Here is a 56,746-nt window from a genome sequence, read left to right on the forward strand (position 1 = left end):
GTCCTTGTCGACGCGCAGGAAGTCAGCGTGGGACAGAACTGGCTTGTACGGGTGACGCTGCAGATCCTTAAGGATGACGCTTTCTTTCTTGCCCTGAATATCAATCGTCAGGATGTGAGAGAAGAAGGCTTCGTTTTCGATCGCCTTTTTCAGCTCGTTGTGCCAGATGGCAACCGGTGTTGCGTCTTTGCCGCCACCGTAGATGATGGCTGGAATTTTACGCTCTTCGCGACGCAGGCGGCGGCTCGCACCTTTCCCCTGATCGTCACGAGGAAATGCTTCGATAACAAAATCCTGAGACATGGTCATTACCTCGTTAGTCATCTGAGCGGCCCGCGACCAGGCTCTGAACAGATGAGTGCTTTAAAAAGACCGGCTTTTTCCGGTCGACTAAAAGAGTCGGGAGTCCTGTTGGACTCCCGACCCGAAAACTGCTTTTAAGTCTGTGCTTTGCCGCGATAACGCTGGTCAGACATTCTCGAACATGGCGCTGATGGACTCTTCGTTGCTCACGCGGCGAATGGATTCGGCGAGCAGTCCAGCCATGCTGAGGGGGCGGATTCTATCACAGTTTTTGGCTTTGTCACCCAGCGGGATGGTGTCACACACTACCAGTTCGTCCAGTTCCGAGTTGTTGATGTTCTCGATAGCCGGGCCGGAAAGTACTGGGTGCGTGATGTAGGCAACCACGCGGGACGCGCCGTGTTCTTTGAGCGCATTGGCGGCTTTGCACAGCGTGCCTGCAGTATCGACGATGTCGTCTACCAGGATGCAGGTCTTGTCGCGCACATCACCGATGATGTGCATCACCTGGGAGACATTCGCCTTGGGGCGGCGCTTGTCGATGATGGCGAGATCGGCATCATCCAGGCGCTTGGCTACGGCACGGGCCCGAACAACGCCGCCGACGTCCGGAGAGACCACGACAAAGTTTTCAAAGCGCTGTTTTTCGATGTCTTCGAGCAGTACCGGGGTGGCGTAGATGTTATCCACCGGGATATCGAAGAAGCCCTGAATCTGGTCTGCGTGCAGGTCGACCGTCAATACCCGGTCAACGCCGATGCTGGAAATCATGTCGGCAACGACTTTTGCGCTGATGGCAACACGGGTGGAGCGAACGCGGCGATCCTGGCGGGCGTACCCGTAGTAAGGGATCACGGCAGTGATGCGTGTGGCAGAAGCACGACGCAGGGCGTCGGCCATCACGATCAGTTCCATCAGGTTGTCGTTGGTGGGGTAGCAGGTGGGCTGGATGATGAAAACGTCGTGGCCACGTACATTTTCATTGATCTCAACGGTGGTTTCGCCATCGCTGAAACGGCCAACCGTCGCCTGGCCCATGGGAATATGGAGTTTTCTGGCAATATCGCGAGCGAGTTCGGGATTAGCGTTGCCAGCGAAGATCATCAATTTGGACACGACAGTATCCTTCTCAGTATCGGCGTTTGAGTCAGAAGAAGCGGGAGAAAGGTGGCTGGGGTGGCAGGATTCGAACCTGCGCATGACGGGATCAAAACCCGTTGCCTTACCACTTGGCGACACCCCAGTATCATCGTGCTTTTTTGGCATCATTTTAGCTCTGCTAGCTTTTGGTGTAGAGGTGATTGGTTCACCCCTTTAGCTACGAACCCCGTGATGCCGGAGGGTTTGCTTTCCCAGATAATCCGGGCTGCGGATTCTGTAGGGAAACGTCCAAAAATGCAAGCCCCGGTTCCGGTTAATCTTGCAGGTCCGAATTGTGAAAGCCACTCCAGGCTCTGGTTAACCTCAGGATACAGTTTGCGAACTACATCCTCACAGTCGTTTCGGTACCTCGAGGCGTCTCCCTCAAAAGCGGGGCGTATTTTGATTTTTGGTGTGCCCCTTGTCAACCCTTCTGCTGAAAAAATCTTTCCGGTGTTGATGTTGCATTCCGGTTTCAGCACGACAAACCAGTCCTCAGGCGGGTTTGCAGGCGTTAAAATTTCTCCGACGCCTTCCCCGAAAGCGGCGTTCCCACGCACAAAAACGGGGACGTCGGCCCCTAGTGTCAGGCCAATTCCGGCCAGCGTGTCTTCGTTAAGGTTCAGTTGCCAGAGGTGGTTCAGTGCCATCAGTGTGGTGGCGGCATTGGAGCTGCCGCCGCCCAGACCTCCTCCCATTGGCAGGCGCTTGTTGATTCCGATGAGGATGCCGGGCAAGGGGTGGTCTGCGTGCTCTGAGAGCGCTTGTGCGGCCCTGACGATCAGGTTTGCATTGTCTGGCACGCCGGGTACCGGGGCTGCCAGCCGGACACCGGCGGTGCCCGGGGTCAGCTCAAACGTGAGGTCGTCGCCGTAATCCAGAAACTGAAAAAGCGTTTGCAGCTCGTGGTAGCCGTCAGGCCTGCGGCCATTGATGTGCAGGAACAGGTTGAGTTTGGCGGGCGAGGGTAGGGTGATCCTGTTGCGCACAGCCCTAATCCTCCCTCAGCCAGTTGCTGATGACCACCCGTACCCGTTTGTCGTCCTTCAGGGCGGTAATCCGGGCGGGAAGGGGGGGGAGGTCGTCGACGAACCCCTGCCAGCGGTCGTAACGGATTTCCCAGCCGTTTTGCTTCAGGATAGCCAGGTGGTTCGTTTCGTCGAACAGCAGTCGAAAGTCGCCGTCGGGGGCGGGCAGGCCCCGAATCCACCAGGTGAGGTTGTCAATCGGAAGGTTCCAGCCAGTGGCCGCCGCCACCAGAGATTCCGGCTCTGACGACCGATAGGTGTCTCCATTGGCCAGTGTCAGTTCGATAAAGCCGGGTACACCCTTGAGCCTCGTGGTGCCCATGCCGAGGAAGGACGATGACAGTGACAGGTCGTAACGTTCACCTTGTTGTCGCCACTGGTTGATGACGGCGGTGCCGCTGTCGGAAGGCTGTTTCACCGCGAGCTTGCCGCTCAGTTGCCACTGGTTGAACCGGCTGAGGCTTTGGCTACGCTGCGCCCAGTCTGCGGGCGGCTGGTTGGTCATGCCGTCCGGGAGTGGTTCCAGCTGAATGGTGGTACAGCCTGCCAGGGCGGTAGTCAGCAGGGTGGCGAATGTTGCCTGGCGAATCATCTGGCGCCCTCGCCGCTGGTGAGTCGTTCGATGGTCTCTCTGAGTATCTCGTGGTCCGGGCTCTGGTCGAGCCCCTCTTCCCAGATTGTGCGCGCCTGTTCTTTGTCGCCGGTTATCCAGAGCGCTTCACCATAATGAGCCGCCACTTCCGGGTCTGGATAGGCTTCCCAGGCCTTTTCAAGGAAATCCAGCGCCTTGCGGGTTTCACCCAGGCGGAACAAAACCCAGCCCATGCTGTCGAGGATGGCGGGGTTGCCGGGGTCGAGTGCCAGGGCTTGCTCGATGTAGCCTCGGGCTTCGTCAAAACGTTCGGTCCGTACGGTCAGGATGTAGCCGAGCGCGTTCAGGGTCACGGCGTTCTCCGGCTGGCTTTCAAGGATGGTTCTCAGATCCTGTTCAGCCTTCTCTGTATTGTTCATGCTGTCGAGCAGCATGGCTCGGGCATATCGAAGCTCAACATTGTCGGGAATGTGCTCAAGTGCTTCGTCGGCAGCCTCTAGGGCTTGTGTATTCCGCCCCTGATCAATCAGGAGGTTGACTTCGAGGAGCCTGAATTTGTCGGCATGGTCCGGAACCCGTTCGCGAAGGGTTTGGATGTGCGTCAGCGCCTGATCCAGCTCTCCGGTTCTGGCCTGGAGTTCGCTGGCTCTGGCCAGGGCCGGGAAGAAGTAGTTTCCCCTTTCTACGCTTTGGTAATACTCGATGGCCTGGTTCAGGTTGCCGGCGTCTTCTTCGATCCGGCCAAGGTAGTAACTGGCTTCGTCCTGGTGATGGCCTTGTTCAATGAGGCGGATCAGCTCGCTTTGAGCCAGCTCCGGGTGTTCGTTCTCAAGGGCAACCAGTGCGTGAGAAAGGCGGAGTCCCGGTGTGTCCGGGTAGCGCTCGACCAGGCGCTCAAATTCATCCTGGGCTGCCTGAAGTTCCCCTTCGTTGATCAGCATCCGGCCGTAGAGTGTCCCCATCTGGCGATTGGCCGGAAAACGGCGGGTGTTGGTGGTCAGGTAGTTGAGGGCTGCCCGCGCCTCGCCAGTCTGGTAGAGCAGGTCGCCCTTGAGAATGATGGCGGGTTGAAAGTCCGGTTCGCTCTCCAGCAGTTTGTCGATCTGGAGTAAGGCCTTGTCCGGCGTTCCGGTAATTTTCTGAAGCAAGGCGATGCTGTACTGAAGCTCGGGATTCTCCGGGTGTTTCCGGGCCAGCTGGATGTACAGGGTCAGGAGTTCCTGTTGCTGGGCCGGGGGCAGGTTGGCGGCCATGGCGGCCAGGCTGTCAAAGTCGGCGTCTTCGCCCTGGTCCATGATCTGTTCCATGTGGTACAGCGCGGTTTCCAGGTTCTGGCGCTTGACTGCCTGGATGGCCGACACCCGGTGTGCTTCCAGGTTATCCGGGTCTACGTCCAGCCACAGGGTTGCCAGTTGTTGCTGGGCATTGTCTGCGTTTAAAGACTGAGCGATCCGCATGGCTCGTTCAATAACCCCGGTATCCCGGGAATTCCTGGCGGCCTGCAGGTAGTTAACCAGTGTTACGTCGTAGCGGCCCCGCTGGCCGGCGACTTCCGCTGACAGAAGCTGGTAGAGCACTTCAGGTTCAAAGTCGGCATAACGTATCTGGTCGGCCGGGGCGGGTTCTGCCGGGAGCTCCTTGTTACTCTGCTCCGCAGCGGGTTCGGGGGTGCCGGAGAAGGCGGCGCAGCCCGGCAGTGTGATGAGGGATACCCCCAGCAGGCAGGTAACCAGATACGGTGCGGATCTTTGCATGCAACTTCCTGTGAGCTTTTGCGATAGGTCAGTGAACACCGCTTTTTGCCCGGTAATTGAGGTAGATCGGGTTGCGGCCACGGCCAAGGCCCTATAATGGCACAAGCATTTGAACTTGCCCAACCTGTCCGCACTTGCCGAAGACGACAGGTTTTCGGGTGGCGACCAAGCGGTTGCCCCGGTAGAATGGCAGGTGGTTATCCATGATCAGGGCAGGGTTTTCTGTACTCCAAATGGCACTTGTAACGCTGGGAATCAACCATCGAACCGCACCCGTGGAGATCCGCGAGCGTGTGGCATTTACGCCGGAGCGCATGGCCGAGGCCTTTTCTGAGCTTCGAGCTGCGTCTGGCGCCAGCGAGGCAGCCATCCTGTCGACCTGCAACCGGACGGAGCTCTATCTGGCCGGCGACGACGACTGTGCGCCGTCAGTGTTGAGATGGCTGGCCGGCTTCCATGAGCTGGATGTGGCAGACCTGGAGAACGTGCTCTACGTTCATCGGGACTCGGACGCGGTCCGTCATATGATGCGGGTGGCTGCAGGCCTGGACTCCATGGTGCTGGGTGAGCCGCAGATCCTTGGTCAGCTAAAGGATGCCTATGCCCTGGCACGGGAGCACCGTGCGACCGGTTCCTTCCTGTCCCGCCTGTTTGAGCACACCTTCTCAGTTGCCAAGCGTGTCCGCACCCAGACTGCGATTGGCGAAAACCCGGTCTCGGTAGCCTATGCCTCAGTCAGCATGGCGCATCATATCTTCGCGGATATGTCCCGCAACCAGGCGCTGCTGATCGGTGCAGGAAAAACCATTGAACTGGTGGCCCGTCATCTGGCAGAAGCTGGGGTGCGGAATTTCCTGGTGGCCAACCGGACGCTGGAGAGGGCCCAGGCGCTGGCGGAGGCGCACGGAGGGAAAGGCATTCTGTTGTCGGAGATTCCGGACCACCTCTCAGATGTGGATATCGTGATTTCCTCCACGGCCAGCCCTTTGCCCATTCTGGGCAAGGGTGCGGTTGAGCGGGCTCTGAAGAAGCGCAAACACCGTCCCTATTTCATGGTTGATATTGCTGTACCTCGCGATATCGAGCCGGAAGTGGCATCTCTGGCGGACGTATACCTGTATACCGTGGACGACCTGCGTCAGGTCATCGAAGAAAACGTCCGTTCCCGTGAAGGTGCTGCCAGAGAAGCAGAGAACCTGATTGCCAGTGGGGTTCAGGATTTTCTTGATCAGTTGCGTGCTCTTGATGCGGTCTCCACGCTGAAACAGTTCCGTCAGCGAGCAGAGTTGCTGCGGGATGCGGAAACAGAAAAAGCCCTGAGGGCCCTGCGTAACGGCACCGATCCGGAGACAGCCCTGCGTGCGCTGGCACGGGGTCTGACCAACAAACTTCTTCACCAGCCCTCTGTTCAGGTGCGAAAGGCGATGGCCGAGGGCCGTGCGGAAGTCACCGAATGTCTGAGGGAGCTTTACCAGCTGGATGCACTGGAAGCTGACGAGCCCACCACCACGGAAAAACTATGAAACCATCCATTCAGTCCCGCCTTGAACAGCTTGTAGAAAGGTTCGAGGAGGTGAACGCGTTGCTGAGTGATGCCTCCGTCATTTCCAATCAGGACAAGTTCCGGGATCTGTCCCGGGAATTCGCTGAAATTGAACCGGTGGTCAAGTGTTTTCAGGCCTGGCAGCAGTCTCTGGCGGATATCGAAGCGGCTATTGAGCTGGCCAAAGATGGCGATGCCGATATGCGGGAAATGGCGGAAGAAGAACTGGCCAGTGCCCGGGCAAGCAGTGAAGCGCTGGACGAAGAGCTTCAGCGCCTGATGTTGCCCAAAGACCCCAACGATACCAAGAACGTTTTTCTGGAAGTCCGGGCCGGCACTGGCGGGGATGAGGCGGCGATTTTTGCCGGTGATCTTTTCCGTATGTATTCCCGTTACGCGGAGAAGCGCCGGTGGCAAGTGGAAGTCCTCAGTGAAAACGAGGGTGAGCATGGTGGTTTCAAGGAAGTTATCGCCCGACTGTCCGGCGACGGTGTGTATGGCACGCTGAAGTTTGAATCCGGTGCCCATCGGGTTCAGCGGGTACCCGAAACGGAGTCCCAGGGGCGTATCCATACATCGGCCTGTACGGTGGCGGTGATGCCTGAAGCCGATGAGGCCGAAGCCATAGACATCAATAAGGCCGACTTGCGGGTTGATACCTTCCGGTCATCCGGCGCGGGTGGTCAGCACGTTAACAAGACGGACTCGGCCATTCGTATTACCCATCTGCCGACCGGGATTGTGGTGGAGTGCCAGGAAGAGCGTTCCCAGCATAAAAACCGCGCCAAAGCCATGAGTCTTCTGGCATCGCGCCTGCAGAATGCAGAGCTGGAAAAGCAGCAGCAGAGTATGGCGGAGACCCGTAAGAGCCTGGTGGGTAGCGGCGACCGTTCCGAACGCATCCGTACCTACAATTTTCCTCAGGGCCGGGTAACCGATCACCGCATCAATCTCACCCTGTACAAGCTGGATGAAGTCATCGCCGGAGACCTGGATGCCGTTGTCATACCGCTGCAGCAGGAACATCAGGCAGAGCTTCTGGCAGCCATGGCAAATGAGCAATAGCACCCCTTCGCTGACCTGTGACGCTCTGTTGCACGATGCCGGAGAGCACATTGGGGGCGATTCCCCACGTTTGGATGCAGAGCTGCTGCTCAGCCATGTGACGGGCCTGAGCCGGACAACATTCCGGGCATGGCCGGAACGGGAAGTGCCGCCAGAACAGGCGCAGGCGTTTCAGGCGTTGGTGAGTGAGCGTGCGCGGGGTCTGCCCGTTGCGTACCTGTTGGGTGAGCAGGAATTCTGGTCGTTGCCGCTGAGAGTCAGTCCTTCCACGCTTATTCCCCGGCCAGATACCGAGTGTCTGGTTGAAGCTGTGCTGTCACTGCCGTTGCCCGAACGTGCCAGGGTTCTGGATCTGGGGACCGGGACGGGCGCTATTGCGCTGGCGCTGGCCAGTGAAAAACCGGGCTGGCGAATCCTGGCCAGTGACCGAATCCCCGAAGCGGTGGCTCTGGCTCGAGAGAACAGCCAGCGCCTGCAGTTGCCCATTACCGTGATACAGAGTCACTGGTTTGATGAGATTCCAGAGGGCAGCTTTGACTTGCTGGTCTCCAACCCTCCCTATGTACCCGCCAGTGATCATCATCTTCGGGAGGGTGATGTTAGGTTTGAGCCGGCTTCTGCGTTGGTAGCCGGTGACGACGGGTTGGATGACATTCGCCTGCTGGTGACGGAAGGGGGAAGCCGGCTCAGTCCCGGAGGCTGGATGCTGCTGGAGCACGGTTACGATCAGGCAGAAGCGGTGAGGAATTTGTTTGCTGAGGCCGGATGGCACAGTATAGACAGCCTGAAAGACTATGGTGGGAACGACCGGATGACACTTGCCCGGACAGCACTAAGCCATGAGCCAGAGAGGCCAGTGCATGCTGAGTGATGAAGAACTGCTCCGATACAGCCGTCAGATCCTGATGCCGCGTTTTGATATTGCCGGCCAGGAGAAGCTCAAGGCTGCACGGGTACTGGTTGTCGGTGCAGGGGGGCTCGGATGCCCGGTGGCGCTATACCTGGGTGCAGCCGGTGTCGGGCATCTGGTGCTGGTGGATGACGACCAGATTGAGCTGGCGAATCTGCAGCGCCAGATTGCGTTCGAGCACCTCTGGCTGGGCGCCTCCAAGGCGGAAAAGCTCTCAGAGCGTGTCCGCGCCATCAATCCGGGGATTTCGGTGCGTGCGGTCAATCGTCGGGTAGACGGGGATGATCTTCAGCAACTGGTTGCAGAATCTTCCCTGGTGGTGGACTGCACCGACAACTTCAATACACGCTTCGCTCTGAACCGGGCTTCCGTGGCTACCCGGGTACCATTGGTCTCTGGCGCTGCCATTCGTGGTGAAGGCCAGTTGTCGGTTTATGATCCGGGGCAGCAGGATAGCCCTTGTTACCATTGTTTGTACCCTGAGCAGGGTAACGAAGACCTGACCTGCTCCGAAGCGGGTGTGATTGGCCCACTGGTGGGCATGATCGGCTCTGTTCAGGCGATGGAGGTGATCAAATTGCTCTCCGGAGTGGGCCGGAGTCTGGTTGGGCGCCTGCTCATCCTCGACGCCTGGCAGATGGAGTGGCGGGAAATGAAGCTCGTCAAAGACCCGGAATGTCCGGTGTGTGCGGAGTGAGCTCACCCCGCCCCATCGAGGCCGGTTTTAGTCTTTCAAGGCCTGAAACCTGGCAATAGCCTCTTTTCGACTCTCTTTCAAATCGACGATTGGGCGAGGATAGCCTTTTGGAATAACGGCCCCCGCTGACGGGTCGTGAATCCGCTTATTATCCAGCGTTGCCAATTCCGGTACCCATTGGCGAATGAATTCACCTTTCGGATCAAACCGTTCACTCTGGGTCACCGGATTGAACACCCTGAAATAGGGCGCCGCATCAGTGCCAGTTGAGGCGCTCCATTGCCAGCCCCCGTTGTTCGACGCCAGAAAACCATCCACCAGGTTCTGCATGAACCAGGCCTCGCCCAGTCGCCAGTCGATAAACAGATTCTTGGTCAGGAACATGGCGGTGATCATTCTCAGCCGGTTGTGCATCCAGCCTGTTGTGCGGAGTTGCCGCATGGCCGCATCCACTATCGGTATCCCGGTCTGCCCTTCCTTCCAGGCCTTGTAGTTTTCGCCCGGCGAGTTCCATTTCAGCGCTTCGGTCTCCGGCTTGAAGGCGCGGTGCATGCTTACCCGGGGGTAGTGATAAAGAATATGAATGTAAAAATCCCGCCAGGCGATCTCGTTCACCCAGGTATTCAGCCCGTCGCCACTGATCCCGCTGTGCCGCGCAGCGATCAGACACTGGCGGCCGGACAGAACGCCGCTGGCCAGATAAGGAGACAGCAGGCTGGTGCCATCCAGGGCAGGGAAGTCTCTGTTGTTTTTGTAGTCGGTGACCTGCTGGGCCAGAAAGGTATCGAGTTGATTATGCGCCGCGGCCTCTCCGGTCGAGACCAGTGGCTCCGGCGCGCTGGCAAAGGGGGCTGGCAGGGTGTCTGTTTGCTCGGGTTCAACGGCACTGGCCACGGCCGTTGGCCTTGGGTGCAGGGTGGGCCCGGCTTCTTCGATCCAGCTGCGCCAGCGACGTGAGAACGGCGTAAATACGGAGTAGGGTTCGTTCTGCTGGGTCAGAACCGTGCCCACAGGGGCAACGGTCTGGTCACGGTATTTGTTTACGGAAATACCAAGGTCCGCCAACGTCTGTCGCAGGGCTTTGTCTCTGCGGCGTTCGTTGAGGCCGTACTCTTCGTTGAAGTGAAGTTCTGAGACGTTGTGTTGCTGGCAGAACTGTACGAGCGCCCCGATGCCATCCTCGAAGCGATGGGCCGACAGAAATGTCAGGGAAATACCGAGCCTGGCCAGTTCTCTGGCCACTGCGTTGGCGTTCTCAAGAACAAACCGAACCCGGGCTGCTGACCAGTCGTGGTCTTGCCACTGTTGCGGTGTAACTACGAAGCAGGCTCGCACAGGGCTCCCGGCCTGGCAGGCCGCCGTCAGGGCCGGGTTGTCTGCCAGACGAAGGTCGTTACGGAACCATACCAGTTGAGTCATAGTGGCATCCTGCTTGTATCTGAGTGCACGTAGGGGTAAATACAGCCAAAAAAATCATAGGTTTGTATATTCGCTGAGACTACCGGATTGGATTATAGTTAACGCTTGCAGCCGCTGAATTCTGCTGACCAAAAGGAGTCGTTCTGCAGGCATGACCGAGCAACCTGAAAGTCCGCGAGAAGGTGTCTGGACGCACCCCTATCATCTGACATCCGGCCAGACCCAACAACACCAGATTGGCCATGTCCGGCTATGGATTACCTTGCTGGATCAGGAGTGGCAGATCCGGGAGGAGCGGCTGGTGGTTACCGGTAACGGGGCCGATCCTCTCGAGTGGCAGGCAACGCTGGGGCACACACTGCCGTCGGCCGAGATACCGGTACAACGTTTTATCCGGGCCGCCGACAACGGTGTGGTTCAGTTTTATCCGGCCATGGCGAGCCTGCCAACGGTTATTCGTCCTTTTCAGCCACTGACGATACCGGCGGGCGGCCGCTGTCTTCTTTATGTCGGTACTGCGCTCTGGATGAAAATCTGTGTAGGAAAAGGTAAAACCGAGCTGACGGAGATTCCGTTGGCGACGCCATCCATGACCTGGCTGGGCCGGAATACCATGGAGGGAGAGTTGTGCTATGCCTCGTCCACCTATGGTCGACTGGCGCTGGAAGCGGTGCCCAAACGGCCCTGGAGAGCGGTCACCCCGGTCACCATCATTAATCGGGGTGAGCAGGCTCTGTTGCTGGACCGGTTCAGCCTGCCGACTCCGCTGTTATCGCTGTATCAGAATGAGCGTGGCCAGCTCTGGACGCCGGGTGTGACGGTAGAGTGTGAGACTGATATGAATTCTGCCAGCCTGCATATGGAGCGATCAGTGCCGGAGAGTGCCGGCCTGTGCCATCTGGTGTCGCCCGCCCGACAGACGATGGCAAAGGGTCGTCGGTTGGTCAGGGCGTTTGACCGCATGTTTGGTTAACCGGGCAAGGAGCGACTGCGTTGATTGAGGCGATTGAGACCACCTTCATACAATTGATCAATGGGATTGCCTGGGGACAATGGCTGGCAGCGGGTTTTTTACTGGTGCTGGGGATCTTCCTGGGGACCATGTTGGCCCGAAGTGTTGGCCGGTTGGCCGAGAAACGTGTTTCCCGACACCATCAGGTGCTGATTCGACGCCTGGTGTTTTACCTTGTCTTCCTGCTGTTCGCCGTTGCGGCATTACGGGAAGCCGGGTTCTCTCTGGATGTAGTACTCGGGGCGGCAGGGATTCTGACGGTGGCCGTTGGTTTCGCCTCTCAGACGTCGGCATCCAACATTATCAGCGGCCTGTTTCTGGTTATGGAGCGGCCGTTCGAGATCGGGGATGTCATTGAGGCAGACGCCACGATCGGGGAAGTGGTTGCCATTGACTTGCTGAGCGTGAAATTGAGAACGCCAGACAATCTGTATGTCCGTATTCCGAATGAAACCCTGATCAAGACCCGTGTCGTAAACCGGTCCCGGTTTCCGATCCGCCGAATCGATCTTGTCATTGGTATCGCATACGCTGAAGATGTGGAGCGAATAAGGGATCTTTTGCTGGGATTGGCCGATGCCAACCCTCATTGTCTGGAAGAGCCAAAGCCTTTTGTGCTGGTGACCGGTTTTGGCCCGTCGTCTGTGGACCTGCAGTTTTCCTTCTGGGTGGCTCGTGATGACTTCCTGGAAGGTCGGGGCGGCATGATGGTCGCCATCAAGAAGGCGCTGGATGAAGCCGGTATCGAAATACCCTTCCCGCACACCAGTGTCTATGCCGGCAGTCATTCTGAGCCTTTCCGGATACAGCTTGTGGGCTCGGAACAAACGCAAGAAAAGGAACCACCGGATGTCGACCGAAAAACCTGAAGTTACCCAAACCGTTGCCCCTGATAATGCTGACCATAAAGTCTGCCTGGGGTGGCGGGAATGGGTGGCGCTGCCTGATCTGGGGATTCCGCGTATCAAGGCGAAAGTTGATACCGGCGCGCGGACCTCCTGTCTGCATACCTTCCGGACGGAACCGTACACAGAGAATGGTGAACGCCGGGTGAAATTCTGGGTGCATCCGGTGCAGAACGATCTGCATCACGTGGTGGAGTGTGATGCCCGGGTTCTGGACGAGCGCACGGTATCTGATTCCGGCGGACACAAGGAGCTGCGACTGGTGGTAGAAACCAGCATCGTGCTGGGGGATCACCGCTGGCCGATTGAAATGACACTGACCAACCGGGATTCGATGCGATTCCGGATGTTGCTGGGGCGCACCGCTATGGCTGGGCGCACCGTGGTATACCCTGAAGCTTCTTATCTTGCCGGTGAGCCGGCACCAAGGAACTGATTATGAAAATTGCGGTATTGTCGCGAAACCGTCACCTGTACTCGACCCGGAGACTGGTGGAAGAGGGGCTGAACCGTGGCCATGAAGTGAAGGTCATCGACTGTCTGCACTGTTCCATGAACATCACCTCTGCTGATCCGAAAATCCATTATCACGAGGAAGTGCTGGAAGATTTTGATGTGGTAATTCCGCGGATCGGGGCATCGGTCACCTTTTATGGCACGGCGGTGCTGAGGCAGTTTGAGATGATGGGGGTGTTCCCGTTGAATGAATCGGTCGCCATCACCCGTTCGCGGGACAAGCTGCGCTCCCTGCAGTTGTTGGCCCGGAAAGGCGTGGGGATGCCGGTGACAGGTTTTGCCAACAAACCCGATAACGTGCCAGAGCTGCTGAAAATGGTGGGTGGCGCACCGGTGGTCATCAAACTGCTGCAAGGCACTCAGGGCATCGGTGTGGTGCTGGCGGAAACCCGCAAGGCGGCGGAGAGTGTGATTGAGGCCTTTATGGGGCTGAAAGCCGACATTCTGGTGCAGGAATTCATCAAGGAAGCGGGCGGTGCGGACATCCGCTGTTTCGTCATCGGCGACAAGGTGATTGCGGCCATGAAGCGTCAGGGGGCCGAAGGGGAATTTCGCTCTAACCTGCACCGGGGTGGCACCGCGTCGCTGGTGCGGATTACACCGGAAGAGCGTAAAACCGCCATTACCGCTGCCAAAGCTATGGGGCTGAACGTGGCCGGGGTCGATTTGTTGCGCTCCAGCCGTGGTCCTTTGGTCATGGAAGTGAACTCGTCCCCAGGGCTGGAAGGGATCGAGAACGCCACCGGCAAAAACGTGGCGGGCATGATCATCAACTGGACGGAAAAGAACTACAAGCCCTCAAGAACACAGACCAGGGGCCGGGGATAACCGCGTATGGCGAGAGCTCCGTTTGAGATTGCCGGTGTGCAGGTACAACCCGGTACCCGTGAAACCGTTGAAGTGCCGGTGGCCAAGCTTTATACCCACACCCCGTTGCACATTCCTGTGGAAGTGGTACACGGCCGCCGGGATGGGCCAGTGCTGATGGTGTGTGGTGCCATTCATGGCGATGAAATCAACGGCGTGGAAATCATCCGGCGGGTGTTGAAAAACTCGGCCCTGCGACACCTTCGCGGGACCCTGGTGGCCGTGCCCATCGTTAATATTTTCGGTTTTGTGCAGCGCACTCGGTACCTGCCGGACCGGCGCGACCTGAACCGCTGTTTTCCAGGCTCGGAAACTGGTTCGCTGGGCGGCCGCATAGCCTACCTGCTGCGCACTCAGATCATGGAAAACGTGAGCCACATCATCGACCTGCACACCGGAGCGATTCACCGCTTCAATCTCCCGCAGATACGGGCGGAGTTGAAAAACCCGGAAACGGCCCGCATGGCCGAGGCGTTTGGTGCTCCCATCATTATCAACGCGGGCCTGCGGGAAGGCAGTCTGCGAGCCTACGCCGATTCCCTCGACATACCGGTAATCACCTTTGAGGGTGGTGAAGCTCTGCGCTTTGATGAGGTGGTAATTGCCAGCGGTGTAAAAGGCGTCATGCGGGTCATGCGTGAGCTGGAGATGATGCCCGCGAAAAAAGGCCCCAAGGCGCCACGTAAACGCTCCGAAACCGCTGCAAATTCGGTATGGGTTCGGGCCGATATGGATGGCATCATGCGCCCGGTGGCGCATCTTGGCCAGCGGGTGCGTAAAGGCCAGAAGCTGGCCATGGTAGCCGATCCCTTTGGCGAAACCGAAGAGGCCATTACTTCACCCTGTTCCGGTATTGTGATCTGTGTGAACAATCTGCCTCTGGTCAATGAGGGTGAGGCGATCTATCACGTGGCACGGTTCGATGAGTTGGGGGAAGCGGAAAAAGCGATGGATTACTTCCGCAGTTCGTTTGAGAGTGAGGTTGCGGAAGAGGCCGTTGTGCCAGTGCACCCCTGGGATGAACTTCAGAAATAACCGGGCGTTGGAGCCGATATGATCTGGCATCAGACTTTCATCGAGCTGCCGCCGTTACCGCGTGGCTTCAATCTTGTCACTAACGAAATTCTGGCCCAGGCCCCAGACTTGGCCAATTGCGAGGTCGGGTTGCTGAACCTGTTCATTCAGCACACCTCGGCGTCGCTTGCCATCAACGAAAACGCCGATCCTGACGTGCGCGGCGATCTCGAACGTCACTTCAATGTGATGGTACCGGAGTACGCCGACTACTATGAACATACTCTGGAAGGGCCGGATGACACCACGTCCCACATCAAAAGTGTGATGATCGGCTCCTCGCTGAATATTCCGGTGACGCGTGGTCACCTCGCGTTGGGTACCTGGCAGGGCATTTACCTTTGTGAGCACCGGAACCGGGCCAGTGGACGCCGGATCGTGGCTACGTTGCAGGGGCGTTGGTGAGCTCTAGATCTGCCCGCCCACCCCTTTGAACGTCTCTACGAACGCCGAAACTTTTCCGAAAACGCTTTGTTTCTTGGTGAGGTATTGCGGATTCAGCGGGCTCATTTTCGGCAGAATGTTATTGAGCTCCGTGCCATTGTCGCCGCCACGCAGGCGGCTTAGAAAAGACCCGGTTAGGCTTTTAAAAAACTGAATAGTGTGTGGCGGGATCCAGATGGCCGCGTCTGGAAACACGCAGCGCGCATTTCCAGACGGTTCGTTTGGTTGATTTATTGCGGGCTTCGGTATCCTGCGATTCTTGGGGTCGCTTTGAAGTTCCAGCCGGGTTTTTCGGCGATGGAGAAACTCCAGGACACGCCTTCGCCCATTTCATTGCCATGCCAGCTGTCTGCTGGCCTTACCGGGATCTCGTCCTGTGTGCTCAGGATCAGGTCGACGGTAATGCTTTCGCCTTTTCGAATCACCTGACCATTGGTCAGACCGTCGAACCTGGCCAGATAGCCACCCTGATCCTGGGACTCGGTGGCAACTCCGGTGATGGTGTAATCCTGATCAAAGGCCGTCAGGCGATAGCGCTTGTGCACGTAGTCGGTGTTTGGTTTGAAAATGGTATCGTGGTATTGACGTTGAAAATCCTTTTTATCGTTGAACGGGAACACCTGCTGGCGATAACCGTATTCGCTTTTGCCCTTTGCCTGATCATAATGGTTGGCGGTGCTGGCATGCAGATCCTCCAGCAGCAGCGTTGGGTAGTTGGCCCGATGCACGGTTGGCACCGTAAAGCGAAAGGGCTGGCTGATGTCGATGCCGTCAGAAATCAGCAACTGCAGGGTGTAGTTACCCGCAGTGAGAGGGGACAGGCTGATGTCTTGGCAAGTCCATTCGGTAAACCCGAGCGCCGCCTGATAGAGCATGTCCCGGGTCGGGTAGTCGCCCTGGGGATCAACGTTATAGCCGTTCAGGCACATGCCCAGAGAGGCATCGTAGAAACGACGAATGGGTAGTGCCATCTCATGGCCAGCGGGGTAACCGGTCAGCGACCACAAGTACGTTAGTGTGTCGCCGTCCGGGTCGTAGGCGTCACTGGTGAGGTAGAACGAGGCGTTCAGGGATGATGCTTGCAGGTGTTCACCATCATACACCTCCGGCGCTTGCGGATAGATCACGAAAGGCTGCTCAGCGCTGAAGGCCGGGCTAAACCCGGGCCGGGCCACCGGGGCGTTGTTGGAGCTTTTGGCCAGTACATGCACCCGCTCCCGGCGGGAGGCTTCCGCACCGTGGCTGTCGGTCACCGTCAGTTCGGCGGAATAAGGCCCGGGTACGTCGGTGGTAAACCAGGCATTGACGCTGTTGGCGTCGTTGAGGGTTGCGCTGCTGCCGTCCGGGCGGTCCACCAGTCGCCATTGGTAGTTCAGCCGGTTGTCATCCGGGTCTGTGCTGCCGCTGCTATCCAGTGTCACTCTTTGGTTCACGCCCACCGCTGCACCCGCGCCCGCCAGTTTCGCAATGGCCCGGGGTGGCCGGTTGGCGCCGGTCATGGCGGTATAGGTAGCGGTTACCGGAGCACTCCAGAGTTCTCCATCGAATGCCCGTAGCTGAATTGTGTAGTCGCCCAGTTCGGTGAGAGTGATTTTTACGTAGCGTTCGTTGCCCGGTATGGTGTCCTCGTCACTCGGCGTGAAACCTTCCGGGTGGGAGAGCAGTTTCCATTCGAATCCGAGCTCGTTGGAGTACTTGGCTTCGGCGTCGTAGCTGTAATTACCCGCCGGGTGCAAGTCGCTGCCCAGCTCTACCTCGTAGGTTTCCCCCCAGCTTGGCGGCAGGACGGCCGTGGGCGGCGTATTGACGTGGCCGTCCGGCAAGGTGTTGACCTTGACGGTGGTGGTCACCAGGTTAATTGAGGTGCCGTCGTACACCATCAGCTCAAAGGTGTAGTCACCAAACTGCTGCGGCGTCAGGCTGGTCACTGCCTGATGGGTGTTTTCCAGTGTTGCGGTAGAGCCTTGCGGGGCGTCGGGGTGACGGTTTCTGCCCACCAGCCAGCGGTATTGCAGGTCGTCACCGTCGGCATCGACACTGTCGCCACCATCCAGCGTGATGGTCTGCCCCAGTACCCAGTTGTCAGGATCGCCGCCGCGTACCTTAATCTTCGCTTCCGGAATGGCGTTAACCTCGGAGGCGATGACCCGCACGTCGATGGTCGGGCTGATTTTGTCGAGATAGCTCACGGTCAGACGGAATTTGTAGATGCCCTCAAGGTCCGGGGTGAAGCGGGGGCTGGCCAAGCTGGGGTTGTCGATGCTGGCATTGCTGCCTTCCGGCGCGGACACCAGTTCCCAGGCGTATTGCAGCAGGCTCGGATTGCCGTCGGTGGGCGGCAGGCTGCCGGTGCCATCCAGTTGCAGCGTCTGGCCGGGAATGGCGCCGATTTCGGGGGTAGCCACGGCGGTGGGATTGGGGTTGGTCACTGTCAGCGGCTGACAATCCGGGTTGCTGGTGGCTTTGTCGTCGGTCACCGTCAGGCAGATGCTGTAGCTGCCGGGCATATCGGGTACAAACGTGGTGATCCGCTCGTCAGCCGCGGGCTTGCTGGCGCTGTGTTCCGGAGCTTCTGCAATGGACCACACCCAGCTGCGCACGGCACCATTGGGTGAGGTGCTGTCTGCGCCATCCAGATTCACCGCGCCACCGACATCCAGTTGGTTGGGGCTGAGGCTGGCGTTGGCGGTTGGCAGGGCGGGGCCGCTGTCGCCACCGCCGCCACCGCAGGCGGTGAGCAGCAGAATACTACTGGCCAGGGTCAGTTTTGCGTAAGGGAGATTCATGAGTGATCGTTCCTGTTGATGGTTTCTTTTCAGGTGTTGAGCTATCAGTAAATCTTCATCAAATGATAATTTGACTCATTTGCATTTGTTGTGATTAAAAACGAGTGAGCGAAGGTTTTTTCTCACGGTGATCGCTAAAAACTGAGTGTTGTTCCTATCCGCACGGTCCGGCCGGGTGCCGGCACCAGGCCGAGGCTGAGCGCATCCAGGTAATAGCGGTCGGTGAGATTGTCGATATTGAAATCCACGGTTACCGTGTCGTTGGGTTGGTAGCTGACGTACAAATCCAGTATTTCGTAGCTGTGCCAGGGCACCGGCTGCAGAAAACCGCTTTTGGTGGCGTCGTCGTATTCGGGGGCTTCGTTGCGCTCGCCCATCCAGGTGCCACGCAGGCCAAGGTCCAGGGTTCTGCTGAACAAACGTGTGCCTAGCGTGGCACTGGCGTGCCAGTTGGGTGGGATCATGTTGTTGATGTAGCTGTCGGCAATGCCATAGTTGTTGCAGCGTTCCCGACGGTAGCTGCCGAAGTGACAGACCTCAATGTGGTTGTAGCGGGTTCCCCCCAGCTCCGTGTACCAGATACCGGCATCGTATTGCAGGTTGAGTTCCGCGCCATGGAATTCCACGCTATCGATATTACGGGTGACGAAGAATCGTTGGCCGGCGCCTTCCTCCCAGACGTTGGGGGTCGTGCGGGTCAGGTAGTCTTCAGTCCGGTTCTGAAAGTAGGAGAGTTTCAGGCGAAACTCGTCGCTTGAGGAGAACAGGTTGTCTTGCAGTATGTTCAGGCCGACTTCGCGGTTTTTTGCATGCTCTGGCTTGAGAGTTACGTCCAGGGCCGGTTCCGACGAGAATCCGGAAGTGCTTTCAAACAGACTGGGCATCCTCAGTGCCTCGGCGTAGCGAAAATAGAACTGAATACCCCGCCAGGGTTCCAGTTGCACGCTGGCTACGGGCGCAGATCCGGAGTGGTTGTTTTCATGCTTGACGGGATCGCAAGCGCCGTCGTTATTGGCGTCAGTGCAATAGGCGCTGTCGTCGCCCACCTGAAACGGCTGGTTGTCTTCGGCATCGAAACGGCTGTAGCGAATGCCGCCGTTCAGAGTCAGCCAGCGCCATGGCGACCAGGATGAGTTGATAAAGGCGCTGGCTTCCTTGCGTTCTCCGCTGCGGCCGGCATTGTCGACGACGCCGAGGTCCAGCGGGCTGGTGCGCACCTTTTCCTGTTGCCAGGCCAGGCCGTATTCCAGTTGCAGGAATTCACCAATGGCAAACTCCATGGTGTTCGAGACATCGGCTCCCCAGCGCTCATAGTCCTCCTGCTGATCGCTGCCAAAACTCAGCTCTTCGGAATAGTTGCGGTTGATGCTTGCGGTGTCGGTATGCCAAAGGTTTGCGCCGAGGTCGACATAGGGGGAACCAAACGGCTCCCACTGGTAGCGGGAGGTGTAGGTGTCGACCTCCACTTCACTGCCCTCGGTCTGCCGCACCTGCCCCAGCCGGGTGAGCTGGGACGGCATGAGCTCACCGTAAGTGCTGGTGTAATGCTGATAACCCAGCTCGATCGAGTGATCGTCGGGCAGGTAGAACAGGCTTTTCAGCAGCGTTGATTTGTTCTCGAAGTTGGAGTTGGCGATCAGTTCTTCGGCCCGAAAGCGGCTGGCACCCTCAAGTTTCGGCCGTACTTCCGTCCAGAATCCCCGGTCGACCCGGTCGGATAAGTTCAGTGACGGTGTGGGGCCATGTTTACCGGCATAGTAGTTGCCCTGCCGCCGTTGCGCGTGAGCGGCAACCAGGTCGACAAATTCGAATCGTTTGGCCAGTGCCACGCTGCCAGACCAGCCTTTGAGGTTGAAGGTGCCGGGCCGGTTTAGCGTATCGTCGGTGCCCAGAGCATTGGCAAGATCGTAGGGTCCTTCACACAGGCTGGCGGTGACACAGTCGACCCGGTAGGCGCCGTCAACTCCGCCACCGGCGAGCCCGCCCGGGTTGAGGCCAGACCAAGTGCCCGGCGCAGCTGGGCTGCCGCTGTTGTTGCCGCTGGCCCCGGCTCGCAGACGAATACTCCAATCCTGCCCGGGCTTTAACAGATCCTCAGCCGTGAGTGTGCGCATGCTGACCAAGCCACCGGTTGCACCGGTGGCGGAGGCGTTCAGTGTCGGCCCTTTTTGGATGTCAATGCCACCGATCAGGTCCGGGTCGATATAAGTGCGGCTTGATACTCCGGCATAGCCCCGGTAAACGGTGGTTTCCTGTCGGCTTCCGTCAACCAGTACCGGTACCCGGCCTTGCCCCTGCATGCCGCGTATGTTGATGTCCAGACCACCGCTATTGCGGTTTTCGCCCACAAGAACACCGGTCTCACTCTGAAAAATGTCCCCGACGGAAGTGCCGCGGAAACGTTCGATTTTTCTTTGGGATATATAACTTGCAGAGCTTGGGGATGAAAATGCTTCATCAGTTTCAGAGGGAATATCTTGAGCGCTAACCAGAATGGGTGACAAGAGAGCAGGTTCTTGTTTGGACTGCGAAGAGGCTTGGATAACAACCGTATTGCCTGCGGCGAGATACCAGCGCAGATTGGTACCATCGAGAAGGCGGTTGATCGCCTGAGAGGCCGGCATGACTCCAATAACTGGTTTAGCCATAAGGCCTTCAAGAAGGCTCGCTTCGGCGGATATCTGGTAGCCGGATTGTTTGCCAAAGAGGCCGAGGGCGGAGGGCAGTGGCTGTGCCTGGATATTAAAATCAAAGGTGTCGGCGCAAACAGCCTGACTCGTCAGATAGAGCAGGCAGATCAATAGCCAGCGAATACCTCTGGACGCTTTGAAACGTGTGGTAGGAAGGCTCATAGTGTTCATTTACTCCAGAGTTGCAAATAAGACTCATTGCTTTTCGTTTGGAGGTAGAACGAGTGAGCGGGAATTTTTTTTCATTCTGACGATGGCGAGTCGTCAGGGGCCAGTAATGACTCGCAGTAAAGGTGTGATGTTGAGAACTCGACCGCCGTGGGGTTGAACGATAGCCGCTAAGGCGCTATCGACGTTTTTAGGGTTGTAGCTGCCGGTAATGGTTTTCTCTTCGATGCTGTCATCAAGGATCAGAATTTTTCCCTCATAGTAGCGCTCGAGAGTTTGTACTGCCTCGGCGACAGTCCGGTTCCGAATGTAAATTTGGTCGTTGGTCCAGGTGGCGATGGTTTCGGGTGGTGTTTGCTGGAGCTGTGAGGAGGCTCCAGTATGGGGCAAAGCCAGGGTTTGACCAGGTCCAAGTTCCGCCAGCTCATCTTGGCTTGAGATTTCAACTCGGCCGCTGACAACACCTATCCAGGATTTTCGGTGCCCGTATTCCACATCGAAACGGGTGCCCAAAACGGTCACTTTCACCTCGTCGGCGGATACTGTGAACGGCCTGTTCCGGTCTGGTTTTACGTCGAAGTAAGCTTGCCCTGACAACAGTTCAATGGCTCTCTGGTTACCTGAAAATCTGGTCCGGATGGCGCTGCTGGCCCCAAGGTAAACCGTACTGCCATCATCGAGAGTAACGGATTTAACTTCTGCTGTGTTGGTTCGGTAATCGGCCATGAATCGCAGGCTGAGCGACGGCCAGATAGTCGCCAGGATACAGGCGGCCATCGCTGAAGCTGCTAGCACTTTAACTGGCTTCAGGTGTTGCCTGCTTTGGTTGGTTGTGTTTTGGGGTGGGCGTTTTGGCCAGTTATTTTTGTCGGTGCGGGCCAGGCTGGTCAGTTGCCAGGCTCTCTGGGCCCTGTTCCAGGCATCTGCATGCTTGGTCGATGCGATGAGCCACTGCCTGTGTTGCGCTTTCAGGGTTTTGTCATTGGGGGATTCCTGAAAACGCAAAAGCCAGTCGATTGCTTGCTGTTCCGGGTCTGGGAATTGATGAGTTGCTTGGCTTTTTGGAGTCATAGGGCTGGCTGCAGTCGTGTTTTATTTAACGAGTACGGGATGTTTTTTCAAAGGTGCTATATCAGGTCGTAGTCGTTCAGGGCGCGAACAACTTTGATAAGGCCGTTGCGGAGCAATCTATGCGCGGTAGCAACCGAAACATTCAGGTGGTGTGCAATTTCTTGCAAAGTGTAGCCGCCGATTCGGTGCATTTCGACGGCAATACGTTCTTTCTCTGGGAGCTTGGACAAAGCATCAGTGATCGTATCCAGGTCAGTACGCCGTTGATTGACCAATTCGGGGCTTGGAGCCTCTCCCGGGTTGAGCCACTCGATATTGCCTGAACTCTGATGACGGTTCTCCATGGCAGAGCGACGGATGAAGTCAATCGCCAGATTTCTAACCGTCTTGTACAGATAGGCCAACCCTGATTTTTTTGGGGGCCTGCTGTTTTTCTCAGGTAAAAAGCGGAGAAAGGCATCCTGAACGATGTCTTCGGCTTGATTCCGGCAACCGATAATGGGGGTGGCGTAATCCACTAAATCTTGTCGGTGGTTGCAGTAAACATCCATGTGGTGGTTTAGCTTTTTCACATTGTTTCACTTAGTTGAGATGTCCAGTTTGTTGGTTTTAGTTAATTAGCGCTCAAATGCTAATGCAATTCATTATCATTTGGTAGTATGGAGAGCTGGGAGTGATTTCAGGTCGTGCTGAATCGTTGACCTTCGTTCTGCCGGTCATGCCTTTAATTGGGTGGGTTGTGACTCATTTCTTGAGGTTTTTGGGTGAGAGTTCACCCGTTTCTCAAACTAAACCTTATGGCTTTTCTATTTAACTGTTTGTTTTTGATTTTATTTTTGTTTTTGGCGTAGTGCTTGCTGTTAGTTGGTCTGTGTGACTTTGTGGACACAGCAATTAGGCACCCAACCAACAAAATGAATCGGGAGCATTCCTTATGAAACTGCAAACCATTGTGGCGGCTGCGCTCGCCTCCTCCGTTGTTGTAAGTCCGGTCATGGCTCAGGACCGTGACGGCTGGCCAGAGAGCTTTACCGTGGGCACTGCCAGCCAGGGCGGCACTTACTTTGCCTACGGTTCCGGCTGGGCGAACTTTGTGGCGGAGAATCTGGGCGTGTCTGGTGGTGCGGAGATTACAGGTGGCCCGGTTCAGAATATGGCGCTGGTTCACACCGGTGATCTCAAGTTTGGCCTGACCACCATGGGCCCCGCTCGCGAGTCCATTGACGGTGAAAGCCCGCTGGCTCCGGGAATGAAGATGGATAATGTCTGTGCCATGTTCCCGATGTACGAAACTCCGTTCTCGATTGCGACCCTGTCCAGCTCCGGGATTACCCGGATCTCTGAGATTCCGGATGGTGCGACCATTGGTTTTGGCCCTGCCGGTTCTACCTCAGATACCTATTTCCCTCGCATGATGGAAACACTGGGGGTTAACTTCGAGCGTCGTAACGGCAGCTGGTCGGATCTTGGCGGTCAGCTTCAGGATGGCCTGATTGATGTGGTGGCCTTTGCCGCGGGTATCCCTATTCCGGCCGTCAGTCAACTGGAAGTACAGACCGACGTTAATGTGATCGGGATGAACGATGAGGAAGCGAAGACGATTGTTGATAACTTCCCGGTGTCTGAGTTCGTAATCCCGGCCAACACTTATCAGTCTCTGGATGAGCCGTCTCGCGTGGTTTCTATGTGGAACTTCGCCATGGTGAACTGCGATATGCCAGAGAGCTTTGTGTATGAAATCACCAAGCTGACGATGGAAAACAACGAGAAGATGGTGTCGATCCACAAGGCGGCCCGCCATTCCATTCCCGAAAACTACACCAAAAACCAGGTTCTGCCCTGGCATCCCGGCGCAGCCCGTTGGTTCAACGAAAATGGCTATTCCATCGAGGATGCCGCCATCAAGCAGTAAGGCATGTGAAGGAAGGGCTGCAATGCGGCCCTTCTGCACAGGGTCGACATCGATTCACCGCCTCTCAGACAGGCAGGACTTATCATGACCAAAGAACACCCCCATGCCGGCGGCGAGACGCAGCTGGCAGAAAACCTGACGGTCAATGAAGACCACGTACTCGCTCATAATGTGGATGAGGAACCGGTAGAGGCGAATCGTCGCCTGTTCACCGGCGTGTTGCTTAAAGTTGTTGTACTGCTGGCCATTGCTTACTCGGGGTTCCACCTTTACACCTTGAATGTGGCGCCCATGGAAACCTGGTCGTTCCGGATTGTGCACGTGGCTGGCGCGCTGGTTCTTGGCTTCCTGCTGTTTGCGGGTGCCCGTTTTGTATCTGGTGAGGAAGGCGCGGCCCGGCACCGGTGGACCACGTGGTTTGCCGCGGCGGCCCTTATCCCGGCGGTTTACGCCCTTTACCAGACCTACGCGTTTCACCAGATGATTCTGGGTGGCACCATGCGGATTCCGGCCGAACTGGAATCCTGGCATTTTGGCTGGCCCCTGTTGGCCGCTACCGGTGTTGGTATTGTTATGAGCTGGTTCCACCAGCGTGAGCGGGCCCGGTTCAGTGTGCCGGATCTGGTGCTGATTGTGTGCTCGGTGGCGGTTGCCGCCTACCTGTTGGTGGTCTTCAACACCACCATGCGGATGACAACCGGAACGGCGTTTGCGCCGGTCGGTATTTCCTTTGCTGCTGTGGCTGGTACGGCACTGATCATGGAGCTCACCCGCCGAGTGGCCGGGATGGCTCTGGTGGTGATTGCCCTCGTTTTTCTGGCCTATGTGTTCGCAGGCCCCTATCTGCCAGGCTTCCTGGGTTATCCGGGGCTTTCGGTTCAGCGGTTCTTCAGCCAGGTGTATACAGACGCGGGGATTCTTGGCCCCACCACGGCGGTGTCGTCCACGTATATTATTCTGTTCATCATCTTTGCTGCGTTTCTGCAAGCGTCGAAAGTCGGTGACTACTTCGTTAACTTTGCGTTCGCGGCGGCCGGTCGGTCGCGGGGTGGTCCTGCCAAAGTATCCATTTTTGCCTCTGGCCTGATGGGCATGATCAACGGCACCAGCGCTGGTAACGTTGTGTCTACTGGTTCTCTGACCATTCCGCTGATGAAGCGGGTTGGTTATAGCAAGGAGTCGGCCGGTGCGGTTGAAGCGGCGGCTTCCACCGGGGGCCAGATTATGCCGCCTATTATGGGGGCGGGCGCCTTCATCATGGCTGAAATTACCGGCATTCCCTACACCGACATTGCCATTGCGGCGATTATTCCCGCGATCCTGTATTTCGCGTCTGTGTACTTCATGGTCGATTTTGAGGCCAAGAAACTGGGTATGCGGGGCATGCGTGAAGATGAGCTGCCCAACCTCCGGTTGATGCTGCGTCAGGTGTACCTGTTCGTGCCCATCATCATTCTGATCGTTGCCTTGTTCCAGGGCTACTCGGTCATACGGGCCGGAACGCTGGCTACTATTTCAGCGGCTGTGGTGAGCTGGATCTCCCCGAATAAAATGGGGCTTCGCCAGATCCTGCACGCCTTCGAGATCGCGGCTTATATGTCGATCCAGATTATCGTCGTGTGTGCGGCGGCCGGGGTGATTGTGGGTGTGATCTCCCTGACGGGTGTTGGCGCGCGTTTCTCCGTACTGCTTCTGGATGTGGCGGCCCATAGCCACCTGTTGGCGCTGGTGTTTGCGATGTTCATTTCTATCCTTCTGGGGATGGGTATGCCCACCACCGCCGCCTACGCGGTTGCCGCTTCTGTGGTTGCGCCAGGGTTGGTGCAGTTGGGGATTGAGCCGCTGACCGCGCATTTCTTTGTGTTCTACTTCGCTGTGGTATCGGCCATCACGCCACCGGTTGCGCTGGCATCGTACGCGGCAGCGGGCATTTCCGGTGCCAACGCGATGTCTACATCCGTCGCCTCGTTCCGTATTGGCATAGCGGCGTTCATCGTGCCGTTTATGTTCTTCTACAACAGCGCGCTGTTGATGGAAGGCGGCTGGTTTGAAATTGCGCGAGCGCTGATCACCGCAACCTTCGGGGTGTACCTCCTGTCTGCAGGCGTGTTGGGCTGGTTTGCCCGTTCCGCTGCGCCGGCTCTGGTTCGCCTGCTGTTGGTGGCGGCAGCCCTGCTTACCATTGAGGGTGGCCTGTGGACGGACCTGGCGGGTATCGGGCTGGCTGTTGTGGCCATGCTGATCCAACGCAAACGGGCACCGACTCTGGCAGCAGCCTGAGCAGGCCAGTGACTGGCAGGGCCGCCCGCCTCTGAGCGGGTTGTCCTGTCGGGCAGAGGGCGCTAGGCTTGGCCGAGAGCCCTCTTCGCTTTTCGGAAAAAAAACCTATGCTCCATCGGTTCGGCGTGTATGCCATCCTGGCGGTTACGTTGCTGCTGTCCTGGTTGCTCGGTGGCTGGTATGGGTACCGGCAACTGGAGCAGGAAGCTTTACAGGAAGCTTTTCGCTACCGCCAACTGGTGGCCAATGAGCTGAATCGATACTTGCCGGTTCCGGCCTTGATTGCGGAACATCCCCTTCTGGCCGAGGCCCTTCGTGAGCCTGACGATGCCGTGATACTGCTCCGGGCCAACGAGCAGATGCAGCGGATGGCAACCATCGTGGGTGGTTCAGATATTTACCTGATGGATATGTCCGGGTTGACCATTGCGGCGAATAACTTTGGCCAGCCCGATACCTTTGTTGGTAACAACTACGCCTTCCGCCCGTACTTTCATGAAGCCGTCCGAACCGGCGAGTCTGTCGCCTATTTCGCTCTGGGTTACCGGTCGTTGGAACGGGGGCTTTACTTTACCCATCCGGTGCGGGACCAACGCGGAAACATGCTTGGGGTGGTGGCCATCAAGGTGTTGGTGCATGAGCTTGAATCTCAGTGGCACCGGCCCGAGTCTCCCCGTCAGGCTGACATGGTGGTTCTGGATGGCGATGGCATCAGTTTTCTGACCAGTCGAAGCGAATGGTTGTACCGGGACTTCCAGCCGGGTAGCGATCCGGAAAAAGCGCCCAGGATTCGGCGGCGTTACCCGGCGCGCGAGCTCACCCCCGTTGACCTGATGGAGAAAGGAAAACCCTGGGGCCTGGCGGAGGAATCTTCTCGCATTCAGTTGGGTGGACCGACGGGAGCCGAGGTCTACCTGACGGTAGAGACGGCGCTGCCGAGGCTGGACTGGAGTCTGATGGTTCTCACCAACACCCGGCCAGTGCTCTGGACCCGGGGAGGATTTGTGGTGGGGGGGCTGGCGATGTTTCTGGCCGGTTTCCTGACCTGGCTCTACCTGAGAGAGCGCTACCGTCGCGAGCGGGAACTGGCGCTTCGGGGGGAGCAGCTTGAGCGGCGGGTAGCCCAACGGACGGCCGATCTCAAACGTTCCAACGATCAGTTGCTTGATGAAATCCAGGAGCGTGAGCGGGCACAGACAGAGCTACGGGAAACTCAGCAGGAGCTGATACAGGCGGCCAAGCTGGCGGTGCTTGGGCAAATGTCTGCCGGATTGAATCACGAAATTAACCAGCCTTTAACGGCAATTCAGGGATACGCCCGAAATAGCCGTAAGTTCCTGGAGCGGGGCGCCACCGACATGGTGGACGCCAACCTTGAAGAGATCGTTTCCCTGTGTGACAAGATGGCGGAGCTGATCCGGCAGTTCAAGGTGTTCGCCCGTAAGTCTGAAGGGCCGCCCTCGGTGGTGGATCTGCGGTTGGCGGTGGACGGGGCTCTCAAAATTATTCGGGCCCAGCACACCAGTGTCGGGATTGAGATATGCTGGCGCCGGCCAGAGGCCCCGGTGATGTGTCACGGAGACCTGATCCGGATTGAACAGGTTATGGTGAATCTGGTGGCAAACGCTGTTCAGGCATTGGAAGGACGGGAGCAGCCCGAAATTGAGGTAGTGGTTGAAGATGAGGGCGATTACTGGCGTTGTTGCGTCAGGGATAATGGCCACGGTCTTCCCGGCAATACCGAGCAGGTATTCGAACCGTTTTTTACCACCCGGTCTGTTAAACAGGGCCTTGGGTTGGGGCTGTCTATCTCAAGACAGATCGTGGACGCACTGGGTGGCAGCCTGATTGGCCATAACCGTGAGGATGGTCCAGGGGCGGAATTTGTTCTTAAACTGAAACAGCGCAGGGCAGAGGAATGACAATGGCATCAGTCATTTTTGTGGATGATGATCCCGATATCCGGTCATTGATGGAGCAGACCCTGACGTTGGAGGATATACCGGTGGGCTGCTTTGAGGATGGGCCTTCCGCTTTGAAGCAGGTGCATCCGGAGTTTGAGGGCATTGTGCTGTGTGACTACAACATGCCCGGGATGGACGGCCTGGAACTGCTGCAGCAAATCCGCAGCATCGATGCGGACATACCCGTGATTCTGCTGACCGGCCAGGGCGATATCAGCACGGCGGTATCTGCTATGCAGCTGGGTGCCTACGATTTCATCGAAAAGCCGTTTGATCATGAGGAACTGATTGAATTGCTGCGCCATGCGTTGGAGAAGCGACACCTGGCCCTGGAAAACCGCCGTTTGAAAGCGCAGTTGCGGCACCTGGCTCGTCCGGGCCCCCGAATGCTGGGCGACTCGGTGGCCATGCAGCGAGTAATGGCGACCATTGATCCGGTGCTGGATATCTCCGCAAACGTGTTACTGCATGGTGAGACTGGATCAGGGAAAGATGCTCTGGCCCGTTACATCCATGAGAACAGTCCTCGCAGTAGCCATAATTTTGTTGCCATTAACTGTGGTGCGGTGCCGGAGAACCTGATTGAAAGTGAGTTGTTCGGTCACGAGGCCGGAGCGTTTACCGGTGCCGATAAGCGGCGGATCGGAAAGATTGAGCATGCGCACATGGGCACCCTGTTTCTGGACGAGCTTGAAAGCATGCCGATGCCGCTTCAGGTCAAACTGCTGAGGGTGCTTGAGGAACAGCGTGTGGAGCGCTTGGGCAGCAATCAGATCGTGGATGTGGATGTCCGGATTATTGCGGCCACTAAGGCGGATTTGAAAGCTCTCAGTGACAAGGGTGAATTCCGGTCAGATCTGTATTACCGCCTGAATGTGGTTAAAGTGGATATTCCTCCCCTGAGGGCACGTAAGGAGGATGTTCCCAAGCTGTTTCACCATTTTGCTTTGATCGCGGCCGCCCGATACGACCGGGAAAGCGTTCCCCTGGATGCCCGGCAAGCTACCCGGTTGATGCAGCACTCCTGGCCAGGCAACGTAAGGGAATTGCGGAATCTGGCCGAGCGCTATGTTCTTCTGGGGCCGGCAGCCCTTGAGGAAGGGGACTCCGCCAGTGGTCCCAACATTACTGGCCGGCAAACGCTGTCGGAAATGATGGACGGCTTTGAGCGCTCTGCCATCGTCAGTGCCCTGAATACGTGCCATGGCAGCATCAAGGACACCATGGTGCAGCTTGGTATTGCCCGAAAGACGCTCTATGACAAAATGAAAAAGCACGGCCTGGATAAGGCTCAGTTCAAGGACTGAGCCTCGCTGGCGTCAGGGGGCAATTTTTTTCTTCAGAGCTTTGGTCACAGGCCGTGGCAGGCTGGGCAGAGATTTTAGTAGCCAGGGCAACACCTTACGTTTAATGCCATTGAGCGATTCCGGGACCACCGCTTCAATCAGATGTGGCCCCGGGCTTTCCTGCGCGTATTTCATGGCTTTCACCAGTTCTTCCGCTGTGGTGACACGAATGCCATGAACCCCCAGGCTGTTCGCCAGCCCTGCAAAGTCAGTCACGGGGCCACTGATATCCAGTTGTGAGCGGGCTTTCAGGCCGGCTTCTTCCGCACCCACGCGTTCCAGTTCCACGTTCAGGATTGAGTACGACGCGTTGTTGAAGATAATGCTCGTGACGTTCAGCTTCTCCCGGGCCATGGTCCACAGGGCCTGAATGGTATACATGGCTGTGCCATCGCCAATCAGTGCGAATACCGGGCGCTCCGGGCAGGCAATGGCGGCCCCGACGGCGTTGGGTAGCCCCTGCCCAATGGCCCCGCCGGTGAGGGTCAGAAGGTCGTGCCGAGGGGCTCCTGCCGTCAGTGCATTCAGCATCAGCCCGGACGTAATGGCTTCATCCACAATGATGCTGTTTTCCGGCATCAGGTCGCCCAGCGCGCGGCACACTTTCTCTGCGGTCAGTTTGCCTTTCGGGAGCCCCGGGCGGCTGGCTGGCTGAAGCATCGGTTCGGCGCCAGAGGCGCCCAGAGCCTCGGCCAGTTTGTTCAGGCTGCCCGCGGCGTCCTGTTCCGGGGTGGAAAGGGTGTGTACCTGGCAGGTTTCCGGGACCAGATAACTGGGCTTGCCGGGATAGCCAAAGAACGACACCGGCGCTTTGGCATCCACCAAAACGAGATGGCTGAACTCAGACAGCTGAAGGCTGGCAAGTTCGGCCAGGTAGGCAATACGCTCAACAGGGGGCAGGCCGGCCCCTCGTTCAATGCGGGTCGGGAAGGTTTCGGCGAACAAGGTCACGCCTTGATGGGCTGCCAGACGAGCGGCCGCCAGCAGAGCCGGTTCCCGAAGGGCCCGGCCGCCGAGCAGTATCGCGGTTTTCTTGCCGGCGCGCATGGCTTCGGCGGCGGCTTGTATGGCGCTGTCGTCGGCGATAGGGGCGGCCGGTTGGGGAGGAACAGAGCAGGGTTTGCCTCCCTCGCCCCAGGAAACGTCTGCCGGCAGGATCAGTGTCGCAACCTGGCCGGGTAGGCCTCGCGCCGCGGTGATGGCCTCAGCGGCATCCTGGCACAGCGCGTCTGTGGTTTGCGATGTGCGCACAAAGCCGGGCGACACGTTCCTGGCCACTGTTTCAATATCGGACTGCAGCTGGGCATCGTACTGGACGTGATAGGTGGCGTGGTCTCCGACAATGTTGACCACCGGTACTTTACCTTTCCGGGCATTGTGCAGGTTAGCCAGGCCGTTGCCCAGGCCGCACCCCAGGTGCAACAAGGTTGCAGCAGGCTTGTCGGCCATGCGGGCGTAGCCGTCGGCAGCCCCGGTGGCGACACCTTCAAACAGCGCGAGCACAGCCCGCATGCCGGGCTCGTTATCCAGAGCGGCAACGAAATGCATCTCACTGGTGCCGGGGTTGGTGAAGCAGACGTCGATACCGGCATCCACAAGGGTTTTCATCAAGGCTTTGGCGCCATTGGTCATTGTTGTTCTCCTGATTACCTGTTTGAAAAAGTGAACGCCGGGCTCAGCGCCCGGAAACAATCGATTGGGCCGCTGCCCGCGCGGTGAGGATACAGCCGGGCAGGAAGGTACCTTCCAGAGACCGCTTGCCATTGCAGCCGCCGCCACCGAAGCCGGCGGCCTCTCCCACGCAGTACAGGCCGCTGATGGGCTGGTCATCGGAGCCCAGCACCCGGCTTTGCAGATCGGTTCGAAGACCGCCCAGGCTCTTGCGAGTAGTTAGTTGCATGTGAATGGCGATAAACGGGCCGGCACCTGGGTTTTGTAATGGCGCCGGCCTGCAGGTTCGCAGTCGGTCCGGCCCCCATTGCCGGGCATGCCGGATCATACGGATCTGGGGGTCATTGTTGAGCCGGTTTCCTTTGCTGAAATTGGCATCAAAGGCATTGGCGGTGGCCTGGAGTGTGGCCGAGTCAATATCCAGGGAGCGGGTCAGCGCATTCATCTTGTTCGCCAGACCGTTCAGGGTATCGTCCACCAGGAAGTGGCGACTCTCTTTCTGCATCTGGTTCACCAGCGGTTTGTTGCCGAGCAGCAGTTCTTTCAGAAACCGTGGGAACTGTTTGTCCCGGATACGGGCGTTATGTTCGGCGCCCGAGATTGCGAATTCTTTGAGGGCGATGCGCCGATTGAGCAGATGCCAGGTCCAGGGTTTTTCCTGTTCCGCCACACGCTGACAGAGCCAGTGGGTATCGAAGCCGGTGACCAACGGTTCCGGACCGATGCGCTCGCCCCGGTGGTTCAGCCACAAAGCCGATTTACAGGGGATGGTTGAAAGGCCGTGCCCGCTGAAATGGGGATAGGGATGAGGAAAACCGGCAGCGTAGTTCCACATTTCACCCGCGTGGGTGATGCGGGCTCCAAGATGCTTTCCGGCCCAGTGATGAAGCTTGCCGTCGGCAAACGGGTGGGCGCCGTTGAGCATGCTGGCTGGTCGTGGCCTGTCTGCTGGCCAATTGGCCCGGCATTCGTTGTGGCTGCCATTAATGCCGCCCATGGCCAGTACCACTGCCGGTGCCCTGAAATGTACTTCCTCCCCGGTATTGTTGTTGATGGCAACGGCACCGCTGACGGTGCCCGCCTGATGGTCCAGGCCAAGAATACGGTGCTGGTGATACAGCTGCAGTCGGCCGCCCGGGGCTGCCTCGTGAAGGGCGTCGACCAGGCGTTGAATCAGGGCCTTCGATGTACCCCAGAGAACGTGATAGCGAGGCACCCGGTTACCGTCGCCAAACCGGCCTCGCTCGACCCAGTTTACGGCAGGCATGAAGGTGAGGCCTTGCTGGATGAGCCAGTCATGCACGTGTGTCCGGGAGCGTTCGACGTAATGGTGAGCCCAGGCCATCGGCCATGCATCGCCGGGGTCCAGTTCGCCGAAACGAAGCCAGTCCTGCAGTGCCAGCTCGGGTGAATCGGTAATCCCCATACGGCGTTGCAAGGGGGTGTCGATCAGGGCCATGCCGCCGAAGGCCCAGAGGGCCAGGCCTCCGAGGCGTTCAGGTGTGTCACGGTCAACAAGGGCCACGGACTTCCCGGCACGCAGGGCTTCCAGTGCCGTGACCAGGCCTGCCAGGCCTCCGCCGGCAATCAGAACGTCAGAGTTTACGGTGTTTGGCATAGGGACCTACCCGGCCGGTGTTTTTATTTTGTTAACGCTGACGATATAACGCTATCATCGAATCTGGATTGACTTCAGAGGCCACGATAATTGACATTAGAAGCCACCGTTTCCATGGGCTGGGTCAGCACGGTAATTGACGGTGCTCGCCGTCTGGGCATCGCAGAGGCCCTTCTGCTGGACTCTGCAGGATTGCCTGCCGAAGCGTTGAACTGGGAACGTTGGCCGATCGATTTCATCACTCGTCTCTGGCACGCTGCAGAGCAGTGTACGCGGGACCCTGGCTTCGGGCTGAAAGTCGGTGGTGGTGTTCGCCCGGCCAGTATCGATGCCGTCAGTTTTGCCATGCAAAGCGCAGCCACCCTGCGGGAGGCGCTTGTTCTGGTGCAGAAGTATCAGCGGCTGATTTCCGATGGCGGCCGGTTTCAGCTGCTGCCAGCCAGTCGGGGTACGTGGATTGTTTATCATCCGCGTCAAGGCAGGCTGGCGTTCAGTCCGCATCAGATTGAAGCGGTCTTGTCGGCGGTGGTGAGTCTTTCTGACTGGATTGGAGGTTCCGCAGTACGGCCTTCCCGGGTCCAGTTCAGTCATGGCCGCTTGGGGGGGATTGCGGGGTATCGGGAAGTGTTTGGCTGTCCGGTGGACTTTGAGCAGGCTTTCAGTGGTTTGCTGGTAGCCAATGAGTTGCTGGACAAGCCGTTGCCGCAGGCTAATCCGGCGCTTGCCCGGGTTCATGAACGATATAACGCTGGACGGCTGGCTGTGCTCGAGCGCAGCGCTGTGTCGGCCGTGGATCTCCGGCAGTGGCTGATGGTCCGCATCGGGCCTTCACTCCCCCGACGGGTGGATGCGGCACGGGTTCTGGGTATCAGTGAACGTACCCTGGCCCGGCGACTGGCCGACGAGGGGTATACCTTTAATCGTTTACTGGATGAGGTCCGCCGGGACCTTGCCCTGACGGCGGTGAAAACGTCGCATCAGTCGTTGGCTGATATTGCCCTGTCGCTGGGCTTTGCCGAAGCGAGCCCTTTTTACCGGGCTTTCCAGCGCTGGACGGGATTGCCGCCGGCCCAGTGGCGTCGGCGGCATGGCCTTTAAAACGGAGTCTACAGGTTGGCTTCTGCAAATTCGGCAAGGACCGATCGTGGCACCCCTTGCAAGTGAATATGGCCACCGTGGCGGAAGCCTTTGAAGCGTTCGGTCATGTATGTAAGCCCTGAACTCAGGGGGCTCAGATAGGGCGTATCGATCTGGGCCAGGTTGCCCAGGCAGATCACCTTGGAGCCGTTGCCTGCCCGCGTGATGATCGTTTTGATCTGGTGTGGGGTCAGGTTCTGGGATTCGTCAATGATGATCAGGCTATGCTGGAAACTGCGGCCCCGGATGTAGTTCATGGATTTAAAGTGGAGGGGCACTTTGCTGAGGATGTAGTCGACGCTGGCCGTCATGTTCTCATCGTCTTCGTGCAGCGCTTCCAGGTTATCCACAATGGCACCCAGCCAGGGTTCCATCTTTTCTGCTTCGGTTCCCGGCAGAAAGCCGATGTCTTCATCCAGACCCTGAGTGGACCGGGTTGCGATGATGCGCTTGTACAGTTTACTGGCGACGGTCATCTCGATGCAGGCCGCCAACGCCAGGATGGTTTTACCTGAGCCCGCGGAGCCTGTCAGGTTCACCAGATGGATGTCCGGGTCCAGCAGCAGGTTCAGTGCCATGGCCTGGTAGATGTCCCGGGGCACCAGCCCCCAGACTTCTTCATTCATCAGGTCGTGTTGATGAAGGTCCTTGAGAATCAGCTGATCTTCGGAGATATCCACCACTTTGCCGATAAAGCCCTGCTCATCAATCACAAATTCATTAATGTTCAGCCTGGCAAGTTCGCCCTCCCGTTTGAGCAGGTGTTCGGTTACCCCTTCCCTCTGGATGGTCTCTACTTTGGCGATTCCGTCCCAGAAGGAATTCGGAAATTCCTTGTAGCCCTTGGGCAGAAGATCAATGTCATCCAGTAACTGGTCGTTGTGGTAATCCTGGGCTTCAACCCCGAAGCCGCGAGCCTTGAGCCGCATGTTGATGTCTTTGCTGACCAGAATGATGTTCCGGGATTTGTGCCTGGCCTGCAGCGCCGCAAGGGTGTTGATGATCTTGTTGTCGTTCAGGTGTTCGGGCAGGGAGTGATTGCCCGCACCTTCCGTGCTCATGATGATGGAGAGGGTGCCTAGAGGGTCCGCTTTCTTGCCTCGCAGAATCGGCACGCCTTTTTCAATGTCCCTGGGGCTGGCATCACCCAGCAGTTTGTCGATATTGCGAATGGCCTGACGGCAGTCGGCTGCAACCGTTTGTTTGCCAGATTTCAGGCTGTCGAGTTCTTCGAGGACGGTCATCGGAATGATGACATCGTGTTCTTCAAAGTTCAGGAGGGCATTCGGGTCGTGAATCAGGACGTTGGTGTCGAGGACGTACATTTTCCGGCGAGCTTGCGATGCTCTTGGCATAGGTGGCGCTACCTCTCTGGTGGCTCAGTCGGTCTCGGCGCAGCGTTGCGTCAGATCTTGGTCAGAAATCAGTTTCAGCATGTCATAAGTAGTTATGATACCAGTGATTTTTGACTCCCTGGTGACAAAGATTCTGTGCAGGTGCTCCCGCATCATGATATGAGCAATGTCTCGCACTGGCGTGTCCTCGTCAACCGAGAGAACAATGGGGGTCATAATGTCCCGGACTTCCACCGGTACTTTGCCCATCTCTTCGAATATGACCATACGAAGGCGGCGGGCCTCCTCCTGCTCTTCCTCGGTTAATCTGGGCTGATCCCCTGAGCGTGAGGCATTCCAGCGAAATTCGGTAATGTCCTTGAGGGTGGCAATACCAATAATGTCGCCATGATCGTCCGTGACCGGGCTGCCGGTGATTTCATTGTCGGTGAGAAACCGTGCCAGCCGGTCCATGGTCCAGTTGTGGGGCACGGCCTTAATGGTTGGGGTCATGATCTCATGGGCGAGAACACTCATGGGCTGGTATCTTCCATTTACGGTGCTTTCGGTGAAGCTTAGCCTTTCCCTGGCGTTCCGTCACCTCTGGCATGGTGTGGGTTATCGGGGCGTGGGCATAACGCCCTGCAGGTTGCCGTCCTGCCCCCATTGCAGCTGGTATCCCTGATAGCGCTCCTTGCTGGCAACCTCTTCGAGGGCCTGGATTGACTTCACCGGGATATCAATAATCAGGTTGTTGACGAGCCAGCCGGGCAGGGCACCGTTGGGCTCGGTGTGCTGAACCCAGATCAGGCGGGTACGCCTGCCGTCGGGGATGAACCGGTACCGTGTGTCAGAGCGGTCAACACGGACCCGGCTGCTCAGCTCGGCACGCATGTCCGGCGTTGCGCTCAGGGTCATGATGATCTCGCCAGTGGCCTGGTCGCCGCGTGTCCGGATTCGCAATACGTAATCCCGGTCGGTGACGGGCCAGGGCATATCATTGACGGAGTATGCGTAACGGTCGTGGAAGTCGCCGGGGCCAAAGCCGTGGGATTCAATGCAATTGTGTACCCACTCTTCGCAGGATTCCGGGTTGATCATGACCGCCATCAGGTTTTCGATGGGGACATTCAGTTCTGCCTCGGCCTTGAAGGCCTCAAATCCGGACCCTTCCTGTGCCATGGTGTAGATGCGAACGTTGCCGGTTTCCTCTCGCAGGGTCCAGCCCTGCGCCTGCTCTGACGGCAGGGGGGTGACCTTGCCGGCGGCAACCGGTGCGGTCATCAACAGGCCCATAATGCCGTAAAACAACCGTCTGAAGGCGTGGGCTCTGGCTGGGGTCATAAGCTAAACTTCCATGGTAAGGGAGAACCGAGTCTATCATGGGGGAAATGGGCGCCTGCCCGCCAATCCAGGGGATTGTGAACCAGGTAGCTCAGTTCCGGACCGTAACTTACGATTGGCCTGATCTGACGATAATTATGACAACACAGAAGCTGGTAGACGCCAGAGGACACATTAAGCCAGGGGTGCTCGATCACCCCGTGGATACGATTAACTATCTGGACTATGACCTGCGCACGGTCATGGACAAACCGAGGACGCGCCTGGCCAAACACTGGCGCTTCAATCAGTTTCAGTTTGTCGGTGCGATGGCGCCGGGCTGGGTGTTTGGTCTGGCCATTGTTGATTTGAACCTGGTTGGTAACGGCTTCTTTTATCTTTTTGATTTTGAAACCGGCCAGATGCTTGAGCACTCGTTTTTGCAGCCCCTTGCCAGAAACACCACGATTGAGCCGTACCCTGAACGGGGTGCTGCCCGGTTTCAGAAAGGCGAACTGAGCATGGCGATTGAACCTGCAACGGGGGGGCGGCACGTCAGGGTTTCGGGCCCGGGAAACATCCGTGTGGATCTGGAGTTACGTGATACCGAGCAGCCACTGCGACTGGTTTCGCCAGCCGGTTACAACGGTTGGGTGTTCACCCGTAAATCGGCCGGGCTGGTGGTTGACGGAGAGGTGCGGCTTGGCAATCAGGTCTGGCGGTGCGATGAAACTACGCGAGGCTCCATCGACTGGAGCTGCGGGTTCATGCGCCGGGAGACGGCCTGGAACTGGGCGTGTCTGGCGGGCGTGACTGAGGAGGGCGCATCCATCGGGTTGAATCTTGCGGCCGGCGTGAATGAAACCGGAATGACCGAAAATGCGCTCTGGATTGACGGGCGTTGTCTGCGTCTGGGGCCGGCAAGGTTCGAGTTTGATCGCTACCAACCGGGCTCTGACTGGCGAGTGACGACCGATGATGGCCGTATTGATCTGACGTTTCAGCCGTCTGGCACGCGCAAGGAAAAAATCAATGCCTGGCTGATAGCCTCCAATTTCCGACAGTTTGTGGGCACCTTCCGGGGTACGGTGACTGACGATCAGGGACAAAAAATCCCCGTAACAGGGTTACGGGGATTGATGGAAGATCACTTTGCCCGGTGGTAAGCCGGGTCACGTGATTATTTCTCGGGCAGAGTGACGTTCAGTTCCAGAACGGAACACCGGTCGTTCCTGTCCACTTCCACTTGCACCTGGTCGTCGTTGATCTGCACGTACTTGCGGATCACCTGAAGAAGTTCCTGCTGCAGTTGTGGCAGGTAATCTGGTTGATCCCGCTGGCCTCGTTCATGGGCGACAATGATCTGCAGTCGCTCTTTGGCGACGCTGGCGGTGCTGTTTTTCTTGCTTCGGAAGTAATCGAAAAAGCTCATTCCTTAGCCCCCTTTGAACATCCGTGAGAAGAAGCCTTTTTTCTGGGCGGTCATAAAACGGTGCTCCCGTTCTTCTCCCAGCAGTCTGGCAACGGCATCATCGTAGGCCTGGCCCGCGTCACTCTGTTCTTCCAGAATAACCGGTAACCCCTGGTTTGAGGCGTTCAGAACGACCTGGCTTTCCGGGATGACTCCCAACAAAGGAATGGCGAGGATCTCTTCCACGTCCTGTACGGACAGCATTTCGCCTCTCTCGACGCGATCAGCATTGTAACGGGTCAGCAACAGGTGCTCCTTGACAGGATCCTGCCCCATTTCGGCCCGCCGGGATTTGCTTTGGAGAATGCCCAGAATCCGGTCGGAGTCCCTGACGGATGACACTTCAGGGTTGGTTACCACGACGGCTTCGTCGGCGTAATAAAGCGCCATCTGGGCACCGTGTTCAATGCCGGCTGGTGAATCACAGACGATGTAGTCAAATGTCTCTGATAACTCGTTGATGACTTTTTCCACGCCCTCTCTGGTGAGCGCTTCTTTCTCTCTAGTCTGTGACGCAGGCAGGATATAGAGGGTATCAACCCGCTTGTCCTTGATAAGTGCCTGGTTGAGCGTTGCTTCACCCTGGATGACATTGACGAAGTCGTAGACGACCCGGCGCTCGCAATTCATGATCAGGTCCAGATTACGCAGCCCCACGTCGAAGTCGATAACGACCGTCTTGTGGCCACGCTTTGCCAGACCGGTGCTGATGGAGGCGCTGGTGGTCGTTTTGCCCACACCGCCTTTTCCTGAGGTAACGACAATGATTCTAGCCAAGGTTCAGTTCCTGTTTCTCGGTGGATTCGTCATGTCTTCAACTGTTGTTATCGGCTGTTGCAACATCAGGCCTTGTCCAATGGCGTTACCACCAGAACATCGTCCCTGAGCTGGATCTGCACAGCGCTTTTCCAGCCGTTGTCCTGAAGATCTTCGGAGATTTTATAGTGTCCGGCGATGGACACAAGTTCTGCTTCCAGAGACTGGCAGAAAACCCGGGCTGATTCTGCGCCATGAATACCGGCCAGAGCCCGCCCCCGCAGAGGCCCATAAACGTGAATGTTTCCTGCCGCCAGGACTTCTGCGCCAGCCTGAACCGGGGCGAGAATGATAAGGTCGCCGTCCGGGGCATAAACCTGCTGCCCGGATCGCACGGGCTGGCTAATGATCCTGGCGGGGGCCGGTTCGTGGGTGGTGTCTGGTTGTGCTGCTGCCTGATGACCTTTGTCGACCGTTGCTTCTGAGGTGGTTTTATCCCGAAGACTGCCGCCGGGCAGAAGAGCCAGGGAGGCGCCCCGCGCGAGTCGGCGCTGATCGTCGTTGCCTGCTCGTACACCGATGACGTGAATGTTATGGCGGCGGCAGGTTCCTATGATTTTGAAAAAATCGAGTTCGCTGTCCAGCCCCTCGTATTTTTCAAGACTGATGATCAGAGGGATATCCTTGAAGAACCCGGGTGCCTGGCTGATTTTGTCTCTCAGGTTGGCCTCGAATTCGTCGTTTTCAAAGTAGTAAAGCTCAAGGGCGGTCAGTGAAACACTGGCGCTTTTGAGCTGAAAACTCTGTTTCGCATCGGTGGCAGCGGAATCACTCATGGATGGACGTTTTCTCCGGTGTCGGTAGCTTGGGTGTCACACAGGGCGCGAAGGGGAGGGGTATCGAAATGGATGCCGGACCAGCCTGTGCTGATAAACTGCCGGATATTACCATGGCTGTCCCCGGCGGGATCACCGAGAACTTGCTGATAATGTTGTGCAAACAGCGTGAGGGTATCCGCTTCGTTCAGATTACAATACTGGCCGAGAGCAAAGACCCGGCACGAGCCGGCATTCTCACCCGCATCATTGCGCACCGGGCCGTTATCGAAGCCGGTAGGCCGGAACTCAAAGTGTTGGTTGATCAGCCCTAGTGTGTCGTCAAAGTTGGCGTGACCAGCCTTCAAAGAGGCCAGGTGGATGCGAACCGATTCATTGATATTCATGGTTGGTGCTCCTGCTTCGGGCCTGTCTGGTAGGTTGCTTTCCACTGCTCGTAGGGCATGCCGTAGATCTCTTCCCGGGCCTCTGGATCCGAGACCTCAAAGCCCCGTTCCTCGGCTTCGGCCCGATACCATTTCGACAGGCAGTTGCGGCAGAAGCCGGCGAGGTTCATCAGGTCGATGTTCTGGACATCGGTGTGTTCCTGCAAATGTTTTACCAAGCGGCGGAAGGCCGCAGCTTCAATGTCCGTTCGTTCGGATTCTGGAATCGGGTTGCTCATAGGGCCTCGCTGTTGCCGCCGGAGGGGCGCTAGGGATTTCCTGACATTCTCGGCATGTTACCGTAAGATACAAGGCTGTATAAATGTACAGATTGTTAACGTGAGTCCGTTGTCATGGCCCAGCGCAAGATCATTCATGTGGATTGCGATTGTTTCTACGCAGCCGTGGAGATGCGCGACGACCCCAGTCTGAGGGAGGTTCCGCTTGCGGTCGGGGGTGAGGGAGGCCGCGGTGTCGTGACCACCTGCAACTATCGGGCCCGGGCGTTCGGGGTTCGTTCGGCCATGCCCGGCAGTGAGGCACGGCGCCTGTGTCCTGGTTTGGTGACGGTACCACCGGATCTGGCACGTTACCGGGCGGTATCGCAGCAGGTTATGGCGATCCTTCGGGAAATGACAGACCTGGTTGAGCCATTGTCGCTGGATGAAGCCTTTCTTGATGTGACCGAGGTGGAGGCGTTCCGGGGCAGTGCCACGCTGATGGCCCGGCATCTGAGGGAGCGAATCAGTCAAGAGGTGGGTATTACCGTTTCGGCCGGGGTTGCTCCTAACAAATTTCTGGCCAAAATCGCCAGCGATTGGCGCAAGCCCGATGGTTTGTTTGTGATCACACCGGAGGACATTCCGGCTTTCGTGTGGGACCTGCCGGTGGAAAAACTCTTCGGAGTGGGCCAGGTGACTGCCGCCCGGCTGCATGCGATGGGCGTCAAGACCTGCGGCGATATGCAGGCCTCCGGTGTCGAGGTGCTGGCCGGGAAATTTGGTAAGCAGGGGTACCGCCTGTTTGAAATGGCCCATGGTCGCGATGACCGGCCAGTTGTTGTGTCCCGGGTCGCCAAGTCGGTCAGCGTTGAGCGGACGTTCTCTCAGGACCTGCCTGATCGTCATGCCTGCGATACGGTCATGCCTTCGCTGGTCGCAGACCTTAATCTCCGGCTGTCCCGCAAAGGCCGGCACAAGCCTATCCATAAGCTGTTCGTCAAAATCCGTTACAGTGACTTTTCTACCCATACCCTGGAGCGGGTCCGGGACTCGGTCACGGAGCCTGAGCTTGAGGATTTTCAGCCGCTGCTGGAAGAGTTGATGCCCCGTACGGATCGTCCTGTGCGTTTGCTTGGTGTCGGCGTGCGGTTTCGCAACGACGATGCGCCCGTCACGCAATTGCGGTTGTTCGACTGACGTCCGGCTGTATGGGCATATGTGGCTCTTTTTTAGTTTAAAACGGTCTGGTTGTTGTTTTGACGTGACACTGTGTCACATCTAGCTTTTGAGTGACGCTATCCTGCAGTAAGCGTTGCGGGCAGGGCCCGCCCCGAAAAGACCATCGCAGGAGAATAATAATGAACAAGGCTGGCTGTTATGGCCCCTGGCGCCCTGGCGCGCTGGCAGGGGTTTTACTGTTGGTGTTGTCGGCTCCCGTCCAGGCAGAGCTGGGCGATTACGGATTCTGGAAAACGTTGGGCAACCTGGTCTCCCCGCCCGGGGCGGACAACCCGGTCACCGACGATCAGCGTGACGGTGCCTACCCGTTGCTGGAGAATCCGGCAGGTTATGACTCGTTCAGTCCCGGTCGTTATTACGCGTGGCAGACCATTGCTCTGGCCCCTGAAACCGGGGCCGTTTGCGGGAACGGGTCGGAATACAAATTTTTCGTGAACCGGGTGCCGAACACATCCAATACGGTTGTGTATTTTGAAGGCGGCGGAGCCTGCTGGGATTATGAGAGTTGCAGTGGGCAGGCCGGTATCCGGGGGGCTAGAAATCCGGATGGCATCCCGGACGATTACATGTCCCTGCTGAATCCCGGCGCAAGCCTGGTAAGCCCGTTCGTCGTGCGCCTGCATCCGTGGACCCGGGTGAAAACGCAGGATTGGAACATGGTCTACGTACCTTATTGCACGGGGGACATTTATTCCGGAGACCGGGTGGCGGTCTATGAAGATCCGGCCGGCGAAGCCGAGCCGTTAATCTGGCACCATAATGGTTTGCGAAATTCCCGGGCGGTGGTCAGCTGGCTCAAGGATAACCTGCAACGCCCGGAGCAAATGCTGGCCACCGGCTGCAGTGCTGGCGGAATTGGGGGCTTGACCAATTACCATCCTGCCCGCCGGGACCTGGCGCCTACCCGCAGTTTCCTGATCAACGATTCCGGCCCGGCGTTCAGCGCCCCGGTGGGTGCAGACCCGCAACGCTATCCATCGGTATTGCTGCAGAGCTTTATTCGGCAGTCGTGGGGCCTGGACCAGCCGGGTGGTCCTCTGGCTTATCTGAAGTCCGGGTTGCCAGCCCTGAATCTTAGTGACTTGGGGAGCCTGTACCCGGCTCTGGCGACAGCCCTGCCGCGGGATCGGATGGGGCATACCCATTTCTGGCGGGACCTGAACTATTCGTCCTACTCCTATGAACGGTTTTTCCCTGACATCGAGCATGCGCCGGACCAGGCGACCAAAGAGGCTCTGCTACACGAGAAGTGGGCGACGGATACGGAACGTCTGACGCAGACACTCGCCGGGCTGGATAACTTTGGCTACTACCTGCCGATGTTCCGGGATGTCAACGAAAGCCACTGCACCTCGATCATCGAGTTTGCCAATGCCGATATCCAGGAGATGGGCCTGGAATTGGGGGATTTTGTTGATAACGTCATGAACGGCCGTGGTGCTGTGATGCAAGCGTCGGAGACTGATGCCATCGCTGACTACAATAAACCGTTTAACCTGCTGTACTGGTCTCTTGATCAGTTGCTCTGATCGTCTCTGGCGGTCGGGCTCATGGCCTCTACGCGCGCCTCTTGCAGTCGTTCGCGCAGGTATTGGTCTCGGGTCAGGCCGCCAGGAATGGCATCCAGGGCCATCACCTCTTTCACGATGGCCTTTTCTCTCTTTTTGTACCGCTCGTACTCGGGTTTGGGGGTTGTCCGCCAGTCTTCCAGCCGTGCCTCTGCTTCAGACTGGTAACGGCTGATGACACGGCTGGCCTCGGCTCTGGCGGTGGCGTCGTCTGGGGACAGCACCTGGATCATGGCCAGTCGTATCAGCACGGCTTCCGGAGCACTGATTTCAGAGGCTTGCTCTAGCTGATCGATCCGCTCCTGCAGGGCTCTGGCTTGTGTCTGACGCTCCTGATCAGAGAGTTTGGCGGCGTCGGCAAAAAAGCGCTGAAGCTCCTCTTCCAGTTCCAGCCGCCGGGCAAAGTCTTTCACTTTCGGGTTGTCCAGCAGGGCCTGATGTTCTGGTGACAAGGGTAAGGGAGACGAGTCAGCCGGTTCGGACAGCGGGTCATTCGGGGGCGCCTCGGGGCTGTGTTCTGGCCTTTCAGGTGGCGGCTGGGTGATGGCGGGCCACATCACAAAGAGCCCAAGGGCCAGGATGGGAACGATCACCCATAGCATGCGTGTTTTCATGGTCTGCTCCGGCAGGATGCTCCAGACTCAGTGTAGTCCAGATTGCCGGATTGACCTGACCGCTCGGGCGTCGTCCGGGGTTCAGATCGCGATCCACTGCATTGAGATCCAGCCCATGGTGCCGCCAATCAACGCTCCGGCCAGGACATCGCTGGGGTAGTGCAATCCCAGAACCACGCGGGAGGCGGCCACAGACAGCGTAAAGGGCAGAATGCACCAGGCCAGAACCGGTAAGGCCGAGAACAACATGGCCTGAAAGCAGACGGCGTGCAGCGTGTGGCCAGAAGGAAAACTGTAGCGGTCCAGTGGAGGCGTGGCGCAGTTGATGGCGGGAAAGGAGATGAAAGGACGTTCCCGGATCAGCCAGCGTTTGAGGCCTTTGTAGGTCAGGGTGCAGATGAGGCCGGTAATGGCCATCTGAAGGGCAAGGGTGGGGCCTGTGGACGAATTGTAGAGGGGAATTGAAAGGATCAGGGCGTACCAGAACCAGCCATCCCCCAGGCGGCTTACCAGGCGGAAATACTCCAGTACCGGAGGAAACCGGACAGAGCGGTTAATGGCCTGGCAAACGGCGAATTCTCGCTGATCCGCCAATTCAAAGAAGCGAGATGCCTTGCTTGTTGATGCCATGGTATTGGGCCTGTGCCGATTGATTGAGTACCAGTTGTTCAAACTGTTCGATCTGGCTGTTCCAGCTCAGATCGAGGGCATCCAGGCGAGCCTGGGCCCGGATTCGCTGTAGCAGGGAAGGTTGGTCCGCCAACCGGAGGGCATGGTTGATGAACGCTTCATCCTCGTTAAGGCCGACTTTCAGGCCGTTTTCATCGTGACGGATGTGTTCTGCAGCCGCGGCGTCGTTAAAGGCGACGACGCCGAGACCACTGGCCATGGCCTCCAGGACCACGTTGCCGAAAGTGTCGGTTTTGCTGGGGAACAGGAAAAGATCGCCAGACGCGTAGTGCCTCGCAAGATCTTCTCCCCGGCGCATGCCGCAGAACACATAATCCGGATGGCGTTCTTCCAGTTGGCGCCGCATCGGGCCGTCGCCTACCAGAACAAAGCGGGCATTTGGATGCAGCCCCCGGATCCGTTCAAAGCAGGCCACGGCCATTCGTAGGTTTTTTTCGGCAGCCAGGCGACCAACGTAGAGGACTGCCCGCTCACTGTCGCTTACCCCCCACTGCTGACGCAGCGCCAGGTCACGCTTGTGTGGTGTGAAGCGCTGGCAATCTACCCCCCGGCTCCACAGGCCGGTTCGGGTAATGCCCATCTCCCGGGTTACCTGTTGCATGTGACGGGTAGGGACAAGGGTAATGGCCGTTCTGTTGTGAAACCATCGGCCGTAGCCGCAGAGCAGGCGTTCCAGAATGCCCATCCCGTAGTATTGGGAGTAACGATGGAAGTTGGTGTGAAATCCGGAGCTGACCGGCAGTCCCAGAGACCGGGCGGCGTTGACGGCAGCAATGCCGAGCGGACCCTGCGTGGCAACGTAGATGCCGTCTGGTTTCTGGTTTTCCCAGAGTTTTTTCAGGACTGCGGGCCGTGCCGCGCCAAAACGAAGGTCGGCGTAACCGGGCAGCGGCAGGCCGTTGACCACCCGTTCTGTCGAGAACAGGCCGTTACCGGTGCTCTCGAACAGCCCGGTTTTTTCATGGGCCTGCCGTGGCCGGACCACGGTAACATGGTGTCCCCGCTGCATGAGGCCCAGGCACAGGTGCCGCATGGTGTTGGCAACACCATTGATTTCCGGCGGAAACGTCTCGGAAACAATGGTAATGTGTTGCGGTCGCCGTTCGGTCAGCTGAGCATTGGTCACGGTGATTCCTGAAGGTTTTGCTGTCATGCCCATACTATGGAAAGGCGCCATGACAGATATGCGACAACTCCGTGACATTCCGTTTACGTGATTTTATCCCGTCTCTTATCCACCCATTGCAAGGAGATTCCATGCAAATGCGAAAACTTGGCCATACCGATCTCGAGGTCAGCCTGATCTGCCTGGGTACCATGACCTGGGGTGAGCAGAACAGTGAGCAGGAGGCCTTCGAACAACTCGATTACGCCACCGGTCAGGGCGTCAATTTCATTGATGCAGCCGAGATGTATCCTGTGCCGCCGAAGGCTGAAACTCAGGGGCTGACCGAGCGCTACCTGGGCAACTGGCTGGCTCGCAGGGGGCGCCGGGACGATCTTGTTATTGCCAGCAAGGTGGCCGGGCCGGGCAACAGCCTCGGCCATATCCGGGGCGGCTCGAGAATGACCAGAGCTCACATCCGCGAAGCCTGTGAGGGCAGCCTGGAGCGCCTGCAGACCGATTATCTGGATCTGTATCAGGTGCATTGGCCGGACAGGAATACCAACTTCTTCGGTAAGCTGGGTTATGCCCGAGACCCAGACGAGCAGATGACACCGATTGAAGAGACGCTTGAAGCTCTGGACGAACTGGTGCGAGAAGGGAAAGTCCGGCACATCGGGCTGTCGAATGAAACCCCCTGGGGCACGATGCAGTACCTCCGTCTGGCGGAACAACGGGGCTGGCCACGGGTGGTCTCTATCCAGAACCCATACAGTCTGCTCAACCGCTCGTTCGAAGCCGGGCTGGCGGAGTTTGCGCATCGTGAAGGCACGGGGCTTCTGGCATACTCGCCGCTGGCATTCGGAATGCTGACAGGGAAATATCTGGGCGGGAAGTGGCCGGAAAAGGCTCGGTTGACGTTGTACGAACGTTTTAGCCGATACTCAAGCGACCGGGCACTGGATGCCACCCGTGCCTATGTTGAGCTGGCGCACCAGCATGGCCTGACGCCTGCCCAGTTGGCGCTGGCCTGGGTCAACAGTCGGGAGTTTGTGACCAGCAATATTGTGGGGGCAACCACGATGGAGCAACTGCAGGAGAACCTCGGTTCTCTTGAAGTGTCTTTAAGCCCGGACCTGGTGTCGGCCATTGAGGCCATCCATTCCGAGTTCACGTATCCATGCCCCTGATGCCCCGGTCATAGGGCGGAGGTCCAGATGGGCGACCCTGCAGCGGAGTGTTTGCTGCGGGGTCGTTACATTTCGACATATAAGTGATCATTTGTTGACAAAAAAGACACCCTTTGGTGCCGGAATGCTGACGAAAATGTGTGCAGAATCACACCATTCTTTGTCGCAATCATTAGACTTTGGTACTGTAAGTTTGCCGAAGGCCATTTGATACCGGATTCCTTGTTGACATGATTCTCCGCCTGTTTGTTGTCCTCCTTGCTCTGAACAGTGTTGCGTTTGCGATGCGGGCAGAGGCTGCGCAGCCCTCGCTGTCGGAGCCCTTGCTCTCCGAGCGCATGCTGGCAGAGCGCGATGAGATGATGACAGCAGAAGACGTATACGAACTTCAGGAATGGATGTCCGGAGATTATGAGGAAGGCCGGAGCGATGCGCTTGCCGCGATCGGGTCCCGGTTGCTGAGCCTGGGGCTGAGCCGGTCCAGGACTGCCGAAAAGACTTACGCTTCCGATCCGGCTCAACCGGATCATGGCATCGCGCTGCTGAACGAGGGTGCCTGCCTGAACCTGCGCTGGAACTTCTGAAGCAGGTCTTGTTTTTCCTCCCTTTCCCGCCACTCCCGTTTTGTCAAAATGTCATGATCTGACGCATTGTCAGGTTGCACCTCCCGTGTGATTATCCACACTGTTGAGATTCTCATGTGACGAGGAGCCGGTAATGGCAGAGCGGGACGGAGTCTATTGCGACGATGCAGAGCGGTGTGTTGACCTGGTGATCGAGAGGGTTGGCAAGCGTATCACCCTGGGCTTGCCGTTGGGGCTTGGTAAGCCAGTGAGGTTTGTGAATGCCCTCTACCAGCGCGCCAAGGATGATCCGGAGCTGGAGCTGCATATTGTTACTGCTCTCTCCCTGCTGGCTCCGGAAGGTGGATCGTCCCTCGAAAAGCGCTTTATGGAGCCGTTCGCCCGGCGGCTGTTTGGCGATATTCCCGAGCTGGCTTACGCTCGTGATGTCGCCAGGAACCGGTTGCCCGACAATGTCCGGGTGTCCGAGTTTTTCTTCAAGGCCGGGAGTTATCTGAATAATCGCAGCCAGCAGCGAAACTACGTGTGTACCAACTACACCCATGCTGTCCGGGACCTCATGGCCCAGGGGGTAAATGTGGTCGGGCAGATGGTCTCACCCGGAGAGCCCAATGGCCACCCAGGGCAGGTCAGCTTCAGCTGCAATCCGGATCTCTCGCTGGACATTCTTCCGCTTTTACGCGAACGGGAGCAGAAAGGCGTCCCGGTGGCCATGGTGGCGGAAATGAATCAGAGCCTGCCCTGGTTCGGGCACCATGCAGCGGTTGAAGAGTCTCAGTTCGACGTTATCTATGCCCAGCCCGAGTCTGATTACCCGTTATTCTCTGCTCCTCAGATGGCTATCAGTCCGTCTGATCATCTGATCGGGTTCTACGCCAGCTGCCTGCTCAAGGATGGTGGTACGTTGCAGGTGGGAATCGGCTCACTGGGCGCCTCACTGGTTCACAATGCGATTCTGCGTCACAAGGACAATAAGGCGTGGCGGGCGGTGTACGACCACCTTGAGGTTGCGGAACAATTTCCGGTGGTCCGTGACTGGGGAGGCACGGGGCCGTTTGAGGCCGGGTTGTATGGTTGCAGCGAGATGATGGTGGATGGTTTCCTGTATCTGCTCAAGGAAGGCATTCTGAAGCGAGAGGTGTTTGATCATGCGGGACTTCAGGCGCTGATCAACCGCGGAGCGCTTGCGCTGGAGCCATCCCTGACGATGCTGGATACCCTGGTTCAGGAAGGGCTGATTGAGTCACCGCTGCGAGCGCGAGACGTGCGCTGGTTGGTTCAGTATGGCATTTTCCGGGACACCGTAGAATTCCGTGGCGGCCGCCTGTGCCTCAGTGAGGATCATTCCGTTGAGACGGATCTCCGTCAGGGAGGCGTCCGGGAGGCGCTTGCCGCCGAAGGTCTGGGCTCCCGGCTAAAGGGCGGGATTGTCATGCATGGGGGGTTCTACGTTGGTCCTGAAGTGTTTTATCAGGCCCTTCGGGACTTGCCGCCAGGCGAGCGGAACAAGATCTGTATGACCAGTGTTAACTTCATTAACCACCTTTACGACCATCGCTTTGGCGATCAGAAACTCAAGGCCGCACAACGATGCCACGGACGATTCATCAACTCGGCCATGATGTATACCCTGAACGGAGCGGCTGTATCGGACGGCCTGGATGATGGTCGGGTGGTCAGCGGCGTGGGGGGGCAGTATAACTTCGTCTCCATGGCCCACGAGCTGCCGGGGGCCCGATCCATTCTCGCGCTTCGGGCTACTCGCACATCCGGTGGTGAGGTGGTCTCCAACATTGTGTTCAACTACGCACATTGCACCATCCCCCGTCATCTGCGGGACATCGTCATTACTGAGTATGGTATTGCCGATCTGAGAGGGCGGTCGGATGAAGATGTCTATCTGGGGCTGATCAGGATTGCTGACACCCGTTTCCAGGCATCCCTGCTGAAACAGGCCCAGAAAGCTGGCAAGGTGCGGGAGGATTTCCGGTTGCCCGCACACTGGCAGAACAATACGCAGGAGGCGGTGCGTCAGGCTCTGGCTGCGGCCGGTGAAGGCGACCGGTTTCCTGCGTTTCCGTTCGGTTGCGACTTCACCGATGAAGAGTTGGTTCTGGGAAAAGCCCTCAAAGGGTTGAAGGCCGCAACGGCCTCGCCACGTGGTAAACTGGCTACCCTCTGGCAGGCATTGAAAGCCGATGATGATTCTGGGTCCTACGCTCCGTTGCTTGAGCGGATGGGGCTGAAGCAGCCAACCGGCCTTCGCAGCAAGCTGGACCGCAAGCTGGTCATCCATGGCCTGCAAAAAATCGAACCCGTGAAAACGACAGGAAACGAAAAAAACTGATGCAAGCCGACAATCCGAACACCCGGCCCGACATTTTTACCGTGCATTACGTGCTCAAGAATCGCATCGGTGAGTTGGTGGATACCTCAGAAGGCAGTGAACCGCTGCACTTTATTTATGGTTCTCCTGAGATTATTGCCGGTATTCAGGAAGCTGTGAAAGATCGCAGTGTCGGGGACTGCCTGGAGGTGACTGTACCTCCTGAAATGGCCTACGGGGAGTATCGGGAGGATCTTGTGAAAAAGGTCCCCCGATCCCTGTTCGAAGGGGTCGAAAATCTGGACGTAGGAATGAAGTTTCAGACCAATTCCGGTGATCAGGCCCAGGTGGTGCAAGTGGTGGCGATCGACGGTAATCTGGTGAAGGTTGATGCAAATCACCCTCTGGCCGGATTTACGCTCTATTTCGATCTGGAAATCGTGGGGCGTCGTCAGGCTACCGAAGACGAGGTAGCTCAGGGGTGCCCTCTGTTCTGATGGCCGGATCTACGGTGCCGTCGAACTCCCCGGAATGAATGCGTGTGAGGCCGTCACTGATGCTTTGACGAACCGAAGCCGTAAGATCATGCAGGGAATCGGCAGTATCCGGCTGGAGTGGTGGGTGAAGGATGACCACAATGCGGCCGGGCGGTTGCTTCAGAAGCCGGAACAGATGATGGTGAAAGCTGTCGTCGCCGATAAACGGCGCGAGGGCGTCTGGACGCTTGTCCCGACGATAGCCGATGGTCACGGGTTGTATCGGGGTTGAGCTGGCCAGGGCTGCACTCATAAGAAGGCCGTGCATCGGGAGAACGGCAACGCCAGTGCTGGTGGTGCCTTCCGGGTAGATAAGCACGGATTCGCCGGCATCAAGACACCGGGCAATGCTGGTTTTGACCGATCGGGCCTGTCCCGCCCCCCGCTTAATAAACAAGGTGCCGGCCTGTCTGGCTAACCAGCCGATGACCGGCCAATTGCCAACTTCGGCTTTGGAGAGAAACCGCATGGGGGTAATGCTGCCAAGCACCGGGATGTCTGACCAGCTGATGTGATTGGCAACAATCAGTGCATTGCGTTGGGAGGGGCGGCCGTACACCTGAATCTGCCAGCCAAGGCACTGGCAGGCTCGGCGGAAGCAGAGGGTAGCCCAGGGGCTTCGGTCGATCGGATGCGACCGAAAGGCATCGAGCAACCTCAGGCTGGCGGCCAGAGCGCAGGCACCGATGAGAAAACCAGAAAACAGAAAAAGCCGAAAGGTCAGGCGGAACCAACTCATTCGCGGTCTCCGGGGCTCAGCCTGCGCGGCGCATGAAGTGACGGTTATAACGCCCGGCAAGATTGCTGACTTCCAGCAGCACTAGCATGTCGGCGCAGCGGAACTCCGGGTCCCAGCAAGGTTCACCGCAGACTTTGGCGCCGAGCCGCATGTAAGCCCGGATCAGGGGGGGGATGTCGACCGCGCGTTCGGATTCCGGGTGTGCCAGATGTGGCAATTGCCGTTTTGGCATTACCCGGCAGTCGGGGTCACACAGGTATTGTTGTTGCAGTAAGCGGGCAACATGCCAGGCTTTGGCGCCGCCGTCTGCCATGCTGATACTGGCGCAGCCAATCAGGTGGGTGACGTCGCGTTGTACCAGATAGTCTGCGACCGCAGACCAGAGCAGTGTGATGGTGCCGCCATTACGGTAGTCCGGGTGGACGCAGGTGCGCCCAAGCTCGGCCAGCTTACCGGAAAGGGAACCCAGGGCCTCCAGCTCAAACTCTCCCCGGGAGTAGAAGCCTCCGACGGGGCCAGTATCGTCTTCATGCAGAATGCGGGTGGTGGCGACCAGTTCACCGGTTGCGGTATCGGTGACGATCAGGTGGTCGCAAACCGCGTCGTAGGCATCGGCGTCGATACCGGGAGTGGTCGCGCCAAGGTCGCTGCCGTACTCTTCTGAGAAGACGCGGTAGCGCAGACGCTGAGCTTCTTCAATGCGATTCGGGCAACGGGTCAGCTCGGTGGTCAGGTTGCGCCCCCGGCGTGGTTGAAGGCTGGCGGTGTTCGCGGTCATGGCTTGGCCTCAGTTGTTTCTGTTTAAGGTCAAGGCTATGAAGCGCTTGTGACAGCGCAGTGACGCCGGGGTGACGTGTCTGTGACAGTGGCTGGCCCGCTTGCCGGGGGCTGATGTGTGTCACACGCTGTAACCCTTTGCCTGTTCCATGTATATTTCTGAATAGCATGTATAATTGCTGTAACTGAACGTTGCCTGTATCGTCGGGTGATCAACCTTGAAACCGGAATAAAAAAACCAGAGATGGATGGCGTGGAACAAATTAACGAGAGCTGGCGAATCCTGATCGTAGAAGACGACGAACGGCTTGCGGACTTGACCCGTGAGTATCTGGAGAACAACGGTCTGACCGTGTCACTGGAAACACACGGTGGTGCGGCGGTTGAACGAATCCGGAATGAGCAGCCGGATCTCGTGGTTCTCGATCTTATGCTGCCCGGAGAAGATGGTCTGTCTATCTGTAGGCGGGTTCGACCGTTCTATTCTGGCCCGATTATCATGCTGACCGCCCGGACTGACGACCTTGACCAGGTTCTTGGCCTTGAGATGGGGGCGGACGATTACATCGGAAAACCGGTTCAGCCCCGCGTCCTGCTTGCCCGTATCCGTGCCATGTTGCGTCGAGTTGAGACGTCTCCGGCCGCGGCCCAGGAAGGGGCGGGCGAAGAGCCGGTGCGGCTTCAGTTCAACGATCTGGTGGTGGATCGTTCGATGCGCGAGGCCTGGTTGAACGAACAAAGCATTGATCTCACCAGTGCTGAGTTTGACCTGCTTTGGCTTCTGGCCAGCAATGCGGGTCGCGTCTTGAGTCGCGAAGAAATTTTCACCGCGCTTCGGGGGATTGAGTACGATGGACAGGATCGTTCCATTGACGTTCGTGTGTCCCGGATCCGGCCCAAGATTGGTGATGATCCTATTCATCCGCGTCGCATCAAGACCGTTCGCAGCAAGGGCTATCTGTTCGTTAAGGAAGCCTGATCCCGTCTGAGGCGCTGATTCCGTTGCAAGGAGAGCGCCAGTTACCCGGGGTGGCCCGATGTCCCTGAATTTCTTTCTCAAAGCCTACCTTCGAATGGCGGCCATTACGGCCGCTGTCCTGCTTATTTGCGCGTTGCTTTTCAACGGGATCAACACGGTAAGGGAGCAAGACTGGCACGAGCAGGTGTCGGCCCCGGTGCTGCGTTGGCTGGCTATGGCGCCAGACCCTGTCCACCAGTATCACTGGATGGTTCCCATGGTGGATCTCCGGACTGCACCGCCTGCCAGTTTTGGTCTTTCTCCCATCGTGGTTGAGCGGCTCGGGTACGGGCAGGTTGTGGCAGAACCCACTGATAGCGGTTATGGGTTCTATATCCGGCTAGCCGATGGTGACGTGCTGGGGATGCATCTGGAGCACCCGCACGGAGACCTGGCCCGGATCATCTCTCTGTTGGTTCGCTGGCATCTGGATACGAGCCCCGGAGATCAGAAGGAGGCCGTTGCAGCGCTGTTGGCTGAAGCGCTGAATCTGGACATTCATCTGGTGCAACATGTTGAAGAGTTGCCGGATCAGCAGGCTCTGGAGCGCCTGGAGGACACCGGGCTGACCGTTTTTCAGGATGGCTGGAACGAAAGGGCACTGATCAGGCTTTCTGAGGGGGCCCTGGTGGTCGTTACCCTGCCTCAGCCATTTAATCCCTGGGGTTGGCCGATTGTGGTGTTGCTGCTGGTTGTGGTCGGCGGTGTTCTTGCGCTGGCTCTGTTCCTCGGGTTGAGGTTTGTGGAAAGTCATTTGCGTAAGGTGGAGTCGGTTGTTGTCCGCATTGCCCGGGGTGAAATGGGGGCCCGGGTCGAGTCTGAAAATGGCACATTGGTGTCCCGGCTCGGAGCGTCGTTCAACAGTATGGCAGAGCACATCCAGCGACTGGTTCAGGTGCAGCGGGAGATGATTCATGCGGTTTCCCATGAACTCAGAACACCGGTGGCCCGTATTCGCTTTGGCGTACAGATGATCGAACCAGGCAGCACCCGGGAAGCCCTTGATAAACAGTTAGCTGGCATTGACGGTGACATTCAGGAGCTTGATGAGCTGATCGATGAGATTCTGACGTACGCGCGACTGGAGCAGGGCGGTCCGGTGTTCAGCCTGAAAGAAGGGGCGGTCACCGATATTGTCAGGCAGGTGGTGGCCGAGCAGCGACTTATCCGAAAAGGTGTTGAGATAGAGTGCTGTATTTCTGAGTGCTCGGAGCGGTGGTCGATGGCTGACATGGAGCCACGCTACATTCATCGGGCCATTCAGAATCTTGTGGGCAATGCAGCCCGCTATGCATCGGGTCGGGTCCTGGTGAGCTGCCACCTGGATGAGGATAATTGCCGGATTGATGTGGAAGATGACGGGCCGGGTATTCCTGAACAGGATTGGGAGAAGGTGTTTACCGCGTTTGCCCGCCTTGATGATAGCCGTACCCGAACTTCTGGCGGTTATGGGTTGGGGTTGTCGATTGTCCGCCGGATTCTCTACTGGCATGGAGGCCAGGCATTTGTCTGCCGGAGTGAGGCCCTGGGAGGGGCCCGGTTTAGCCTGGTATGGCCTCGCCGGAAACCCGTTGATTCCGTTTTGTGATCCAGTACTCGCTGCCTCACCTGATGTAACAAAGTTCTACAGAACCGCAACTGAAGCGCCGGTTTCTCTGATTAATAATCGTCGGCGTAAGGGATGACTTTTGAGGTTGTAGTTCTTACGAACTTTCCTTGTTTCATTCGTCATTTAAGGGCCGGTTTTTCCGGCCCTTTTTTTATTTCCGTTTCACACCACACCAGAGACTTCCTGTCCTGTTAGAATCTCCTCAAAACAACAGGAGATCGCCATGTCCCGATATCTGCTCGCCATTGACCAGGGCACCACCAGCTCCCGAGCCATTGTCTTTGATGACAAAGGAATACAGGTGGCTGTCGCTCAGCAGGAGTTCCGTCAGTACTTTCCAAAAGACGGTTGGGTTGAGCATGATGCCATGGAAATCTGGGACAGCACCCTCACCGTTTGCCGGGAGGCTTTGCGACGAGGGAAAGTGGGGGCTGACGAGCTCGCGGGCATCGGCATTACCAATCAGCGGGAAACCACGGTGATCTGGGATCGGGTTACCGGAGAGCCGATCCATCGTGCCATCGTCTGGCAGGACCGGAGAACCGCCTCGTTGTGCACCAAGCTGAGGCAGGATGGCCACGAACCGATGGTTGTCGACCGGACAGGCCTGTTGATTGATCCCTATTTTTCCGCCACCAAAATTGCCTGGATTCTGGACACTGTCGAGAATGCCCGCCAACGTGCTGAGGCCGGGGAGCTGGCCTTCGGAACCATCGATTCTTGGTTGCTCTGGAACCTGACCGGTGGCAAACGCCACCGGACGGATGCGACCAACGCATCCCGGACGGCCTTGTTCAATATTCATACCCAGCAGTGGGACCCGGAATTGCTCCGGTTGTTCAGGGTGCCAGAGGGCATGCTGCCGGAGGTGCTCGACTGTGCTGCGGAATATGGGGTCACTGAGCCGGAGTGTCTTGGTGCGCCGGTGATGGTGGCTGGAATCGCCGGCGATCAGCATGCCGCGCTGATCGGGCAGGCCTGCTTCGGGCCCGGGATGGCCAAGAGCACCTACGGCACGGGCTGTTTTCTGATGCTGAATACCGGGCAGCAGGCACTGCGCTCGGAGAACCGACTCCTGACGACGGTGGCTTACCGGCTGAATGGTCAGCCCTGCTATGCCATCGAAGGAAGTATTTTTGTGGCGGGAGCTGCCATGCAGTGGCTGCGGGACGGGCTTCAGTTGATCTCCCATGCCCGGGAGTCCTCGGCGCATGCGGCCGAAGTCGGGGTGAATAACCCCGTGTACCTGGTGCCGGCCTTTACCGGGCTGGGGGCCCCGCATTGGGACCCCAACGCCCGGGGCGCCATTCTGGGGCTCACGCGGGATACCGGCATTGCGGAAATTGTGACGGCGGGCTTGCAGTCCGTGTGCTACCAGACCAAGGATCTGGTGCGGGCGATTCGAAATGACGGAGCCCGGCTGGAGTCATTGCGCGTGGATGGTGGTATGGCTGTGAATGACTGGGTGATGCAGTTTCTGGCGGATATTCTGAACGTGCCGGTTGATCGTCCCAGGGTAACCGAGACCACGGCGCTGGGTGCGGCTTACCTGGCAGGCTTGCAGACGGGGGTGTTTGACAGCCTGGAGCAGATTACCTCGCTGTGGGCCTGTGAGCGGCAGTTCCTGCCAGACATGACTCCCGGGCTCCGGGAGTCACTCTATGCCGGTTGGCTGGATGCCGTCGAACGGGTGTGTAATCACTGATCAGTGATTTTGGGCATCGGGCACAGCTCGTCAGCGAGCAGATTCCGGCCCGGTGCGCTCAAAGGCGATCAGGTGGTCTGCTTCCACCCGAACCGGTACCTGCTCGCCGAGGTTGAAATCGAGGTGGCTTCGAAAGAGCGCTTCAAACTCGGTCTCGTCGGAGCAGTGGAATCGGTAAAGTGTGGACGTTCCCGCAAAGGTTTTCTCCACAACCTTGGGTTTCAGGTCTGAGGTTTCGTCGTAAACGATGTCATCCGGCCGAATCAATACATCCAGCAGTGTTCCTGGTTGCCATTTGTAGGCCCGGTTCCCGTGGATGACTCCCAGTTCGGATTCGATGGTGTCCGGTCCCAGAGCTTTGCCGGGGACGAAGCCGCCTTGCCCGACGAAACTGGCTACAAACCGGTTGGCAGGCTCGTGGTACAGGTTATAGGGCACGTCCCACTGCTGGATCTGTCCATTTCGGAGCACGGCGACCTGGTCGCACATGGCAAAGGCTTCCTGTTGGTCATGGGTGACCAGAATCGCGCTGATGCCCAGAGTCTTCAGGATTTCCCGGACATCCAGGCTCAACCGTCGACGCAGATCGGTATCCAGGTTGGAGAACGGCTCGTCGAGCAGAATCAGTGTGGGTTCCGGGGCCAGAGCCCGAGCCAGAGCTACCCGCTGTTGCTGCCCGCCGGAGAGCTCGTGAGGATAGTTGTCCGCGAGGTCCTGAAGGTGCACCAGGTTCAGCAATTCCATGACTTTCTGCCGACGTTCCTGTTT

The 56,746-nt window shown here is 57.8% G+C and carries 52 protein-coding genes and 1 tRNA gene (2 of these 53 running past the window's edge); 26 read left to right on the forward strand and 27 right to left on the reverse strand.

Going from position 1 to position 56,746, the window contains the following annotated elements:
- The 6 genes from K325_RS0104335 to K325_RS0104360 form a co-directional block, all read right to left on the reverse strand.
- On the reverse strand, window positions 1–303 hold the beginning of the coding sequence (locus tag K325_RS0104335) for a 50S ribosomal protein L25/general stress protein Ctc (protein ID WP_029653035.1). Its footprint begins 336 nt before the window's first position; 303 of the gene's 639 nt are visible here — the first part of the coding sequence; its start codon is at window positions 301–303; the stop codon falls past the left edge of the window.
- A 165-nt stretch (window positions 304–468) separates the two neighbouring features.
- Window positions 469–1,419, reverse strand: coding sequence for a ribose-phosphate diphosphokinase (locus K325_RS0104340; RefSeq protein ID WP_011785828.1), 951 nt, complete (start codon window positions 1,417–1,419; stop codon window positions 469–471).
- A gap of 52 nt (window positions 1,420–1,471) precedes the next feature.
- Window positions 1,472–1,546, reverse strand: a tRNA-Gln gene (locus tag K325_RS0104345).
- Window positions 1,547–1,568: 22 nt separating this feature from the next.
- Window positions 1,569–2,432 carry a 4-(cytidine 5'-diphospho)-2-C-methyl-D-erythritol kinase gene (ispE, locus tag K325_RS0104350; RefSeq protein WP_029653036.1) on the reverse strand — a complete coding sequence of 288 codons (864 nt, stop codon included), beginning with the start codon at window positions 2,430–2,432 and terminating at the stop codon, window positions 1,569–1,571.
- A gap of 4 nt (window positions 2,433–2,436) precedes the next feature.
- Window positions 2,437–3,063 (reverse strand): lipoprotein insertase outer membrane protein LolB, encoded by a 627-nt coding sequence (gene lolB / locus K325_RS0104355; protein ID WP_029653037.1) that lies wholly within the window; start codon window positions 3,061–3,063, stop codon window positions 2,437–2,439.
- Window positions 3,060–4,817 (reverse strand): tetratricopeptide repeat protein, encoded by a 1,758-nt coding sequence (locus K325_RS0104360; RefSeq protein ID WP_029653038.1) that lies wholly within the window; start codon window positions 4,815–4,817, stop codon window positions 3,060–3,062. Before K325_RS0104360 ends, lolB begins: the two co-directional genes overlap by 4 nt.
- Window positions 4,818–5,050: 233 nt before the next feature.
- Between K325_RS0104360 and hemA the strand changes: the two genes are divergently transcribed.
- The 4 genes from hemA to K325_RS0104380 are packed head-to-tail and all read left to right on the forward strand — an operon-like array spanning window position 5,051 to window position 9,032.
- Window positions 5,051–6,340: a glutamyl-tRNA reductase gene (gene hemA, locus K325_RS0104365; RefSeq protein WP_029653039.1), complete on the forward strand. Its 1,290-nt coding sequence runs from the start codon at window positions 5,051–5,053 to the stop codon at window positions 6,338–6,340.
- Window positions 6,337–7,425: a peptide chain release factor 1 gene (gene prfA / locus K325_RS0104370; RefSeq protein ID WP_029653040.1), complete on the forward strand. Its 1,089-nt coding sequence runs from the start codon at window positions 6,337–6,339 to the stop codon at window positions 7,423–7,425. Before hemA ends, prfA begins: the two co-directional genes overlap by 4 nt.
- Window positions 7,415–8,296, forward strand: coding sequence for a peptide chain release factor N(5)-glutamine methyltransferase (gene prmC / locus K325_RS0104375; RefSeq protein ID WP_051146552.1), 882 nt, complete (start codon window positions 7,415–7,417; stop codon window positions 8,294–8,296). The genes prfA and prmC overlap by 11 nt, the downstream gene beginning before the upstream one ends.
- On the forward strand, window positions 8,286–9,032 hold the full coding sequence (locus tag K325_RS0104380; RefSeq protein WP_029653042.1) for a HesA/MoeB/ThiF family protein: 747 nt from the start codon (window positions 8,286–8,288) through the stop codon (window positions 9,030–9,032). The genes prmC and K325_RS0104380 overlap by 11 nt, the downstream gene beginning before the upstream one ends.
- Before the next feature lie 27 nt (window positions 9,033–9,059).
- On the opposite strand, the gene phrB is transcribed toward K325_RS0104380, so the two are convergent.
- Window positions 9,060–10,451, reverse strand: a complete 1,392-nt coding sequence (gene phrB / locus K325_RS0104385) for a deoxyribodipyrimidine photo-lyase (protein WP_029653043.1) — start codon at window positions 10,449–10,451, stop codon at window positions 9,060–9,062.
- Window positions 10,452–10,602: 151 nt separating this feature from the next.
- Between phrB and K325_RS0104390 the strand changes: the two genes are divergently transcribed.
- From K325_RS0104390 to K325_RS0104415, 6 genes are read left to right on the forward strand one after another with little or no spacing between them, the layout of a single operon-like run.
- Window positions 10,603–11,424 carry a hypothetical protein gene (locus K325_RS0104390; protein ID WP_029653044.1) on the forward strand — a complete coding sequence of 274 codons (822 nt, stop codon included), beginning with the start codon at window positions 10,603–10,605 and terminating at the stop codon, window positions 11,422–11,424.
- A 20-nt stretch (window positions 11,425–11,444) separates the two neighbouring features.
- A complete protein-coding gene (locus tag K325_RS0104395) occupies window positions 11,445–12,332 on the forward strand; it encodes a mechanosensitive ion channel family protein (RefSeq protein WP_029653045.1) in 888 nt (295 codons plus the stop codon).
- Window positions 12,313–12,804: an ATP-dependent zinc protease family protein gene (locus tag K325_RS0104400; RefSeq protein ID WP_029653046.1), complete on the forward strand. Its 492-nt coding sequence runs from the start codon at window positions 12,313–12,315 to the stop codon at window positions 12,802–12,804. The genes K325_RS0104395 and K325_RS0104400 overlap by 20 nt, the downstream gene beginning before the upstream one ends.
- 2 nt (window positions 12,805–12,806) lie before the next feature.
- On the forward strand, window positions 12,807–13,712 hold the full coding sequence (rimK, locus tag K325_RS0104405) for a 30S ribosomal protein S6--L-glutamate ligase (protein WP_029653048.1): 906 nt from the start codon (window positions 12,807–12,809) through the stop codon (window positions 13,710–13,712).
- 6 nt (window positions 13,713–13,718) lie between these two features.
- Window positions 13,719–14,786, forward strand: coding sequence for a succinylglutamate desuccinylase/aspartoacylase family protein (locus K325_RS0104410; protein ID WP_029653049.1), 1,068 nt, complete (start codon window positions 13,719–13,721; stop codon window positions 14,784–14,786).
- An 18-nt stretch (window positions 14,787–14,804) separates the two neighbouring features.
- Entirely contained in the window at window positions 14,805–15,230 is a 426-nt protein-coding gene (locus K325_RS0104415) for a secondary thiamine-phosphate synthase enzyme YjbQ (RefSeq protein WP_029653050.1), read from the forward strand.
- A gap of 269 nt (window positions 15,231–15,499) precedes the next feature.
- Here the strand turns inward: K325_RS0104415 and K325_RS0104425 are convergent, their stop codons facing one another.
- Both K325_RS0104425 and K325_RS0104430 read right to left on the reverse strand, forming a co-directional pair.
- Window positions 15,500–18,055 carry a PKD domain-containing protein gene (locus K325_RS0104425; RefSeq protein WP_029653053.1) on the reverse strand — a complete coding sequence of 852 codons (2,556 nt, stop codon included), beginning with the start codon at window positions 18,053–18,055 and terminating at the stop codon, window positions 15,500–15,502.
- Window positions 18,056–18,189: 134 nt separating this feature from the next.
- Entirely contained in the window at window positions 18,190–20,703 is a 2,514-nt protein-coding gene (locus tag K325_RS0104430; protein ID WP_338047441.1) for a TonB-dependent receptor, read from the reverse strand.
- Between K325_RS0104430 and K325_RS18720 the strand changes: the two genes are divergently transcribed.
- Window positions 20,593–20,859 carry a hypothetical protein gene (locus K325_RS18720; RefSeq protein WP_211218130.1) on the forward strand — a complete coding sequence of 89 codons (267 nt, stop codon included), beginning with the start codon at window positions 20,593–20,595 and terminating at the stop codon, window positions 20,857–20,859. The genes K325_RS0104430 and K325_RS18720 overlap by 111 nt on opposite strands.
- A gap of 150 nt (window positions 20,860–21,009) precedes the next feature.
- Here K325_RS18720 and K325_RS0104435 read toward each other — a convergent pair whose 3' ends face one another.
- Together K325_RS0104435 and K325_RS0104440 are read right to left on the reverse strand one after the other, a co-directional pair.
- Window positions 21,010–21,984, reverse strand: coding sequence for a FecR family protein (locus K325_RS0104435; RefSeq protein WP_084694156.1), 975 nt, complete (start codon window positions 21,982–21,984; stop codon window positions 21,010–21,012).
- Window positions 21,985–22,040: 56 nt separating this feature from the next.
- Window positions 22,041–22,556, reverse strand: a complete 516-nt coding sequence (locus tag K325_RS0104440; protein WP_156836563.1) for a sigma-70 family RNA polymerase sigma factor — start codon at window positions 22,554–22,556, stop codon at window positions 22,041–22,043.
- Window positions 22,557–22,918: 362 nt separating this feature from the next.
- Here K325_RS0104440 and K325_RS0104445 point away from each other — a divergent pair, with 362 nt between their 5' ends.
- The 4 genes from K325_RS0104445 (at window position 22,919) to K325_RS0104465 (ending at window position 29,447) form a co-directional block, all read left to right on the forward strand.
- The gene (locus tag K325_RS0104445) at window positions 22,919–23,896 is read left to right on the forward strand and encodes a TAXI family TRAP transporter solute-binding subunit (RefSeq protein ID WP_029653057.1); all 978 of its coding nucleotides are present in this window, start codon (window positions 22,919–22,921) and stop codon (window positions 23,894–23,896) included.
- Window positions 23,897–23,980: 84 nt separating this feature from the next.
- Window positions 23,981–26,176: a TRAP transporter permease gene (locus K325_RS0104450; protein ID WP_029653058.1), complete on the forward strand. Its 2,196-nt coding sequence runs from the start codon at window positions 23,981–23,983 to the stop codon at window positions 26,174–26,176.
- Window positions 26,177–26,283: 107 nt separating this feature from the next.
- Entirely contained in the window at window positions 26,284–28,098 is a 1,815-nt protein-coding gene (locus tag K325_RS0104460) for a sensor histidine kinase (protein WP_029653059.1), read from the forward strand.
- Entirely contained in the window at window positions 28,095–29,447 is a 1,353-nt protein-coding gene (locus tag K325_RS0104465) for a sigma-54-dependent transcriptional regulator (RefSeq protein ID WP_029653060.1), read from the forward strand. The genes K325_RS0104460 and K325_RS0104465 overlap by 4 nt, the downstream gene beginning before the upstream one ends.
- 12 nt (window positions 29,448–29,459) lie before the next feature.
- Here the strand turns inward: K325_RS0104465 and K325_RS0104470 are convergent, their stop codons facing one another.
- Window positions 29,460–31,118, reverse strand: a complete 1,659-nt coding sequence (locus K325_RS0104470) for an acetolactate synthase large subunit (RefSeq protein WP_029653061.1) — start codon at window positions 31,116–31,118, stop codon at window positions 29,460–29,462.
- 43 nt (window positions 31,119–31,161) lie between these two features.
- Window positions 31,162–32,775 (reverse strand): FAD-dependent oxidoreductase, encoded by a 1,614-nt coding sequence (locus K325_RS0104475; protein WP_029653062.1) that lies wholly within the window; start codon window positions 32,773–32,775, stop codon window positions 31,162–31,164.
- Between the two features lie 90 nt (window positions 32,776–32,865).
- Here K325_RS0104475 and K325_RS0104480 point away from each other — a divergent pair, with 90 nt between their 5' ends.
- Window positions 32,866–33,873, forward strand: coding sequence for an AraC family transcriptional regulator (locus K325_RS0104480; protein WP_029653063.1), 1,008 nt, complete (start codon window positions 32,866–32,868; stop codon window positions 33,871–33,873).
- Window positions 33,874–33,881: 8 nt separating this feature from the next.
- Here K325_RS0104480 and K325_RS0104485 read toward each other — a convergent pair whose 3' ends face one another.
- The 3 genes from K325_RS0104485 to K325_RS0104495 all read right to left on the reverse strand — a co-directional run bounded on the left by K325_RS0104485 (window position 33,882) and on the right by K325_RS0104495 (window position 36,590).
- Window positions 33,882–35,267, reverse strand: coding sequence for a PhoH family protein (locus tag K325_RS0104485; protein ID WP_029653064.1), 1,386 nt, complete (start codon window positions 35,265–35,267; stop codon window positions 33,882–33,884).
- 24 nt (window positions 35,268–35,291) lie between these two features.
- Window positions 35,292–35,783, reverse strand: a complete 492-nt coding sequence (locus K325_RS0104490) for a CBS domain-containing protein (RefSeq protein WP_029653065.1) — start codon at window positions 35,781–35,783, stop codon at window positions 35,292–35,294.
- Between the two features lie 81 nt (window positions 35,784–35,864).
- Window positions 35,865–36,590, reverse strand: coding sequence for an START domain-containing protein (locus tag K325_RS0104495; protein ID WP_029653066.1), 726 nt, complete (start codon window positions 36,588–36,590; stop codon window positions 35,865–35,867).
- Between the two features lie 137 nt (window positions 36,591–36,727).
- On the opposite strand from K325_RS0104495, the gene K325_RS0104500 reads away from it, so the two are divergent.
- Window positions 36,728–37,735: a DUF2804 domain-containing protein gene (locus tag K325_RS0104500; protein WP_029653067.1), complete on the forward strand. Its 1,008-nt coding sequence runs from the start codon at window positions 36,728–36,730 to the stop codon at window positions 37,733–37,735.
- 14 nt (window positions 37,736–37,749) lie between these two features.
- Here the strand turns inward: K325_RS0104500 and minE are convergent, their stop codons facing one another.
- From minE to K325_RS0104525, 5 genes are all read right to left on the reverse strand, one after another.
- Window positions 37,750–38,001, reverse strand: a complete 252-nt coding sequence (gene minE / locus K325_RS0104505; RefSeq protein WP_029653068.1) for a cell division topological specificity factor MinE — start codon at window positions 37,999–38,001, stop codon at window positions 37,750–37,752.
- A 3-nt stretch (window positions 38,002–38,004) separates the two neighbouring features.
- The gene (minD, locus tag K325_RS0104510; RefSeq protein ID WP_029653069.1) at window positions 38,005–38,817 is read right to left on the reverse strand and encodes a septum site-determining protein MinD; all 813 of its coding nucleotides are present in this window, start codon (window positions 38,815–38,817) and stop codon (window positions 38,005–38,007) included.
- A 65-nt stretch (window positions 38,818–38,882) separates the two neighbouring features.
- Window positions 38,883–39,632, reverse strand: coding sequence for a septum site-determining protein MinC (gene minC / locus K325_RS0104515; protein ID WP_029653070.1), 750 nt, complete (start codon window positions 39,630–39,632; stop codon window positions 38,883–38,885).
- Complete coding sequence (locus K325_RS0104520) at window positions 39,629–40,018, reverse strand: HopJ type III effector protein (protein WP_029653071.1); 390 nt, start codon at window positions 40,016–40,018, stop codon at window positions 39,629–39,631. Before K325_RS0104520 ends, minC begins: the two co-directional genes overlap by 4 nt.
- Window positions 40,015–40,296 (reverse strand): DUF1244 domain-containing protein, encoded by a 282-nt coding sequence (locus tag K325_RS0104525; protein WP_029653072.1) that lies wholly within the window; start codon window positions 40,294–40,296, stop codon window positions 40,015–40,017. Before K325_RS0104525 ends, K325_RS0104520 begins: the two co-directional genes overlap by 4 nt.
- 114 nt (window positions 40,297–40,410) lie before the next feature.
- Here K325_RS0104525 and dinB point away from each other — a divergent pair, with 114 nt between their 5' ends.
- Entirely contained in the window at window positions 40,411–41,475 is a 1,065-nt protein-coding gene (gene dinB / locus K325_RS0104530; protein WP_029653073.1) for a DNA polymerase IV, read from the forward strand.
- 161 nt (window positions 41,476–41,636) lie between these two features.
- Window positions 41,637–43,046 carry a pectin acetylesterase-family hydrolase gene (locus tag K325_RS0104535; RefSeq protein WP_036192928.1) on the forward strand — a complete coding sequence of 470 codons (1,410 nt, stop codon included), beginning with the start codon at window positions 41,637–41,639 and terminating at the stop codon, window positions 43,044–43,046.
- On the opposite strand, the gene K325_RS0104540 is transcribed toward K325_RS0104535, so the two are convergent.
- The 3 genes from K325_RS0104540 to K325_RS0104550 all read right to left on the reverse strand — a co-directional run bounded on the left by K325_RS0104540 (window position 43,034) and on the right by K325_RS0104550 (window position 45,542).
- Window positions 43,034–43,699, reverse strand: a complete 666-nt coding sequence (locus K325_RS0104540) for a hypothetical protein (protein WP_029653075.1) — start codon at window positions 43,697–43,699, stop codon at window positions 43,034–43,036. The genes K325_RS0104535 and K325_RS0104540 overlap by 13 nt on opposite strands.
- A gap of 81 nt (window positions 43,700–43,780) precedes the next feature.
- The gene (locus tag K325_RS0104545; protein WP_029653076.1) at window positions 43,781–44,329 is read right to left on the reverse strand and encodes a phosphatase PAP2 family protein; all 549 of its coding nucleotides are present in this window, start codon (window positions 44,327–44,329) and stop codon (window positions 43,781–43,783) included.
- Window positions 44,295–45,542, reverse strand: a complete 1,248-nt coding sequence (locus tag K325_RS0104550; protein ID WP_228128383.1) for a glycosyltransferase family 4 protein — start codon at window positions 45,540–45,542, stop codon at window positions 44,295–44,297. Before K325_RS0104550 ends, K325_RS0104545 begins: the two co-directional genes overlap by 35 nt.
- 104 nt (window positions 45,543–45,646) lie before the next feature.
- Between K325_RS0104550 and K325_RS0104555 the strand changes: the two genes are divergently transcribed.
- The 4 genes from K325_RS0104555 to K325_RS0104570 all read left to right on the forward strand — a co-directional run bounded on the left by K325_RS0104555 (window position 45,647) and on the right by K325_RS0104570 (window position 50,091).
- Window positions 45,647–46,684: an NADP(H)-dependent aldo-keto reductase gene (locus K325_RS0104555; protein WP_029653078.1), complete on the forward strand. Its 1,038-nt coding sequence runs from the start codon at window positions 45,647–45,649 to the stop codon at window positions 46,682–46,684.
- 230 nt (window positions 46,685–46,914) lie between these two features.
- Window positions 46,915–47,268 carry a hypothetical protein gene (locus tag K325_RS0104560; RefSeq protein WP_029653079.1) on the forward strand — a complete coding sequence of 118 codons (354 nt, stop codon included), beginning with the start codon at window positions 46,915–46,917 and terminating at the stop codon, window positions 47,266–47,268.
- Between the two features lie 133 nt (window positions 47,269–47,401).
- Complete coding sequence (locus K325_RS0104565) at window positions 47,402–49,615, forward strand: acetyl-CoA hydrolase/transferase C-terminal domain-containing protein (RefSeq protein WP_029653080.1); 2,214 nt, start codon at window positions 47,402–47,404, stop codon at window positions 49,613–49,615.
- Window positions 49,615–50,091 carry an FKBP-type peptidyl-prolyl cis-trans isomerase gene (locus K325_RS0104570; protein ID WP_029653081.1) on the forward strand — a complete coding sequence of 159 codons (477 nt, stop codon included), beginning with the start codon at window positions 49,615–49,617 and terminating at the stop codon, window positions 50,089–50,091. The genes K325_RS0104565 and K325_RS0104570 overlap by 1 nt, the downstream gene beginning before the upstream one ends.
- On the opposite strand, the gene K325_RS0104575 is transcribed toward K325_RS0104570, so the two are convergent.
- The gene (locus K325_RS0104575; protein ID WP_029653082.1) at window positions 50,051–50,869 is read right to left on the reverse strand and encodes a lysophospholipid acyltransferase family protein; all 819 of its coding nucleotides are present in this window, start codon (window positions 50,867–50,869) and stop codon (window positions 50,051–50,053) included. The two genes, K325_RS0104570 and K325_RS0104575, sit on opposite strands and share 41 nt — an antisense overlap.
- A gap of 16 nt (window positions 50,870–50,885) precedes the next feature.
- Window positions 50,886–51,647 carry a GNAT family N-acetyltransferase gene (locus K325_RS0104580; protein WP_029653083.1) on the reverse strand — a complete coding sequence of 254 codons (762 nt, stop codon included), beginning with the start codon at window positions 51,645–51,647 and terminating at the stop codon, window positions 50,886–50,888.
- A 243-nt stretch (window positions 51,648–51,890) separates the two neighbouring features.
- On the opposite strand from K325_RS0104580, the gene K325_RS0104585 reads away from it, so the two are divergent.
- The 3 genes from K325_RS0104585 to glpK all read left to right on the forward strand — a co-directional run bounded on the left by K325_RS0104585 (window position 51,891) and on the right by glpK (window position 55,978).
- The gene (locus tag K325_RS0104585; protein WP_029653084.1) at window positions 51,891–52,625 is read left to right on the forward strand and encodes a response regulator; all 735 of its coding nucleotides are present in this window, start codon (window positions 51,891–51,893) and stop codon (window positions 52,623–52,625) included.
- Between the two features lie 58 nt (window positions 52,626–52,683).
- Window positions 52,684–54,252, forward strand: coding sequence for an ATP-binding protein (locus tag K325_RS0104590; protein ID WP_029653085.1), 1,569 nt, complete (start codon window positions 52,684–52,686; stop codon window positions 54,250–54,252).
- 244 nt (window positions 54,253–54,496) lie between these two features.
- Window positions 54,497–55,978 (forward strand): glycerol kinase GlpK, encoded by a 1,482-nt coding sequence (gene glpK / locus K325_RS0104595; protein WP_029653086.1) that lies wholly within the window; start codon window positions 54,497–54,499, stop codon window positions 55,976–55,978.
- A 30-nt stretch (window positions 55,979–56,008) separates the two neighbouring features.
- On the opposite strand, the gene K325_RS0104600 is transcribed toward glpK, so the two are convergent.
- A protein-coding gene (locus tag K325_RS0104600; RefSeq protein ID WP_029653087.1) for an ABC transporter ATP-binding protein crosses the window boundary here: on the reverse strand, window positions 56,009–56,746 show its 3' portion. Its footprint extends 351 nt past the window's final position; 738 of the gene's 1,089 nt are visible here — the last part of the coding sequence; the start codon falls outside the window, past its right edge — the gene reads right to left on this strand; it ends in the stop codon at window positions 56,009–56,011.

The sequence above is a fragment of the Marinobacter daepoensis DSM 16072 genome, assembly GCF_000421165.1.
Taxonomy (GTDB): domain Bacteria; phylum Pseudomonadota; class Gammaproteobacteria; order Pseudomonadales; family Oleiphilaceae; genus Marinobacter; species Marinobacter daepoensis.

Bases quoted from the DNA above. Each gene is read 5' to 3' on its own strand.
- K325_RS0104560 (WP_029653079.1), top strand. From the start codon at position 46,915: ATGATTCTCCGCCTGTTTGTTGTCCTCCTTGCTCTGAACAGTGTTGCG.
- phrB (WP_029653043.1), bottom strand. From the start codon at position 10,451: ATGACTCAACTGGTATGGTTCCGTAACGACCTTCGTCTGGCAGACAAC.
- K325_RS0104460 (WP_029653059.1), top strand. From the start codon at position 26,284: ATGCTCCATCGGTTCGGCGTGTATGCCATCCTGGCGGTTACGTTGCTG.
- dinB (WP_029653073.1), top strand. From the start codon at position 40,411: ATGGCCCAGCGCAAGATCATTCATGTGGATTGCGATTGTTTCTACGCA.
- prfA (WP_029653040.1), top strand. From the start codon at position 6,337: ATGAAACCATCCATTCAGTCCCGCCTTGAACAGCTTGTAGAAAGGTTC.
- K325_RS0104465 (WP_029653060.1), top strand. From the start codon at position 28,095: ATGACAATGGCATCAGTCATTTTTGTGGATGATGATCCCGATATCCGG.
- K325_RS0104585 (WP_029653084.1), top strand. From the start codon at position 51,891: ATGGATGGCGTGGAACAAATTAACGAGAGCTGGCGAATCCTGATCGTA.
- K325_RS0104575 (WP_029653082.1), bottom strand. From the start codon at position 50,869: ATGAGTTGGTTCCGCCTGACCTTTCGGCTTTTTCTGTTTTCTGGTTTT.
- K325_RS0104360 (WP_029653038.1), bottom strand. From the start codon at position 4,817: ATGCAAAGATCCGCACCGTATCTGGTTACCTGCCTGCTGGGGGTATCC.
- K325_RS0104525 (WP_029653072.1), bottom strand. From the start codon at position 40,296: ATGAGCAACCCGATTCCAGAATCCGAACGAACGGACATTGAAGCTGCG.
- K325_RS0104500 (WP_029653067.1), top strand. From the start codon at position 36,728: ATGACAACACAGAAGCTGGTAGACGCCAGAGGACACATTAAGCCAGGG.
- K325_RS0104390 (WP_029653044.1), top strand. From the start codon at position 10,603: ATGACCGAGCAACCTGAAAGTCCGCGAGAAGGTGTCTGGACGCACCCC.
- glpK (WP_029653086.1), top strand. From the start codon at position 54,497: ATGTCCCGATATCTGCTCGCCATTGACCAGGGCACCACCAGCTCCCGA.
- K325_RS0104425 (WP_029653053.1), bottom strand. From the start codon at position 18,055: ATGAATCTCCCTTACGCAAAACTGACCCTGGCCAGTAGTATTCTGCTG.
- K325_RS0104410 (WP_029653049.1), top strand. From the start codon at position 13,719: ATGGCGAGAGCTCCGTTTGAGATTGCCGGTGTGCAGGTACAACCCGGT.
- K325_RS0104535 (WP_036192928.1), top strand. From the start codon at position 41,637: ATGAACAAGGCTGGCTGTTATGGCCCCTGGCGCCCTGGCGCGCTGGCA.
- K325_RS0104470 (WP_029653061.1), bottom strand. From the start codon at position 31,118: ATGACCAATGGCGCCAAAGCCTTGATGAAAACCCTTGTGGATGCCGGT.
- K325_RS0104495 (WP_029653066.1), bottom strand. From the start codon at position 36,590: ATGACCCCAGCCAGAGCCCACGCCTTCAGACGGTTGTTTTACGGCATT.
- minE (WP_029653068.1), bottom strand. From the start codon at position 38,001: ATGAGCTTTTTCGATTACTTCCGAAGCAAGAAAAACAGCACCGCCAGC.
- K325_RS0104555 (WP_029653078.1), top strand. From the start codon at position 45,647: ATGCAAATGCGAAAACTTGGCCATACCGATCTCGAGGTCAGCCTGATC.
- K325_RS0104435 (WP_084694156.1), bottom strand. From the start codon at position 21,984: ATGACTCCAAAAAGCCAAGCAACTCATCAATTCCCAGACCCGGAACAG.
- K325_RS0104430 (WP_338047441.1), bottom strand. From the start codon at position 20,703: ATGGCTAAACCAGTTATTGGAGTCATGCCGGCCTCTCAGGCGATCAAC.
- K325_RS0104565 (WP_029653080.1), top strand. From the start codon at position 47,402: ATGGCAGAGCGGGACGGAGTCTATTGCGACGATGCAGAGCGGTGTGTT.
- K325_RS0104520 (WP_029653071.1), bottom strand. From the start codon at position 40,018: ATGAATATCAATGAATCGGTTCGCATCCACCTGGCCTCTTTGAAGGCT.
- K325_RS0104590 (WP_029653085.1), top strand. From the start codon at position 52,684: ATGTCCCTGAATTTCTTTCTCAAAGCCTACCTTCGAATGGCGGCCATT.
- K325_RS0104475 (WP_029653062.1), bottom strand. From the start codon at position 32,775: ATGCCAAACACCGTAAACTCTGACGTTCTGATTGCCGGCGGAGGCCTG.
- K325_RS0104450 (WP_029653058.1), top strand. From the start codon at position 23,981: ATGACCAAAGAACACCCCCATGCCGGCGGCGAGACGCAGCTGGCAGAA.
- K325_RS0104400 (WP_029653046.1), top strand. From the start codon at position 12,313: ATGTCGACCGAAAAACCTGAAGTTACCCAAACCGTTGCCCCTGATAAT.
- K325_RS0104485 (WP_029653064.1), bottom strand. From the start codon at position 35,267: ATGCCAAGAGCATCGCAAGCTCGCCGGAAAATGTACGTCCTCGACACC.
- rimK (WP_029653048.1), top strand. From the start codon at position 12,807: ATGAAAATTGCGGTATTGTCGCGAAACCGTCACCTGTACTCGACCCGG.
- lolB (WP_029653037.1), bottom strand. From the start codon at position 3,063: ATGATTCGCCAGGCAACATTCGCCACCCTGCTGACTACCGCCCTGGCA.
- prmC (WP_051146552.1), top strand. From the start codon at position 7,415: ATGAGCAATAGCACCCCTTCGCTGACCTGTGACGCTCTGTTGCACGAT.
- minC (WP_029653070.1), bottom strand. From the start codon at position 39,632: ATGAGTGATTCCGCTGCCACCGATGCGAAACAGAGTTTTCAGCTCAAA.
- K325_RS0104570 (WP_029653081.1), top strand. From the start codon at position 49,615: ATGCAAGCCGACAATCCGAACACCCGGCCCGACATTTTTACCGTGCAT.
- K325_RS0104545 (WP_029653076.1), bottom strand. From the start codon at position 44,329: ATGGCATCAACAAGCAAGGCATCTCGCTTCTTTGAATTGGCGGATCAG.
- K325_RS0104580 (WP_029653083.1), bottom strand. From the start codon at position 51,647: ATGACCGCGAACACCGCCAGCCTTCAACCACGCCGGGGGCGCAACCTG.
- K325_RS0104490 (WP_029653065.1), bottom strand. From the start codon at position 35,783: ATGAGTGTTCTCGCCCATGAGATCATGACCCCAACCATTAAGGCCGTG.
- K325_RS0104445 (WP_029653057.1), top strand. From the start codon at position 22,919: ATGAAACTGCAAACCATTGTGGCGGCTGCGCTCGCCTCCTCCGTTGTT.
- K325_RS0104550 (WP_228128383.1), bottom strand. From the start codon at position 45,542: ATGACAGCAAAACCTTCAGGAATCACCGTGACCAATGCTCAGCTGACC.
- K325_RS0104540 (WP_029653075.1), bottom strand. From the start codon at position 43,699: ATGAAAACACGCATGCTATGGGTGATCGTTCCCATCCTGGCCCTTGGG.
- K325_RS0104415 (WP_029653050.1), top strand. From the start codon at position 14,805: ATGATCTGGCATCAGACTTTCATCGAGCTGCCGCCGTTACCGCGTGGC.
- K325_RS0104380 (WP_029653042.1), top strand. From the start codon at position 8,286: ATGCTGAGTGATGAAGAACTGCTCCGATACAGCCGTCAGATCCTGATG.
- hemA (WP_029653039.1), top strand. From the start codon at position 5,051: ATGGCACTTGTAACGCTGGGAATCAACCATCGAACCGCACCCGTGGAG.